We start from the raw sequence: 57,671 nt of genomic DNA on the forward strand, positions 1-57,671 counted from the left end.
GCGGCAATAGCGCGGTGGTCCCACCTGACCCCATGCCGAACTCAGAAGTGAAACGCCGTAGCGCCGATGGTAGTGTGGGGTCTCCCCATGCGAGAGTAGGACACTGCCAGGCATCAAATTAAGCCGAAAGCCCTGAACTGACGTTCAGGGCTTTTTGCTATGCGTAAAACGTCAAAAAGCGCAGCTACGCTGCGCGGTTTTCCCCTCCTTCTTCTCCGTCAGCGAGCCAGAGAAAAGGCCCCGAAGGGCCTTTGATTAGGGTGTGTTTGCTTTTTCACTTATTATTCGATCAATGCGAGCTGCCCTGAGAGATGCCCAGCCCGGTTTGCGAACGGACAAACTGGGCCCGGAAGCGTTCCCGCTCCTGCTGTCCGGCCAGCGAGCTGTCGGTGATCGAGAACAGCCAGGTGCCGACAAAGGCCACGATCATCGAGAACAGCGCCGGATATTCATACGGATAAATCGGTTTTTCATGGCCGAGGATCTGCACCCAGATTGTCGGGCCGAGGATCATCAGAATCACCGCCGTTAACAGACCCAGCCAGCCGCCAATCATCGCGCCGCGGGTCGTCAAACGCGACCAGTACATCGACAGGATGATGATAGGGAAGTTACAGCTGGCGGCGATGGAGAAGGCCAGTCCGACCATAAAGGCGATATTCTGCTTCTCGAACAAAATCCCCAGGGCAATGGCGACCAGCCCTAATACCACGACGGTGATCTTGGAGACCTTCAGTTCATCGCGCTCGGTCGCCTTGCCGTTTTTAATCACGCTGGCGTACAGGTCATGGGACACGGCCGAGGCGCCGGCCAGCGTCAGGCCTGCGACGACAGCCAGAATGGTGGCGAACGCCACCGCCGAGATAAAGCCGAGGAAGAAGTTGCCGCCAACGGCATTGGCCAGGTGCACCGCCGCCATGTTGGTGCCGCCCAGCAGCGCGCCGGTGGCGTCTTTGAACGCCGGATTGGCGCTGACCAGCAAGATGGCGCCGAAGCCGATGATAAAGGTCAGAATATAGAAGTAACCAATAAAGCCGGTGGCGTAGAACACGCTCTTGCGCGCTTCCTTGGCGTCACTCACGGTGAAGAAACGCATCAGGATGTGCGGCAGACCGGCGGTGCCGAACATCAGCGCCAGGCCAAGCGATAGCGCGGAAATCGGATCGGAGACCAGCCCGCCGGGGCTCATGATGGCGATGCCTTTCGGGTGCACCTTTACCGCTTCGGCGAACAGGGTATTGAAGTCGAAGTTCACCGACTTCATCACCATCAGCGCCATAAAGCTGGCGCCCGCCAGCAACAGCACCGCTTTGATGATCTGCACCCAGGTGGTGGCCAGCATGCCGCCGAACAGCACGTACAGCACCATCAGGATACCGACCAGGATCACCGCCACGTGGTAGTTGAGCCCGAACAGCAGCTGGATCAGTTTGCCGGCGCCGACCATCTGCGCGATCAGATATAGCGCCACCACCACCAACGAGCCGCAGGCCGAGAGGGTACGGATCGGTTTCTGCTGCAGACGATAAGAGGCGACATCGGCGAAGGTATAGCGGCCGAGATTGCGCAGGCGTTCTGCGATCAGGAACAGAATGATCGGCCAGCCGATGAGGAAGCCGATGGAGTAGATCAGCCCGTCATAGCCCGAGGTATAGACCAGTGCGGAGATGCCGAGGAACGAGGCGGCGGACATGAAGTCGCCGGCGATCGCCAGGCCATTTTGCAGGCCGGTGATGCGCCCGCCCGCGGTGTAGTAGTCCTGACGGGAACGGGTGCGTTTGGACGCCCAATAGGTGATGTAGAGTGTGGCGCCGACAAACAGGATAAACATCACGATCGCCTGGATGTTCAGCGGTTGACGATGCACCTCACCGCCAATGGCGTCGGCGCAGGCCAGGCCAGGCAGTAACAGCAGCGCGGCGGCGGACAATAAGCGCTTCATTGTTTCACCTCGCGCAGAATCTCTGCGGTGAGGCGATCGAACTCGCCGTTGGCGCGAAACACGTAGATCCCGGTCAAGACGAAAGAGATCACGATCAACCCGACGCCGACCGGGATCCCGCGGGTGATGGTCGATCCGGCGGCGATCGGCGTGCCGAGCCATTGGGGATCGAAGGCGATCAACAAAATAAAGCCGACGTACAGCGCCAGCGTAATCAGCGAAAGCAGCCAGGCGAACCGGCCGCGTTTTCTCACCAGCTCTTTAAAGCGCGGGTTTTCTTCAATCCCTTGATAAATGGTGTCATTCATCAGAGTGTCTCCAGTCGGTATTGAGAGAGTACGCCGCGCCAGGGCCGCTCAACGGCGCGTTATCCGAATGAGCGGCCTGAAGCGGCGTAAATTATGACGGCACTTTCATTGATTGTTTTTCTTCCAACAGCTTGTCGACTACGGCCGGATCCGCCAGCGTGGAGGTATCCCCCAGGTTGCTGGTGTCGCCGGCGGCAATTTTGCGCAGGATACGCCGCATGATCTTGCCGGAGCGCGTTTTGGGCAGCGAATCTGTCCAGTGCAACACATCCGGCGTAGCGATCGGCCCTATCTCTTTGCGCACCCAGTTGCGCACTTCGGTATAGAGCTCCGGCGTCGGTTCTTCGCCGTGATTTAGCGTGATGTAGGCGTAGATCGCCTGGCCTTTGATGTTGTGAGGAATGCCGACCACCGCCGCTTCGGCGATTTTCGGGTGCGATACCAGCGCGGACTCGATCTCGGCGGTGCCCAGACGATGGCCGGAGACGTTCAGCACGTCGTCGACGCGGCCGGTGATCCAGTAGTAACCGTCCTCGTCGCGGCGGGCGCCGTCACCGCTGAAGTACATGCCTTTGAAGGTCGAGAAGTAAGTTTGCTCGAAGCGATCATGATCGCCGAACAGGGTGCGCGCCTGGCCTGGCCAGGAATCGACGATCACCAGATTGCCTTCGCAGGCACCTTCCTGCGGCGTGCCGACGTTATCGACCAGCGCCGGCTGTACGCCAAAGAACGGCCGCGTGGCTGAACCGGCCTTCAGCTCAGTGGCGCCCGGCAGCGGGGTAATCATGAAGCCGCCGGTTTCGGTTTGCCACCAGGTGTCGACGATCGGGCATCTCGCGTTGCCGATCTTGTTGTAATACCACTCCCAAGCTTCCGGGTTGATCGGTTCGCCGACCGAGCCCATGATGCGCAGCGAATCGCGCCGGGTGCCTTCGATCGCCTTGTCGCCTTCGGCCATCAACGCGCGAATGGCGGTCGGCGCGGTATACAGAATGTTGACCTGGTGTTTGTCGATCACCTGCGACAGACGATTGACGCCCGGATAGTTAGGTACGCCTTCGAACATCAGCGTGGTGGCGCCGCAGGCCAGCGGGCCGTACAGCAGATAGCTGTGACCGGTGACCCAGCCCACGTCGGCGGTGCACCAGTAAATGTCGCCGTCGTGGTAGTCGAACACATACTTAAAGGTCATCGCAGCGTAGACCAGGTAGCCGCCGGTGGTGTGCAGCACGCCTTTCGGCTTGCCGGTCGAACCGGAGGTGTACAGGATGAACAGCGGATCTTCGGCGTTCACTTCTTCCGGCGGGCAGTCTGCGGAGACGCCCTGGGTCAGCTCATGCCACCACAGATCGCGCCCTTCCTGCCAGTAGCCCGGTTTACCGGTGCGTTTGAATACCACCACGTTGGCCACGCTGACCACGCCGGGATTTTTCAGCGCATCGTCGACGTTCTTTTTCAGCGGCACGGCGCGGCCGGCGCGCAGGCCTTCATCGGCGGTGATCACCAGTTTGGCGTTGGAGTCGATAATGCGCCCGGCGACGGCTTCCGGCGAGAAGCCGCCGAAGATCACCGAATGTACGGCGCCGATGCGCGCGCAGGCCAGCATCGCGACCGCCGCTTCCGGCACCATCGGCATATAGATGGCCACCACGTCGCCTTTTTTAACGCCGAGCTGTTTCAGCACGTTGGCGAATTGGCAGACATCGTGATGCAGCTGTGTGTAAGTCACCTTTTTGGATTGGGTCGGGTCATCGCCTTCCCAGATAATGGCGGTCTGGTCACCGCGCTCGGCCAGATGGCGGTCCAGGCAGTTGGCCGCCAGGTTCAACGTGCCGTCTTCAAACCAGCGAATGCTGACGTGGCCCGGATCGAACGAGGTGTTTTTAACTTTGGTATAGGGTTTGATCCAATCCAGGATTTTGCCATGCTCACCCCAGAAAGCCTCTGGGTCTTGAACCGACTGTTGATAATACTCTTGGTATTGTGCCGGATTAATCAGGGCGCGTTCTGCAATTGCAGAAGGAATAGCGTGTTTATGCAGTTGGCTCATAGCTTTTCTCCTTGAAGTTGTTAATGATATGTCAACTGAAGGTTAAGTATAGTTTGCTATGATTCTTTGTTTCTTTTTTGCGCGGCAGATCACGCAACAAAGATATTGATTTGTAATCATTCTGTCGCATTTGCAGGGCGTATCTATCTCTTTGGCGCTTAAATCCTCATAAACCCACGTTTTTAACCAAAAACACTTATATAAAGAACAAAAAAGAATAAACCAAAACGGGCTCAACTGCCGAGAAATTAATAGATACGATCAGGGCCGCCATTATTTCTCGCTATAAATCTTTTTGGATTATTTTTCGCTATTAATATTCTAAGTTGGCATTAGCACGATATAACGATGGACTGCACAGCGTGAAATAACGTTTTATTAACCTTTAATTCCTGATGAAAGGTCGGGTAATGCCCTATGGTATGTGCCCTGCGATATCGTTCTTTTTTTAATCGAAATATAAAGTGGCACTGCATTTATGGGCGAAAGTGTCACTCGGTCAATTCTCATTTGTTTGACTTTTGAGTAACAAAATATAAACATATCATGCGGATTAAATATGCAGAATGAGCGAAAAATAACGCATTTTAATCGCGTTCAAAAAATCGTCGTCGGTGCGGTTATGTACTTCATTGTATGAAAAATTATGTTTTTAATAACAACCAATTATGCCGTTTGAAATAGTTACGCGAATTTTTTGTGATTCGATTCAGCGCTCAACACTGACAAATCAAGGCTTGCAGAGCATGCCGCCCGGATGATACAGATTTATACTGCGTTTCACCCAGGGCAGGTGAACGCTTCCGCTGAATTAACATAAGCCTGTAATAAATGATTAAGTATTCTTTTCGTCGTGTTGCGACTTTGTACGGCGAAAAGAGTCTTTGAGGACTTTTTGGGTATGAAAAGTGTAAAAATTAGCCTGGCTTGGCAAATCCTGATCGCGTTGGTACTGGGTATTATTGTTGGCGCGGTATTGCACAACCAGACCGAATCTCGTGAGTGGCTGGTCAGTAATATTCTCAGCCCGGCGGGTGATATCTTTATTCGTCTGATCAAGATGATTGTGGTGCCGATCGTTATTTCCACGCTGATCGTCGGTATTGCCGGCGTGGGGGATGCGAAAAAGCTGGGCCGCATCGGATTGAAAACCATTATTTACTTCGAAGTGATCACCACGATCGCCATCGTGGTGGGGCTGACGTTGGCCAACGTATTCCAACCTGGCCACGGCATTGATATGTCGACGCTGACCACGGTGGACATTTCGCAGTATGAGAAAACCACCGAACAGGTGCAAAGCGGTTCGCACAGTCTGGTGGCGACCATTCTGTCGCTGATCCCATCGAACGTCTTCTCGTCGATGGCCAAGGGCGACATGCTGCCGATTATCTTCTTCTCGGTGCTGTTCGGCCTGGGGCTGTCGTCGTTGCCGAAAGAGACCAAAGAGCCGCTGCTGAAGGTGTTCAAGGCGGTGTCCGAGAGCATGTTCAAAGTCACCCACATGATCATGCGTTATGCGCCGATCGGGGTGTTTGGCCTGATTGCGGTCACGGTAGCCAACTTCGGTTTCGCTTCGCTGCTGCCGCTGGCCAAGCTGGTGGTGCTGGTGTACTTCGCCATCGCGTTCTTCGCCCTGGTGGTACTGGGGGCGGTCGCCCGGCTGTGCAACCTGCGCATCTGGACGCTGATCCGCATCCTGAAAGACGAACTGATCCTGGCTTATTCCACCGCCAGCTCGGAAACGGTGCTGCCGCGCATCATCGAAAAGATGGAGGCTTACGGCGCGCCCAAGTCGATCACCAGCTTCGTGGTGCCGACGGGTTACTCCTTTAACCTGGATGGCTCGACGCTGTACCAGAGCATTGCCGCCATCTTTATCGCCCAGCTGTACGGCATCGAGCTGTCGTTGGGGCAGGAGATCGTGCTAGTGCTGACGCTGATGGTGACCTCGAAAGGGATCGCCGGCGTGCCGGGCGTCTCGTTCGTGGTGTTGCTGGCCACCCTGGGCAGCGTCGGCATTCCGCTGGAAGGCCTGGCGTTCATCGCCGGCGTGGACCGTATCCTGGATATGGCGCGCACCGCGCTGAACGTGGTGGGCAACGCGCTGGCGGTACTGGTGATCGCCAAGTGGGAGCACCAGTTCGATCGCAAGAAGGCGCTGGCCTACGAAACAGAGTTCCTGGCGCAGAAGGTGAAGCCGGCCAACCAGGCCTAATCACCGAGTATCGCCGACGTTGAAAACGCCCCAGGCAGTTGTGCCGGGGCGTTTTGTTTTTTATGGCTCTTCAACCTGCCACTTTCTTTTCTCTGCCTTACTGCGCGACTTGCATCCCCGCTTAACAGAATCTAAAGTGTTACCAAATTAATAGAAATGATAATAGATGTTATTATCATTTTCATTTGATGATGTATGGAGACACGCAAAGCCGTTGAACGGTGGGGTTACGCCCGTTCGGCGTCTTTATTCGGGCTTATCAAAGGTAGGTAACATGTCGGACACCGCTTTGGCCTCTGGATGGTTGCCGCTGGCGCCAGCGCAGCTTGATTTCTGGGAAGAACACACTTTGCACCCTGGGCGGACTCTGTCCACCGTCGCACATTGCACCGAACTGTGTGGCGCGGTAGAGGAAGAGACGCTCTGCCGGGCGATCGTCACCACTCTCGCCGAGACGCAGGCGTTTGCCTTGCGCTTTGGTGAGCGGCATGGCGACTCTCCTGCGTCGTTACGTTACGATCCACAGCGCACACCGCCATTGCAACGCATCGATCTGCAAACGCACGGCGATCCCTGGCAGGCGGCGCAAAGCCTGATGCGCGAAGATATCGCGCAGCGCCGGGCGCTGCACAGCGAGCCGCTAGCCGCAGCCTGGCTGCTCAAACTGGGGCCGGAGCGCTACCTCTGGTACGTGCGTGCGCACCATATTCTGGTTGATGGCTTCGGCATGGCCCTGATCGAACACCGCTGCGCCGCGTTATACGCGCACTATCTGGGTGAGGGCAGCGCGGGTATGCCCCTGGGTGCCTTTGACGCCTTTCAACAGGCTGAACTGGCCTACGCTGATTCTGAGCGATGCGCGCGCGATCGGCGCTTTTGGCAGACCTATCTGCCGCCGTCGCAGGCGCTGCCGACGGTGCGCAAGGGCGGTGAGGCCTATGGCGTACGGCGTTTGAGCGCCCACTACCGGCTGCCGGCGGCGGTGTCGCACTGTCTGGCGCAGTTGGCGGAGCGCAGCGGCATCAATTGGCCCGACTTGCTGGTGGCGCTGTCGGCGGCCTGGCTGTTTCAGGTGATGCCGCGCTGTACCCGGCAAGGCGATACGCTGCCGATGTGGATGCCGGCGCTGAATCGTCGTGGACAGGCCGCCACCAACGTGCCTTCGCTGGCGGTCAACACTCTGCCGCTGCTGGTGTCACCGCCGCAAGCGGAGACGCTGGGGAGCTTTCTCACCACGCTGACGCAGCAGCTGCGCGAGCTGCGCAGCCACGGCGGCTACCGCCTGCGCCAGCTGGCCGCCGATCGGGGCGTGGATCCGGACTCGCGCTTCTTTATTTCCCCTTTCATCAACGTGCAGCCCTTCGATACGCCCCGTTTTACCGGCTGCAGCGGTACGCGCAGCGTATTGGCCGGCGGCTCGGGCGACGGTTTCAACCTGACTTATCGCGGCCGCACCGACGCCCGCGATCTGCAGGTGGATATCGATATCTATCTGGAGCAGTTTCCGACGGAGGATGCGCTGGACTATGGCGAGGCGCTGCAAGAATTTCTGTTGCGTGCGCTGCAGCGGGAAGCCTGGGAGCAACCGCTGGCGGCCCTGACGGCGTTGCCCGCCTGAGAAAGTGCGGGCGGGAGGATGCTCCCGCCCGAGTGGTATGGCTTCAGCTGGCCAGCAACGCCGCCACTTCGCGCGCGTTCTTGCACGGCAAGAGCGAACTGCTTACCAGACGGGTGCCGAAAGCGTCATTGAGGCGTGCCGCCACCTGTTTGATATGCGGCAGCTTCAGCCCCATGGCGATAAACGCCGTCTCTTCCCCCCATTCCGGGCGCGGCGTTACGCCAATTTCCTGCCAGTAAATGGCCAGGATCTCGGCGCTGCGCGCCAGCGGCGCGTTCGGCGGCGGGGCCGCGCAGGCGTTCAACGCCGGCGCGGTTTGTTGGTGGCTCAGGTCGGCGCGGATGCGATGGCGGTCGGTTTTACCGTTGGCGGACAGCGGCAGCGCCTCGGCATGGATAAAGCGCGTGGGAATATGGGTACAGGGCAGATAGCCGGTGGCGAAGGCGCGGATCTCGGACAGCGGCAGCGGTTTGCCGTCGCGGGTCAGATACAGGGCGCCGAGCGCCGCCTCGTTGTTCTCTCCGCTGGGATAATCCACCACCACCATATCCAGGATCGCCGGATGACGGCGCAGCACGTCTTCGATTTCCGGCAGCGAGACGCGCACGCCGCGGATCTTCACATAGCCGTTCACCCGGGTGGCGAACATGATGTTACCGTCCGCACGGTAATAGCCCTGATCGCCGGTGCGGAAAGCGCGCAGCGATTGCCCGTCCGGCCCTTCGAGGGTGACGAAATCGTGCTGCTTCAGTTCCCCCTGCTCCAGATAGCCTAACGCCAGGTTGACCCCGGCGGTGTGAATGCGGCCGACCACGCCGGCCGGGCAGTGGCTGCCGTCGTCATGGCAGATGAAGTAGCGGTTGGCCGGCAGCGGGCGGCCGTAAGGCACGGTGCCGCTCTCCTGTGGGGCGATCGGGTGCCAGATGCTCCAAATGGTGGTTTCGGTCGGCCCGCCGAGTGAGAACAGCGCGAGATCCGGGCGCAGGGTACGCAGGGTTTGCACCGTCGCTGGCTTGATGTAGTCGCCGCCTTGCGCCACCAGGCGCAGGGAGCGCAGGCTGTCGGCCGTTTTACAGGTGAGCAGCATCTCCAGAATGGCCGGCACCGAACACCACAGACTGACCCGATGTTTCTCCACCAATTGGTTCCAACTGATGGCGTCCTTTTCCTGATGCGACGCCGGCAGCACCAGCGTGGCGCCGGCGCACAGCGAACCGAACAGATCGAACATCGACATGTCATGGTGCGGCGGCGTGACGGAAATGAAGACGTCGTCAGCGGTGACCGCCCAGCGCAGCTGGGTCTGGTGGATAACGTTGGCGGTGGCGCGGTTGTTGAGCACCACGCATTTGGGCTTGCCGGTGGTGCCGGAGGTATACAGATAGTAGCTTGCGGCCAGGCTGGCGCTGCGTTCCACCAACGTCTGTTCATCCGGCAGCGCTGGCGTGCGATCCGTCGGCGCCAGCAGGGTTGCCGGCGTCACGCCGATCGGCGTCTCCAGATCGCCGCCGTGCACCACCAACGTCGGCCGGCAGTTCTCCAGCAGGTAGGCAGTGCGCTCCGGCGGCGAGTTGATGTCGACAGGCACCCAGATTACCCCCTGCAGGGCGCAGGCGAGGCTGAAGATGACCAGTTCCGGGCTGCGCGGCAGATACAGCGCCACTACGTTGCCCGGCTGCACGCCGCGGCTCTGCAGGTTGGCGATTGCCGTGGCGATCCGCTGGCCCAGTTCGCGGTAGGTCAGCCTCTGCTCGCCGCAGATCAGCGCATTGCCGCCGTTTTGCGCGCCAAACAGCCGCTCGGCCAGCTGCGCCAGATAAGGGTAAGGCGCGTAATTCGCTTCGCTGTCGTTGTGGCGGTAATGCGCCAGATCGATGAAGTCCCGCGGCGCGATCGCCAGGTCGGCCCGTTGGCAACTGTGCAGGATGCGTCGCTGCAACGCGGCCAGCATGGCTTCTACCTGCTCACCGTGCAACGCCTGTTCGGCGTAGTCCACGCACAGCTGCAGATTTTTTTCGCTGTCCAGCGTCAGGCGAATGTCGATGGCGACCTGCGGCGTTTGGGTCAGGCCGTCGTGGAAGCGCACCGGCGCCTCGGCCGGCAGCGTTTCCCAACCCAGGCAGTTGGTCAGGATCACCGGCAGCGCCGGGCCGCCCTGGCTTTGGCCGAGCAACTGCCGCGCCAGATCGACGCCGGAAAACGCCAGGTGGTCGAGCGCGCCGAGTACATCGTCCTGCAGGGCCTGCGCGCGCTGAATAAAATCTTCGCCGTGGCGGGAATAGCGCACCGCCACGAAGCTGGAGGCGTTGCCCAGGGCGCCGTCGGCGGCGGGGAACGCCACCGGCACCCCGACGCACAGCTCGCCATCGGTGGTCCAGTGGGCCAGCGTATCGAGGATCAGCGCCGACAGCAGGCTGTTGCGCAGCAGCGCATGCGGCGATCCCAGGCGGCCAAGCTGTTTTACCGTATCGCGCGGTAGCGTCAAGGTGGCGCGGCGATAGCGTGATGAGGTGAGATTGGCGAGCGGGGCGCGCCACGGCAGTGCCGACGGCGTGGTGACATCCTGCAGCTTTTCACGCCAGTAGGCGGCATCGGCCTGGCGCTGCGTCGCCGATGTGGCGGGGGGCGGCAGTGCGGCGGCGGTCGGCGCCAGAGGGCGATCGTCGAACAGGCGCGCGATCACGGTGGAGATCCCCTGGCCGTCGAGGATCAAGGCATCGAAGCTGGTGAAGATCAGCGTATCGTACGGCGATCCCGTCGGATCCTGCTGTTCGGCAAGTTGGATCACGGCGATGCGCCACAGTGGCTGGCTCGGATCGTGGCGCTGGTGGGAATAGCGATCGCGCAGCTGTTCAGTCTGGCGCTGCGCCGCTTCGTCATCAAGGGAGCGCAGATCGTGGCGATCCAGATGCAGCGTCACCTCTGGGCGTACGTGCTGCGTGGCGCGCTGCACATCGATGCAGGTGCGCAACGCCGGGTAGTGCTGTACCAGCTCGGCCAGGCGCGCTTCAAGGCGCGGTACATCCCGCTGCCGGGTGCGGTATTCGCGAAAGTCGTGCATCGCCACGCCGCCGAGCGGCCATCGATCGCTGCGGCCCAGAAGGTAGGCCTGCTGCAGTGCGGTTAATGGTGTCTCCATGGTACTTCCCTATAGTCGCTAACCGATTAAAACGAGCCGGGCGCCGTGCGCCCGGAAACCGATCTCAGTGCTGCGGCGCCAGCGCGGCGAGCAGCGTTTTCGCATGCTTTCCTGCCTCGGGCGACCGTTGGCAGATCAACGCCGCCAGCGCAGCCGAGGAGGGATGCGCCGTCAGATCCTGCGCCGTCAGCGCCGCCGCCAGATACTTGTTGAGCACTGTCAGCAGCGCGTTCACCCCGGCATCCGGCAAGGCCAACCGGCGGATATCGTCGTGGTCGCGCAAGTCGGCCTCGGGAGCCACCCGCGCCAGCAGCCGGTGCAGCACCTGGCGCACCGGCGCCTGCTGCGCCAGCGCGTCGGGCGTGCATTGCGCCAGCAGCTGCGACAGCGGGCGATCGAACGCCCCCGCTTGCCGCGCGGCCAGGTGCAGCAGCGCCCGGTAACAGGCCAGCAGGCGCGGCAGCACCTGCTCGGGGAACGCGTCCAGCCGCACGTCCCAGTTGATCAGAATACCGTCGTCGACATGGGCGACCTGCGCATCCAGCGCCACCTGCGGCCCCTGAGAGATCACCCAGCCGAGACGGCCGAAGGTGTCGGTGACCCGTTCGGAAAACAGCGTTTTGCCGCGGATGCCGAAACCGGCGGTAAACACCACCGGCGAAGGTTGCAGGCTGCCGTGCAGGCGCGACAGATCGCGCATCACGCTGACGCCGGGGTAATCCGCATGCTCGATCAGCTCCGCCAGCTGCGTCATCAGGCGCCGGCAGAAGGCGTTCAGGTTTTCCGTCGGGTTCAGTTCCACGCCGAGCAGCACCAGGTTAGAGAAATCGCCGATGAGGCGATGTGCGTCTTCCCGTTCGCTCTCGCGGTGGAACAGCGGCACGTTGAGCCGGAAGCGTGTCATGTTCCAACCCTGGCCGACGGCCAGCGCGAACAGCGCCAGAAACAGCGTCGAGAGGGAGGTGTGATGCCGTTTCGCGACGTTTTCCAGCGCGCGGCTTTCTTCTGCATTCAACTGTATGGCCAAACGATCGCTGCGGCAGCGGTCCGGCGTGCGCAGCAGGCGCGGCGCCGGCGGCATCTGCGCCAGGCGTTCACGCCACCAACGCTGGCCGCGTTCGCGCCGTTGGCGCAGCGCCGCGTCGGCGTCGCGTCGTTCGAGGTGGTCGAAGTAGGCCAGCGGCGCGTCATGGGCAGGGGCCGGCGGGCACTGGTGATAAAACGCCGTCAGATCTTCCATCAACAGGCGAAAGCTCATGGCATCGCCGGCGATCATGTCGAGATCGACATGCAGGCGGCTGCGTCCCGCCGGCAACAGGCTCAGGCTGATATCGCAGGGAACGCCCTGTTCCAGCGGCAGCAACTGGGTGCTTTTCGCCTGGCGCTTGGCGGCGAGCGCGGCCGCCAGCGTCGCTTCATCGGCATGTCGCCAGTCGTCGAGATGTAAAGTATGCCGGGGGCCGGGAGGTGCGATCGTCTGCCTGCCATCGTCGGTAATGCGCAGGCGTAACAGCGGATGGCGCAGATACAGCGCCTCGACGGCCTGGCGCAGCCGGGCGATGTTCAGCTCGCCGCTGTCGAATTCCGCATACAGGTGGGCGGCCATGCCGCCGAGAGGAGGAGCGGACTGTCGGCCTACCCAATAGGCGGCCTGCATCGTGGTCAAAGCTTTCATCGGGTATCCATTTTGATTCAGCCAACGAGACTGCAAGAATATATCCAAATGTTAATAGGAATGAAAATTATTATTATTTGATTCATTTGGCGCAGAGGTGCTATCTATAAGGGGTTTTAGCGATGCCGGGCAGGCAGGGCGTTGGGTGTGAATAATTTATCTATATTATTCTTAGCATTGAAATGATTGCTTGTTATTGCAGCGCTTGTTTTTCCTGCAAAAATATAAGGGTTTCTGGCGGCGAATACGCCCGGCCTCACACCATTGTTGATAATGATTTGCATTAAAAAATGCAAAATATTATCATTCTTAACACTATTTTACGTTTTTATACAAGCTGCCGGCCGCTTCGCCGGCGGCTTGGCTGTGGACGGGGCCGCGCCCGTTCGGCCGCGAAAGACATGGGTTCGCCGCAGGGATAAGCAACAGCAAGGCCGGGAAGGCCGCAGCGTCATGGTCTGTGTGAGTGTCGATGTAGGTTGTGTAAAAAAAAATCAAATTTTGTGCACCTCTGGGATGAAAGGAGAAGACATCTATGGGCAAGCATTTTGCGGCTCAACGGCATGAAAGCGTAGGAAACGGGGAAAAGGCGGGGATGAAAGCCCTTGGGGCATTTTCCTCCGTATTTTTAGGGGTTTGTTCACTGGCGATCGGTAACGTCAACGCGGCGGAAACGAAGAGCAACGAAACCTACCAGGACGCGGAAACGCTGCTGGTTACCGGTGAGAAGATCAAACGTTCCATTTTCGACACCGGCTCCAGCGTGCAGGTGTTCGACAGCAACCGCATCGCCTCGATGCCCGATGCGGTGCAGATCCCCGATCTGCTACGCATGACCCCCAACGTGGTGGATCTGGGCATCGGCAACGAACTGCCGACCGTGCGCGGTATCGACGGTTCCGGCCCGAACGTCGGCGCCAACGCTTTCCTCAGCGGCACCCGCCCGCGCCTCAATCTGTCATTGGACGGCCGTTCGCTGACGTATAACGAACAGGCGTTCGGTCCGCAGTCGCTGTGGGATCTGGATCGCGTCGAAGTGTTCCTCGGCCCGCAAAGCTACATCCAGGGGCGCAACGCCATCGCCGGCGCCATCGTCATGGCCAGTAAAGATCCGACCTTCGAATGGGAAAGCGCGTTCAAGGGCGGGGCCGGCAACCAGCACTCTTCACAGCTGGCCGCCATGGCGTCCGGCCCGCTGGTGGAAGATCAGCTGGCGTTCCGCGTCAGCGTCGATCGCCAGCGCCGCCGTAGCGAAGCCGATCTGCCGGCCTATGCGCCGGTGGGCGATCCGCGCGAAGTGGAGGCCACCACCGCCCGCGCCAAGCTGTTGTTTAACCCGGCCGGCCTGCGCGATCTGACCACCAAGCTGACCTTTAACCACTTTGGCAGCACCGCGCCGCAGAACGAAAGCCTCAACCCGCAGCCGCATCCGACCAACCCGCGCCACGATCCGCGCCGCGCCGTGTTCAAAAGCAACATGAACAGCACCATCTGGGATCTGGCCTGGGAGGCCTCCGATGCGCTGACGTTTGAAAACCGCGTTATCTATACCGATTTCAACATCAACCGTCCGACCGCTTACAACATCCAATACGCCGAGATCGACGGCCAGGAAGTTCACGTGGAGCCGGTGGTGCGCTTCGGCGGAGCGGACAGCCGCCTGCATGGGCTGGCGGGGCTGCGTTACTTCCACGGCACGCAGGATGAGTTCGTCAACATCTTCGGCGGATCGACCTTCAAAGATAAAACCGATACCCATTCGGCGTTCGCCGAGCTGACCTATGCGCTGACGCCGCAGGTGGACGTGACCGCCGCCAGCCGCCTGGAACGCGAACACCGTCGCCGCGACGGCGGCAGCCAGGCGGTGCGCATCGATTTCGATGAAACCTACACCGTGTTCCTGCCGAAGCTGGACGTGGCCTGGAAACCGACGGATACCCAAACCTACGGCGCCAAGATCGCCCGCGGCTATAACGCCGGCGGCGGCGGCATCACGATCGGCACGCCGGTGGTCAGCTACACCTACGGTTCTGAGTATGTCTGGAACTACGAGTTGTACACCCGCCATCACCTGAAAGACGCCAACGTGGTGCTGACAGGTAACATCTTCTACAACGATTACAAAGACATGCAGCTTCCGTACTCGCTGGGTGAGAACTCCAGCGTGATCCGCAACGCCGACAAGGTGGAAACCTACGGCGCGGAAATCGGCGCCACCTGGCAGCCGCGCTGGGACTTCGAACTGTTCGGCAACCTCGGCCTGTTGAAAACCGACATCAAGAAGTTCTCGGGCAGCGGCGTGGAAGGGCATGAGCTGGCGCGCGCACCGGCTTACACCGCCAACATGGGCGCCAAATATCAGTTCCTGAAAGGATGGGAGCTGAGCAGCAACGTGGCGTTTACCGACTCCTACTATTCGCAATACGACAACGACTCGCGCGGGCGCATCGGCTCTTATTGGACGGCCAACGCCCAGTTGGCTTACACCTTCGACTACGGTCGCGCCACGCTGTATGCGAAAAACCTGTTTGATTCCGACCGCCGCGAGATGGTCAGAAGCAACGACATCTACACGGCGACTCTCCAGCGAGGCCGCCTGGTCGGCGCAGCGGTTGAGCTGACTTTCTAACGCTATCGCGGTGACGGGGGACGAATGTCCCCCATTTTATGCGCTATCCCGGCATGGCCGGGCAAAGGAGATAACGCAGTGATCGGTGATTTTGACAGCATTCTGAGCGATGAAGAGGCCCAGCGGCTGGAGAGCGCGTTTCAGGCGCTGGGCGCGGGGGCGGCGAACGGCGAGCGGCCGGTAAGCGAAGCCGAAGAACGAGCATGGTTCGCCCATCTGCAGCAGGGCGGTGCGCACGGGCAGCGGGCGCTGGCCTGGCGCCTGACGGGGGACGTGGATATCGCCCGGCTGGCGGCGGCGCTGCAGGCGCTGGTGCGGGAAACGCCGGGCGTGAACGTGCGTTACGTTTTTGATGACGAAAACGGTCTGGTTAAACGCGCCGCCGATTCTGCGCCGTTGCCGGTGAGCCTGCGTCAGGTGGCGGATGAACAACACGCCATGGGTTGCCTGCTGCAAGCGCAGGCGGCGCCATTTGAACTGGAAAGCGAAGCGCCGCTGCGCTGCCTGCTGTTGCTCACGTCGGGTGATGACGTGATTTTGGGCGTGGTATTGCATGACATTCTGGCGGAAGCGTTGCCGTGGCGCCACCTGCCGACGATGCTGTCCGCCCGTTATAACGGGGGTGCGATGCCCCTGTCTTTCGTGGCGGAGCCGGTCGAGCCGGCGGAAATCCCGGAGCCGCAACTGCCCTGGAAGCGCCAGGCGGTTTCGCTGCAGGATTACCGCAGCCCGGCGCAGCGTGCTGAAGCCTTGCCGCCGGTGGGGGGGCGCGTGGTCACGCGCATTGCGCGTTCGCTGTTACCCGCCAACGACACACCGCGGGCCTTGCTGGCGGCGGTAGCGGCGCGGTTTGCCGAGTTCGTCGCCGCGCAGGCCGGTGGGCAAGCCGTGCAGCTGTGCGTGCCGACGGCGGAGACGGCGGAGTGCATCGGTTTGGAGCTGGGGCTGACGGCGGTACCGCTGATGCGCCTGACCGTGCTGCATGGCGAGGGCGACATCGGGCAGCGGCTGCTGGCACAGACCGTGGCCGAACAGCCGGATCCGCAGCGGGCGCAGCTGCTGGTGGCCTGGCGTGACGATCTGGCTGCGGACTGGCGCATGGAAGGCGTTCACGCCGAACGCCTGTTGCTGCCGCCGCTGCATACGCCGTTTGAACTGGCGCTGCTGTTGGGCTTGCCGGAGGCAGAAACGCTGACGCTGGAGCTGGTCACCGACCCGCGCCTGTCTCCGCACGCGGCGCCTTTCCTGCTGGAGCAGTTCAGCGCGTTCCTGGCCGGGCAGCGAATTACCGTCGCATTGCCGGCGGCTTCCCCGGCGATGGCCGCGCCGGCGGCGAACGGCGACGCGGACGAAAGCGTTGCGCCGCTGATTTTGCAGGAGTTTCGTGAGGCGCTGGTGGCCCCGGAAATGACCCTGGATGAAGACTTCTTCGATCGCGGCGGCCATTCGCTGGTCGCTACCCGGGTGATTGGCCGCTTGCTGAGCCTGCATCAGATCGAAATCAACATTAACGATTTGTTCAGCCATCCGACGGCGCGCGGGTTGGCGGGCTATGCCAAACGTCTGAACGTTGCGCAGCCGAATGCCGCGCTAGCCATCGCCGACGATCATGATCGGGCACAGGCGCCGCTGTCGCTGGCACAGGAATCGCTGTGGAAGGTGTATGAAGCCTTCGGCCATGACGAGATTTTCAACCTGCCGTTCTCTCTGCGCTTCTTCGATGCGGTGGATGAAACGGCGCTGCATCAGGCGTTTATCGACGTCATGACTCGTCATACCGTGCTGCGTTCACGCTTCGTCGAGCAGCAGGGGGAGGTGGTGCAGGTCGTGGTGCCGGCCGCAGAATTGCCTGATTATCAGTGGTTCCGCTTCTCCCACGAGACGCCGGCGGGTAATGCCGCCGCCCTGTTGGCCGACGCCGGCCAGCATCGGTTCGATCTGGCCGCCGAGCTGCCGCTGCGCGCCACGCTGCTGCGCGATGCGGACAACGGCCAACAGCTGCTGTCGCTGCTGTTCCACCATGTGGTGCTGGATGAATGGTCGCTCAACCTGATGATGGACGAGTTGGGCGTCGCCTATCGCCATCGCGTCGTCGGCCAGGCGCCGCAGTGGAGCGGGCAGCCGCCGCAGTTCCATACCTTCGCCCGGCAACAGCGGGCTTCGGGAGTGCAGCAGCAACATCTGGACTACTGGCTCGATGCGCTGCGCGGCGCGCCGGTCGGCCAGCCGATCTTCCGGCAAGAAGCGTCCACCCACCCGGCGGTGCCGGCGCCGGCGGACGTCAACGGCGGCTGGCTGGAGTTCGAGGTCGATCCTGCCGTGGCGGAAGGCTTGTATCAGCTTGCCCGCCGCAACAACGCGTCGCTGTTCAACGTGGTGTATGCCGGGATTACCTCGGCGCTGCGCCTGCTGGGCGGCCCGGCGGATCTGCTGGTGGGCACCTCGACTTCCGGCCGTAACGACGCCGAGTTCTTCGATACCGTCGGCTATTTCACCACCGTGGTGGTGCACCGCGTGCGCTTCGACGAGGGGCTAACGGTGGCCGGATTGGTCAGCCAGGTGAAAAACACCATCAATGGCTCGCTGCCGTACACTGACATTCCGATCGATCTGGTGGAGGAAGGGCTGTTCGGCGTGGACGCCGACCGCAAGAACCACATGTTCGAAGTGTTTATCCAGATCCACAGCCGCATCAAGCTGAACGGCGAGTTCCGGCTGCAGGACGGCAGCGCGATCGCCTACCGTCAGGTGGAGCCGGAGAAAGCCGAATCGTTGCTCGGCCTGCAGTTTGAGGTGATGGAAGACGATCTGGCGGGGGCGAAATCCCTGCGGGTGATGATGACCTACCGCCAGGATCACTACAGCCGGGAGCAGGCCAATCTGATCGCCGACGGCGTTCAGCATGTCTTTACCCAGTTTGCGCAGCACATCGCTGGCGATATCGCTCTGGCGGCGCTGCCGCCCGGGCCGCAGGCATGACGTTGTTTCACTCTAACCGAAAGCATGATTTTCAAGGAGATAAAAGGATGTCTGGAACCCTAGCAACCCCGCGCGCGTTACTGTCGCTGCTGGTGGCGGCCTCTCTGGTGGTCGCCGGCGCCGCGCAGGCCGACGATGCCGGCATCAAACCGCAAGACATCAAGCGCCAGGCGCTGTCGTCGACGGTGGTGGAGATGGCCTACAGCACCTCGCAACAGGCGCTGTTCGTCAGCGCGCCGGATTGGAAGGAAGAGGCGCGCTCCCGCGTGCTGCGGCTGGATCCCAACACCCTGGCGATCAAGGCGGAGATCCCGCTGCAGGTGAAAGGCTTCGGCGTGGCGCTGAACGACGCTGGCAATCGCCTGTACCTGACGCAGGCCTTCAACGGCGAAGTCGGGGTGGTGGACACCACCACCAACCACGCGCTGGGCAGCATCAAGCTGCTGGACAAGGCGGTGCTGGAGCAGGCTTACAAGCAGGCGGGCATCAGCGGCAAGCGTCTGGATTTCCTGTTGGCGGAGCTGAAGAAGTTTAAAATCACCGAGGACTACCTGTATCGTCTCCGCGAGATCAAGTATGACGCGCAAAGCGGCCGTCTGTTCCTGCCGGGCCTGGGTTTCGGCGTCGACAGCGTGCTGTACGTGGTCGATACCAAGGCCGGCAAGCTGGAGAAAGTGATCCCGGGCTTCGGTTACAACGCGGTGGGCATCACGCTGGATGAGAAGGGCCGTCGGGTATTCGTTTCCAACATGCAGGGGCAGGTGATCACCCTGAACGCCGACACGCTGGCGATCACCGCCACGCACGAAGTGCAGGCCGATCAGCTGCTGAACCTGGTGTATGACCCGGCGGGCAATCGCCTGCTGGGCGTCGATCAGGGCATCGATCGCGACGACTACCGCAACCATCATCTGGGGCACGACTACGTGAAGCGCAGCAGCGGCCACCGGGTATTTGCGCTGGATGCGGACAGCGGCAAGGTGCTGGCCAGCGAGCTGACGGATGAGGTGCCGATCGGCCTGTTGCTCGACGAGCGCAGCCAGCGGCTGTATGTCGCCAACCGCAAAGGGGTACGCGTGGATCACGGCGCCGGGACGCTAACGGTGTTTGACGCCAAAACGCTCAAGCGTCTGCAGACCGTGGATTTGCCGCCGCACCCTAACAGCCTGGCGCTGGATCCGAAAGGTGACGCGCTGTTCGTGACGGTGAAAAACGACGGCGCTTCCACCAAGGCCGGCAAGCCGGAAAGCGTGGTGCGTATTCAACTGAATTCCAACTAGCTGAATATAAAGATAAAAAAAGGGCGCCGCGGCGCCCTTTGTCGTTGGAACATGTCATCAGAAGTGGGTGTTGATGCTCATGTAATAGGTACGGCCCGGTTCGTTGTAGGTAGCCGCGCCCGCGCCGGCGATGTTGATCGCGCCGGTGTTCGGATCGCCCACGTTCTGCGCGTTGCCGGCGCGGAACTGGCGTTTGTCGAACAGGTTGTCGATGCCGGCGGTGAGGCTGACGTTTTTGGTCAGGTCATAGGTCGCGCTGGCGCCGACGACGGCGTAAGGGCTAACCTCACGGGTTTCGCCGCCGGTGGCCGGTTTACCCTGGTAGTTGTACTTCTTCGGCTTCTGACGGCCGTACCAGGTCAGAGTGGACTGCATCGACAGATCTTGCGTGGCCTGCCAGCTGAGGGTCGAGTTGACGGTAAACTTCGGGATCACCGACAGGTAATCGCCGGTGGTCTTGTTCTTGTTCTCGATCATGTAGGTGGCGTTGTTGCTCCAGGTGACGGTCTCGCTGACCGGCACGTTCAGCGAGCCTTCCAGCCCTTGCACCACCGCCTTCGGCACGTTTTCCCACTGATAGACCGCCGTACCGGTGCTGCTGGTGGCGATGCGGGAGTTACCCGCTTCAATCTTGTTGTGGTAATCGTTGCGGAAGTAGGTCACGCCGGCCAGCCAGCCGTCGTTATGGAACTCCAGCCCGATCTCTTTGTTGACGCTGGTTTCCGCCTTCAGATCGTCGTTGCCGAGCAGGTAGCAGCCGTTTCTGGTATCGCTACCGGCGCATCCCTGGCCTTTGCTGTACAGCAGGTAGTTGCCGTTGGTCTGGAACAGGGTCGGGGCTTTATAGGAACGCGCGATGCCCATCTTCAGCGTGAAGTAGTCGCCCAGTTCCTGCGACAGGTTCAGCGCCGGGCTCCAGTTGTTGCCGGATTCCGAATGCAGATCGTAGCGCAGACCCGGCGTCAGCATGGTGGTGTCGGTCAGTTCAATGTTGTCTTCGGCGAACAGCGAGAAGATATGCGCGGAAGCGTAAGGGCTACGCGTACCTGTGGTCATGCCGGGAATGGTGCCGCCCATCAGTGTTTGGCTGGTGGACGTGCCGTCTTTCATCCGCTGCTGGGTCCACTCGGTGCCCAGCGTGGCGGTTTGCGCGACGCCCAGCTCGAACGGCACGCTGACTTCGCTGTGCGCCAGGAAGTCGTCCAGCTTGGTGGTGCCGAAACCGGTGTTTTTGGTGTCGAAGATGCCTTCGGTGCCGCCGGCCAAGCCCTCGTTCAGGCGGGTGTTGCGGGTGCGTTCGAACTGCACGTAGTTGTTGGTGCTCACGCCGTTGTCCCAGGCGCCGCGGTGGGTCAGGCCGAAGGTTTCACGGTAGATGCGGTTAGTCTCTTTGCCGTAGTTGCTCTGCACCAGGGCGTTGGTGTTGGTGTTCTGGGTATCGCCGGCGTACAGGTTGCCCTGGCGGCCATAGGCGTACTCGAACTCCAATGACTGCAGATGGGCGAAATCCCAGTGCAGCAAGGCGTCGATGTTTTTATCGACCACCCCCTCGCGCCCGGCCGGGACGCTGTTGGCGTAGGCGCCGACGCGTTCGGATTTATGCGATTCGTTAATGTCCCAGGCGTCGGCCTGCGTTTTGCTGTAGCCGCCGAACAGGCGGAAGCTCAGGGTGTCGCTCAGCGGGCCGGACAGGCTGAAGTCGGTACGTTTGGTGGCGCCTTCCTGCTTGTGCTGCGGCACGTTGAAGTAACCGTTCAGCGAGCCGTGCAGCGCATCGCCGGCCTTCTTGGTGATGATGTTGACCACGCCGCCCGCGGCGCCGTTGCCGTAGCGCGCCGCGGCGGGGCCGCGCAGCACTTCGATGCGTTCGATCATTTCCGGCGGCACCCAGGCGGTATCGCCGCGCGAGTCGCGCTCGCCGCGCCAGCCCTGACGCACCGAGTTGCGGCTGGAGGCCGGTTTGCCGTCGATCAGAATCAGGGTGTTTTCCGGGCCCATGCCGCGGATATCGATCTGGCGATTGTTGCCGCGCTGGCCGCTGGTGGAGTTGCCGGTCAGGTTAACCCCGGGCATGGTGCGGATCAGTTCGCTGATGTCGCGCGCCGGCGGGCGTTTTTTGATCTCGTCGGCGGTGATGGTGGACACCCCCGGCGCCTGCAGGTTCTGCCGGGCGGCGGTCACGACGATGGTGTCTTCGCCGCGCGGCTTTTTCTCCGCTGTGCCGCTGTTCTCTTCCGTGGTGGGGGTGTCGGTCTGCTGCGCGGCGTTGGCGAACGCGGACGCGCCCAATCCCAAGCCGATAAGAGTGGCTAAAGAATAACGTGATAGCTTGCTTTTCATCTGAGTGTCCTACCTTGCTGCCATCCCTCGCCGAATGGGGGGAAGGGCGGTTGTAGTTTTTGTGTAGTCGGAAATAGAAAATCGGCTGCGGCAAGGGATGCCATTGATGTATCCCCGATCCCTGTCCGTTGCGCGCAATACCAGCACGATCTCCAAGCCTTACACACTATTGCAAATGCAAATTATTATCAATAGTATTTGGCGTACAGTGCGTTCGGGCGGTGGCCGGCGATAGGGAAAAGTCGACGTTCCCGGAGCCGCCAACTACAAAATGGGTAGGCGTTGTGAATACAGAACTACAGTCAGAAAGCAGCAGATTATTGGCCAGCAGCAATGCGGGCAGTCCAGGGTGGTGGTTGACGGTGGCACGACGCGGTACGCCATGGGTAGAACCGGCGGGTAACGGCCGGTGGCGCACCACCTTCTTCTGGCGCGATCCTCAGGGATGCGAATTGACCTCCGCCTACCGTCGCGTGTGGATCAACATTAACTGCCTGACCGACCATCATCAGCCGAATCCGCCGCAAAGCCTGCAGCGCTTGGCCGGTACCGACGTGTGGTACTGGCAGACCGAGCTGAGCGGCGCCTGGCGCGGTAGCTACTGCTTTATCCCCTGCTTTGACGAGCGGCCGCCGGCGTTCAGCGGCGACGATGCGCACGCCAACATGCACAACCTGCGTCACTGGTGGCACCAGGTGTTCGCCAGCGCTACCCCCGATCTGCTCAACCCTTATCGCTCCTGGCAAAGCGCCAGCGGCCACAGCGTCTCCGGTCTGCACATGCCGGATGCGCCGCCGCAGCCGGTATGGCGTTCGTTCGACGAGTATGAGATCGCCAGCGGGCGCTGCACGCCGCCACTGCCGGCGCGTTTGCAGCGCCATACCTGGCAGAGCGAACGCCTGGGCAACAGCCGCGACGTCTGGATCTACACCACCGGCGACAGCAAGCCGGCCGAGCGCCCGCTCGCGATCCTGCTCGACGGCCAGTTCTGGGCGAAGCAGATGCCGGTTTGGGAGCCGCTGATGCAGCTGACCCGCGAGGGGGCGTTGCCGGAAGCGGTGTATGTGCTGATCGACATCATCGATCTGCCGCACCGGGCGCGAGAATTAACCTGCAAGGACGATTTCTGGCTGGCGGTGCAGGAAGAACTGATGCCGCAGCTGGCCGACTGGGCGCCGCACAGCGACAAGCCGGCCGATACGGTGGTGGCGGGGCAAAGCTTTGGCGGCCTGGCCTCTCTGTACGCCGGGCTGCGCTGGCCGCAGCGCTTCGGCGCGGTGATCACCCAGTCCGGCTCCTACTGGTGGCCGCGGCGCGACATGCTGCAACTGCCGAGCATTCCCGACGACGCCTGCTGGCTGATGCAGCAGGTAGAACGGCACGGCCTGGGCAACCACGGCGCGCTGAAGGTCTTTATGGAAGCCGGTTCGCAGGAAAAGCTGGTGCATCGGGTCAGCGGCGAAATGGCGGCGCGCCTGAGCGACGCCGGCCATCGGGTGCACTACCGGGTGGTGGAAGGCGGGCACGACGCGTTGTGTTGGCGCAGCGGCCTGACCGATGGGCTGCAGGCGGTATGGGCTTCCGCTTTCGCCACCGCTTATCCGGCATCGGCGACGGCAACGGCACGAGGAACACATGGTGGAAAGCCTGAATCCGTTCGATGATCAACAGCAGCGCAGCCTGGTGCTGCGCAACGTACAACAACAATACAGTTTGTGGCCGGATTTCCGCGCCATTCCGTCCGAGTGGACGATCGTCTTTGGCCCGGCGGCGCGCCCCGCGTGCGACGAGTGGCTGGAACAGCATTGGCAAGATATTCTGCCGGTCGCAGCACGCGAGGCGTGACCGGCGCCAGGTAATTACGGGAGCAATAAGCAGTGTCACACACCCCTAACTCTCTCAGCGGCCCGGCGCTTGCGGGCGAATGGCCGTTGGTCGCGGCGCAACCCGGCATCTGGGTCGCCGATCAAATCTCCCCGCATCGCAATGCCTACGCGGTGGCCCACGCCATCGAACTCAACGGCCCCATTGCCGTGGAGCCTCTGCTGCAGGCCATCATCCAGGGCCTGGACGAGGTGGACATGCTGCGCCTGCGTTTTGCTGAACGCGACGGCGTGCCGGTGCAATGGCTGGACGACGCGCTGGCGGTGTATGAGCCGGAACTTGTCGATCTGACGACGTCGTCGGATCCTGAAGCCGCCGCACGCGCGCTGATGGACATCGATCTGGCGAGCGATCTGCGCGCCGGCAGCGGCGCGCCGCTGTATCGCCATGTGGTGATGCGTTTGGCGGATGACCGTTGGTTCTGGTATCAGCGCTATCACCATCTGCTGGTGGACGGTTTCAGCTTCACCGCCATCGCTCGCCGCGTGGCGGCGATTTATACCCACCTTTGCCGCGGCGATGCGCTGGAACCGACGCCTTTCACGGCGTTCAGCGACGTGGTGGCGGAATACCAGGCTTACCGGGAAGCGCCGGCCTGGCAACGCGACGCCGATTTCTGGCGCGAGAAAGCGCAGCAGCTGCCGCCGCCGGCCACGCTCTGCCCGCAGCCGCTGGCCGGGCAAACGCCCACGCCGCGCATCCATCGATTGGAACAGCGCTGCGATCCGCAGGCCTTCGCCGAACTGGTGCAGTGCGGCGCGCAGCAGAAGCTGAACGCCGCCGATATGGCGGTGGCGCTGGTGGCGCTGTGGGTGTCGCGTCTGAGCGGCCAACCGAGCTTCAGCGCCGGTTTTATCTTCATGCGCCGCACCGGATCGGCCGCCCTGTGCGCGGCCGGCCCGGTGATCAACGTGCTGCCGATGGAGATGCACCTCGAGCCGCAGGCCACGCTGTATGAGGCCGCCGCCCGCATCAGCCGCGAGCTGAAAACGGTGCGCCGCCATCAGCGCTACGACGCCGAACAGGTGCAACGCGATCTGGGGCGCATCGGCGACGGCGAACCGCTGTACGGCACGGTCTTCAACTTCAAAATGTTCGATTACCAGCTGGATTTCGCCGGTATCGAAGGCATTACCCACGATCTGGCCTCCGGGCCGGTGCGCGATCTGGAGATTGCGCTGTTTATCGACGAACACCATCAGCTGAAGGTGGAGCTGCTGGCCAACGCCGAGCGTTACAGCCGTCAGGAACTACTGGCGCATCTGCAGCGGTTGCCGCTGCTGCTGGCGCAGTTCGCCGCGCAGGCAACGTTGCCGATCGGCGAAGCCGACATGCTGACCGCCGACGATCATGCGCTGCTGGCGCGGGTCAACGACACGGCGCATCCGGTGCCGGCGGCCACGCTGAGCCAACTGCTGGCGCAGCAGGCGCAAATTACGCCGAACGCGCCGGCGCTGGCGGATGCGCATTTCAATTTCACCTACCGCGAAACGCGCGAGCAGGTCACGGCGCTGGCGCGCCAGCTGGTGGCGCAGGGCGTGCAGCCGGGCGACATCGTGGCGGTGGCGCTGCCGCGTTCGGTGTTCCTGTCGCTGGCGTTGATGGCGATCGTGGAAGCGGGCGCCGCCTACCTGCCGCTGGATACCGGTTATCCGGACGAGCGGCTGGCGATGATGCTGGAAGACGCCGCGCCCCGGCTGGTCATCACCAACCCGGCGCAGCAGGCGCGCTTCGCCGACAAGGGCGAAATCTTGCTGTATGACGCGCCGCTGGCGGCCGATCATGCCGCCGGGGTGGCGATCGCGGGCCCGACGCCGGATCATGCGGCCTATATCATCTTTACCTCCGGTTCCACCGGGCGCCCGAAAGGCGTGCTGGTCGGCCATCAGGCGATCGTCAACCGCTTGCTGTGGATGCAGCACCAGTATCCGCTGGGGGCGGACGACGCGGTGCTGCAGAAAACGCCATGCAGTTTCGACGTCTCGGTGTGGGAATTCTTCTGGCCGCTGATGGTCGGCGCCCGGCTGGTGATGGCGCCGCCGGAGGCGCACCGCGATCCGCAGCAACTGCAACAGCTGATCGCGCAACACCGCATTACCACGATGCACTTCGTGCCTTCGATGCTGGCGGCTTTCGTGGCCGCACTGGACGACGACGCGGCGGTGGCGAACTGCGCCGCGCTGCGCCAGGTGTTCTGCAGCGGCGAAGCGCTGCCGGCGGAGCTGTGCCGCCTGTGGCAAAGCCGCACGGCAGTGCCGTTGCATAACCTCTACGGCCCGACCGAGGCGGCGGTGGATGTGACCTGGCATCCGGCCTACGGCGACGCGCTGGCGAAGGTGACCGGCGCCAACGTGCCGATCGGCCTGCCGGTATGGAACACCGGACTGCGCATTCTGGACGCGCGCCTGCGGCCGGTGCCGCCGGGCGTGGCGGGCGATCTGTATCTGACCGGCGTGCAGCTGGCGCACGGCTACCTTGGCCGGCCTGATCTGACCGCCAGCCGCTTTGTCGCCGACCCGTTCGGCGAGGGCGGACGGATGTATCGCACCGGCGACGTGGCGCGCTGGCTGCCGGACGGCGCGGTGGAATATTTGGGCCGCAGCGATGATCAACTGAAGATCCGCGGGCAGCGTATCGAGCTGAGTGAAATCGACCACGCCTTGCTGTCGCTGCCGGGTGTGCGCCAGGCGGTGACGCATGCGCTGGTGTTGCAGGGCACGCCGGTGGACGCCGGCGGCGATGCGCGCCAGCTGGTGGGCTATCTGGTGATGCAGCCCGGCGCGAGCTGGGATGCGGAAGTTTTGCGCGCGGCGCTGGCCGACCGCCTGCCGCCGCACATGGTGCCGGTGGCGTTGGTGGAAATGAGTGATTTGCCGCTGAGCGCCAACGGCAAGCTGGATCGCAAGGCTTTGCCGCAGCCGCAGGGCGGTGAGCGCAAGGCGGGGCGGCCGCCGCAGGCCGGGTTGGAAAGCGAGATCGCTGCGGTATTCGCCCGTTTGCTGCAGCGCGAGCAGGTGTTCGCCGACGACGATTTCTTCGCGCTTGGCGGCCATTCGCTGCTGGCGATGCGCCTGGCGGCGGAGTTGCGCCGCGATCTGGGCAAGGCGGTGTCCGTCGGCCAGGTGATGGTGGCGTCGCGCGTTGAGCAACTGGCCGCCTTGCTGGCGGAAGATCGCACGCAGGAAGAGGCCGATCGCAGCGGCTTCGACAGCGTATTGCCGCTGCGCGTCACCGAGGGGCCGACGCTGTTCTGTCTGCACCCGGCGTCCGGTTTCTCCTGGCAGTTCAGCGTATTGCCGCGCTATCTCGATCAGCACTGGTCGCTGGTCGGCATCCAGTCGCCGCGGCCGGACGGCCCGCTGGCGCTGAGCGAAGATATGGATCAGGTGGTGGATGCCCACTTGCAGACGGTGTTGCAGGTGCAACCGCACGGGCCGTATCACTTCATCGGCTACTCGCTGGGCGGCACGCTGGCGCAGGGCATTGCCGCCCGGCTGCAGGCGCGCGGCGAGCAGGTGGCGTTCCTCGGCCTGCTGGATACCTATCCGCCGGAGACCCAAAACTGGGACGTGATGCTGGACGACAACGTGTTGAAGGAAGTGCAGCGTGAGCGCGAGCAGTTCCTGGCGGTGTCGCAGGACACGCTCGATCCGGCGCTGGGTGAGGCGCGCACGGCGATGTTCGACAACATTGAAGCCAACTACGCCGATTCGGTGCGGTTGCTGTCGCACACGCGGACCGCCCGTTTCCACGGCCAGGCGACGCTGTTCGTCGCCAAGCGCACGCTGCAGGACGGGATGGACGTGCAGCAAACCTGGTCGCAGTACGTCGATGCGCTGCAGGCGCACGAGCTGGACTGCGCGCACGTCGATATCGTTTCGCCGGCGTCGTTCAAAGTGCTGGGGCCGCTGCTGAACCGGATCTTGCGCACGCTGTAATTACGCCCTCATCCCGCCGCCAGACACGGGGATTGTCCCGCGTTTGGCGGCGTTTCTTGCGGTCGCTCACAATTGAATATCAATGAGTTTTATTATCATTATTGATTTCGTCATCTGTGCTAGCATAGCGCTCCGCAACTGCAGAATCCCCGTTTAAAGATGTGGTGAACAACCGATGAGTAGCAAACCCTCCATCCTGCTTGATTTCAGCCTGCTGAAAACCAACCGGGCTTTCCGCGCGGTGTTCTGCGCGCGCTTTATCTCCATTGTGGCGCTGGGGTTGATGGCGATCGCCATCCCGGTGCAGATCCAGGCGCTGACCGGTTCCACCCTGCAGGTCGGGCTGGCGGTGACGCTGGCCGGCGGCGGCATGTTCGCCGGGCTGCTGATGGGGGGCGTATTGGCCGATCGCTATGAGCGGCGCCGACTGATTCTGTTTGCGCGCTCCACCTGCGGCGTCGGCTTCGTCGGCCTGTGCCTCAACGCCCTGTTGCCGTCGCCTTCGCTGGCGGCCATTTATCTGCTGGCGGTATGGGACGGCTTCTTCGGCGCGGTGGGGGTGACGGCGCTGCTGGCGGCCACGCCGGCGCTGGTGGGCCGCGAAAACATCGTGCAGGCGGGCGCCATCAGCATGCTGACGGTGCGCTTCGGCTCGATTCTTTCCCCGGCGATTGGCGGCCTGGTGATCGCTCATATGGGCATCGCCTGGAACTACGGCCTGGCGGCGTTCGGCACCCTGCTGACGCTGTTGCCGCTGCTGAGCCTGCCGCAGCTGATGCCGCCGCCGCAGCCGCGGGAACATCCGCTGCGCGCGCTGGCGGGCGGTTTCGCCTTCCTGTTCCAGAACAAGGTGATAGGTATGGTGGCGCTGATCGGCGCGTTGCTGACCATGGCCAGCGCGGTGCGCGTGCTGTACCCGGCGATGGCGGAAAGCTGGCGCATCGACGCAGCCCACCTCGGTTATATGTACGCCGCCGTGCCGCTCGGCGCGGCCATCGGTGCGTTCACCAGCGGGCGCGTGGCGCACGTGGCGCGCCCCGGTTGGGTAATGCTGCTGACGGCGATCGCGGCTTTCGCCTCTATTGGCCTGTTCGGTCTGATGCCGTGGTACAGCCTGGCGTTGCTGTGCCTGGTGGCGTTCGGCTACCTGAGCGCGCTGAACTCGCTGCTGCAATACGGCCTGATCCAGAGCCTGACGCCGGATAACTTCCTTGGCCGCATCAACGGCCTGTGGACGGCGCAAAACGTGGTGGGCGATGCGCTGGGCGCGTTGCTGCTGGGGGCGATGGGCGCCTTCATGCTGCCGGCGATGAGCGCCAGCGGTTTCGGCTTCGGCGCGGCGCTGCTCGGCATCCTGTTGCTGTTCGCCATGACCGGTTTGCGCCAGGTCACGCTGCACAAACCGGAGCCGCATAACGAGGCGCAACCAGCCAGCGAAAAGTAACGTCATGCGCTAATGCGACGCTGTGGGATCAAATAGCAATGCTTATCATCGGCATGCGTAAAACCCACAGCGTTTATGTCATGATTTCGAAATGAAAGAAGTGCTTACGTTTATTGACATAGCAAATATCGGCGAGTAATTTAGCGCGGAATTAACTCAAATGATAATCATTATTATATTGGTTATCACTTCAAATTATTGAGGGCGAAGCGATGGATACTGCCGTGAACGACATCAATCGAAAGGAAATGCAGGAGCGCGAAGAACACCGGTTCGCCGCTGATTTTTCTCCGGCGTCGGGCTTCTTCTTTACCTCCCCTTTCCGCAGCTTGACCACCACCGGTTGTTTCAGCCGCATTCGCCTGCCGGCCGCGGACGGCGCCGATCTGAACGGCGAGTTCCAGCGCAGCGTACGGCAGGCGTTTGCCGAGGCCCGCCAGGCCGGCATCAAAAAACCGCTGCTGTGCGGCGCCATTCCGTTCGATACCCGGCAGCCTTCGGCGCTGTTTATTCCCCAGCAGAGCCGCTGGTTCGATCGCGCCGCCTTTATGGCCGGCGTTAGGCCGGCGGCGGATGGGCCGGAGCTGGCCGGCGTAACGGAACTGCCGCCGCAGCAGCCGTTCATGAACATGGTCAGCGACGCCGTCGACGCGATGAAGGCCGGTGAGTTGGACAAAGTGGTCTTGTCGCGCCTGCTGGAGATCGAAACGCGCCAGCCGGTGGATCGCCATGCGCTGATGGCGCGCGTGATCGCCCAGAACCCGCACGGTTTCCATTTCCATGTGCCGCTGGAGCAGGGCGCGCTGTTGGGCGCCAGCCCTGAGTTGCTGCTGCGCCAGGACGGCGGCCGTTTCTATTCCAACCCGCTGGCCGGTTCCGCCCGGCGCGAGGCCGACCCAGAGCGCGATCGCGAAGTGGGAGAGCGGTTGATGGCCTCGGCGAAAGATCGCCACGAGCATCGCATCGTTACCGAAAGCATGCGTGACGTGCTGGCCGGCCGCTGCCGCTACCTGAACGTGCCGCACACCCCTGAACTGTTGACCACTACGACGCTGTGGCATCTCTCCACGCCGATCGACGGCGAGGCGGCGTCTCCTGACGAAAATGCCCTGTCGCTGGCCTGTCTGCTGCACCCGACGCCGGCGCTGTGCGGCATGCCGACGGCCGAGGCGCACGCCTTGATCGGCAAGCTGGAGCCGTTCGATCGCGGCCTGTTCGGCGGCATCGTCGGGTGGTGCGACGACGAAGGCAACGGCGAGTGGGTAGTGACTATCCGCTGCGGCACCGTTGACGGCAACCGGGTGCGGCTGTTCGCCGGCGCCGGCATCGTGGAAGACTCTTCACCCGAATCTGAATGGCATGAAACAGGCACCAAACTCAGCACTATTCTGCGTGCCTTTGGTATAAATCAAGGATAACGACAAGATGAGCATTGCCTTTACCCCCTGGCCGGCGGAGTTCGCCAGCCGCTATCGCGAGCGCGGCTACTGGATAGACAAGCCGCTGACCGAGATCCTCGACCGCCAGGCCGACAACGACGCCCCGGCGATTATCGATGCCCAGGGCAGCCTGACCTACCGTGAGCTGCAGCAGCGCGCCGATCGTCTGGCGGCCGCTCTGCTGCGCCGCGGCGTAAAATCCGGTGATACCGCGCTGGTGCAGCTGGGCAACGTGGCGGAGTTCTATATCGTGTTCTTTGCGCTGCTGAAAATTGGCGTGGCGCCGGTCAACGCGCTGTTCAGCCATCAGCGCAGCGAACTGAACGCCTATGCCGAGCAGATCAAACCGGCGCTGCTGATCGCCGATCGCCAGCACGGGCTGTTTGCCGACGATCAATTCCTGAACGCCTTCCGCGCTGCGCATCCTTCGCTGCGCGTCGTGGCGCTGCGCAGTCAGCCTGAGGGCGAGCTGGCGCTGGCCGCCTGGCTGGACGAAGCGAGCGACGGTTTTGTCGCGCAGCCTTCCGCGGCCGACCAGGTGGCGTTCTTCCAGCTTTCCGGCGGCAGCACCGGTACGCCGAAGCTGATCCCGCGCACCCACAATGACTACTACTACAGCATTCGCCGCAGCGTGGAGATCTGCCGTTTCGACGCGCAGACCCGCTATCTGTGCGCGCTGCCGGTGGCGCACAACTACCCGATGAGTTCGCCGGGCGTGCTGGGCGTGTTTTATGGCGCCGGGCGGGTGGTGTTCGCCGCCGATCCGGACGCCGGACAGTGCTTTCGCCTGATCGAACAGCATCAAATCAACGTGACGGCGCTGGTGCCGCCGGCGGTCACGCTGTGGCTGCAGGCGATCGAAGAGTGGGGCGGCAATACCCAGCTCGCCAGCCTGAAACTGCTGCAGGTGGGCGGCGCCAAGCTGGGCGAAACGCTGGCGGCGCGCATTCAGAACGAAATTGGCTGCCAACTGCAGCAGGTGTTCGGCATGGCGGAAGGGCTGGTGAACTACACCCGTCTGGACGACGACGAACGCCACATCCTGACGACGCAAGGGCGGCCGATGTCACCGGACGACGAGGTGTGGGTGGCGGATGACGACGGCAATCCGTTGCCGGCGGGCGAGGTTGGGCGGTTGATGACGCGCGGGCCTTACACCTTCCGCGGTTACTACCAGAGCCCGGCGCACAACGCTGACGCCTTCGACGCCAACGGTTTCTATTGCTCCGGCGATCTGATCAGCATCAGCGAAGACGGTTACATCACCGTTCAGGGGCGGCAAAAAGACCAGATCAACCGCGGCGGAGAGAAGATCGCCGCCGAGGAGATCGAGAACCTGCTGCTGCGTCATCCGGACGTGATCAACGCCGCGCTGGTGTCGATGCCGGATGCGCTGATGGGGGAGAAGAGCTGTGCCTATATCATCGCCAACGCGCCGCTGAAGCCGGTGGTGCTGCGCCGCCACCTGCGTGAGCAGGGCGTGGCGGACTTCAAGCTGCCGGATCGCTTTATTCAGGTGGACAGCCTGCCGCTGACCCCGGTCGGCAAAGTGGACAAAAAACGGCTGCGCCAGCAGCTCGACGCGCAACTACAGACTCAGGCTCAGGGAGATTAATCGATGGCCATTCCAAAACTTAATGACTACGCGCTGCCGACGGCGGACGAACTGCCGCAAAATAAAGTCACCTGGCAGGTGGAGCCGCAGCGCGCCGCGCTGTTGATCCACGATATGCAGCAGTATTTCCTCAACTTCTGGGGCGAGGACAGCGCGCTGATTAAACAGGTGGTGGAGAACATCGCCAACCTGCGCCGCTACTGCAAGCAGCAGGGCATCCCGGTGTTTTATACCGCACAGCCGAACCAGCAGAGCGATGAAGATCGCGCGTTGTTGAACGACATGTGGGGGCCGGGCCTGAACAAACACCCTGAGCAACAGGCGGTGACTGCCGCGCTGGCGCCGGACGAAGACGACACGGTGCTGGTGAAATGGCGCTACAGCGCCTTCCATCGCTCGCCGCTGCAGGAGATCCTGCAGGAGTCCGGCCGCGATCAGCTGATCATCTGCGGCGTGTATGCGCACATCGGCTGCCTGACCACCGCCATCGACGCCTTCATGCGCAACATCCAGCCGTTCATGGTGGCCGACGGCCTGGCGGACTTCTCGCGCGACGAACACCTGATGGCACTGCGCTACACCGCCGGCCGTTGCGGCCGGGTGGTGACCACCGCGTCTCTGCTGCCGGCGGCCGGTATCGCCAGCATCGATGCGCTGCGTCAGCAGATCCTGCCGCTGCTGGACGAAGACAGCGAAGACATGGGCAACGATGAAAACCTGATCGATTACGGGCTGGATTCGGTGCGCATCATGGAACTGGCGACCCGTTGGCGCAAGATCCGCAGCGACATCGACTTTATCGCGCTGGCGCGCAACCCGACCATCGACAGCTGGTGGGCGCTGCTTTCCGAAGAGAAAGCCTGATTTTAATCACGAGCAGAGGGCGGCCGTTCGGCCGCCCTGTTGGTTCTATAAGGAGATTTTGATGAATACTTTGATCACCAAGGGAAAACGTGCGGCATTTCCGCTGATGCTGCTGTCTACGTTGCTGTTCTCCAACACCTTGCTGGCGCAGACCGCGCCGGAAGTGCTGCGCAAGCCGGTCGGCAAGGGCGCCTATGAAATGGCCTACAGCCCGAGCGAGAACGCGCTCTACCTGGCCACCTCGCAGAGCCGCAAGCTGGACAAGGGCGGCATCGTCTACCGTTTGGATCCGGCCACGCTGGACGTGACCCAGATTATCCATAACGACATCAAGCCATTTGGCGCAGCCGTCAACGCCAAGACCGGTACGCTGTTCTTCGGCAACACCGTCAATAACTCGGTGACTGCCATCGACGCCAAGACCGGCGACGTGAAAGGCCGCTTGGTGCTGGACGCGCGCCAGCGCTCCGAGACCGTCAAGCCGCTGGCGCCGCGCGAGCTGGTGGCGGATGCCGACAGCGATACCCTGTACATTACCGGGCTGGGTGAATCCAGCGTGGTGTGGGTGGTGGACGGCAAGGATCTGACCCTGCGCGCCACCGTGACCGATACCGGCAAGTACGGCACCGGCCTGGCGCTTGACGCCGCCGCCAAGCGCCTGTACGTCACCAACGCCGACGGCGAGCTGGTGACCATCGATACCCAATCCAACAAGGTGCTGTCGCGCAAGAAGCTGGATGAGACTAAAGAGCACTTCTTCCTGAACATCAGCCTGGATACCGCCACTCACCGCGCCTTCATCACCGATTCCAAGCAGCCGCAGGTGCTGGTGGTGGATACCCGCAACGGCAACATCCTGAGCAAGATCGACGTGCCGGAATCGCTGGCGGTGCTGTTCAACCCGGCGCGCAATGAAGTTTACGTGACCCACCGCCAGGCGGGCGAAGTGAGCGTGATCGACGCCAAGAACTACAAGGTGCTGAACACCATCAAGACGCCGACCCACCCGAATAGCCTGGCGCTGTCGCCGGACGGCCAGACGCTGTATGTCAGCGTCAAGCAGGCTTCCAGCCGCGAGAAAGAAGCGACCGCGCCGGACGACGTGATCCGCGTAGCGCTGAAATAATCCCTCGCTGGTTAAGCGCATACCGAACAGGCGAAGCGGCGACGCTCCGCCTGTTTTTTTTCGCCGTGCGATCTGCGGTATAAAGAGGGGATTGCATTATTGACCCGAAGGAACGTTGGCTATGCCCGTCTTACGCTCTCCGCTGTTGTTGTCCATTATCACCTTGCTGCTGCTGACCGCGCTGATCCACAGCGGCATCAGCCCTTACGATCGCACCACCTGGCTGATGGAGGTGGCGCCGGTATTGATCGTTTTGCCGCTGCTGTGGCTGACCCATCGCCGTTACCCGCTGACGCCGCTGCTCTACACGCTGATTTTCTTCCACGCGCTGATCCTGATTTTCGGCGGCATGTACAGCTACGCCCGCGTGCCGCTGGGGTTTGAGGTGCAGCAGTGGCTGGATCTTGGCCGCAACCCGTACGACAAACTGGGGCATTTCTTCCAGGGGCTGGTGCCGGCGCTGGCGGCGCGCGAGATCCTGCTACGCGGCGGTTATGTGCAGGGCCGCAAAATGCTGGGCTTCGTGGTGTGCTGTATCGCGCTGGCGATCAGCGCGGTGTATGAGCTTATCGAGTGGTGGGCGGCGCTGGCGCTGGGCCAGGGCGCCGATGAGTTTCTCGGCACCCAGGGCGACCCGTGGGACACGCAGTCCGACATGTTCTGCGCCTTGCTCGGCGCGATAGCCGGCCAATGGCTGTTTGGTGGCTGGCAGGATCGGCAACTGCGGCGTTTAAAGGCGTAAGCCCGGCGGCGGTTGAGCCTGGTGAAAATAGATATTTCTCGTGCCGCCCGGTATTTGCCGGGCGGCATTTTTAATGTCCACATGATAAAAATCGACAATCATCAGTTAAATATTTTTCACCCTGTGAGACAGCACAATGTTATTTCATAATTTATGTTTATTTAGCTTTTTATGCGTTTTTCTAGGAATTTTCTTAACTCATGCCGTGTGCTACTATTCTCATGTTTAACAAGGGCTAATTATTATTAATTAGTTTTTTGAGCGGGGAATAATGAGATACATAATTAATAATAAGATTAAATATCATGAAGATAGATCAGAGTTGGTGGATCTCAACGCTGAGCTGCCGCCTCAACCGCTCACCGCCACGTTGAACCGCCTGCTGTCCGCGTTGGTCAGAAACAATAACCTTGTGATCTCTCGCGATACCCTGCTGACGCAGGTATGGGAAGCGCACGGCCAGGTGGCCTCCGGCAATAACCTCAATAACACCATTTCCATCCTGCGCAAGATGTTCGCCGCCATGGGCGAGGACGACATTATCGTCACGTTGCCGCGCCAGGGATTCATGTTTACCGCCGCTTCGTTGAAGACGACGGACAGCCTGGCGGAGAGTTTGCCGGAGATGCCGATCCTGGCGGCTGCAGAAAACCCCTTGCCGACCAGGCCGCTGCGAGTGCAACGATTTAAGCGCTTCGGGTTGGCCGCGTTGCTGCTGCTGGCGGCGGGAAGCGGGATTTTGGCCTGGCAGGAGACGGGGTATCCCTCGGCCAGTTTGATGACGGTGGGGAAGATCGGGAGCTGCAATGTGCAATTTGTCACTTCCTATCACAATGTCGGCCCTGGCGAGATCGACCTGAACCACCTGAAGAACATGTTGCAAGAGAAGAAAACGGCAACCTGCGGCGAGCCGGCGACGTTGCTTTATTATGACAGCCAGGTCCTGGTGCCAAATGCCAGCGGGCGGGTCAGAGCGTCTTATTTCTATTATTGTCCGCAGGAGGCCATGACCTCGGGTAAGGTACAATGTGAGAACTACTATGAAATCAGGGGTCTATAGCTCAGTATGCCGCCACGGCTATGCGATTGCCGCGGCGGTGGCCGTGCTGGTTTGCGGCGTTTCTGCTTATTTTTTATTTTTTAAACCACAAATTCCGGAATGTACGGCGGTTGAACGTTTCGTCAACCAATATGAAGGAAAAATGCTGGAGAGAACGCTGCTGATAAGCGTGGTCCCTGATGGGGTGAGGCATGCCACCATACTGTTTAACGGCAGTGTGTTTTACGATGGCAAGCGTTACATCATTGAACGATCCATGGGGGTCGATTACCGAAAATGGGGGGGGAACTACGAATTTCAGGTGCGGGAAAATATCCGAAAACCGCAGGACACGCTACAAGATGAGGCGCTGAACCGCAGTTTACCCATCGAAGGGCAGACGATTCACCTGCGTATTGAACGCATGGATGCACGCCATTATCTGTTTGTGGATAACCATGCACCGTATTATGTCTGCGTGACGTCATCATAACAGCAACCTGCGCCCCCGGCACCGGCACGACCGAGGGGCAAGGATGGATTCATAACCCAGGTGCTATTTTAAAATGAATTTAGATATCGTTATTTTATGTAATTGTTAATGCACGGGCTATTGCTCGCCCGCGGGCAATAGGTTAACCACTGTTCGTCCTTTTCAGTGCCCTCATTGCGAATGTTGTCATAGTAATAGACATCCGCCCGGTATTGGCAGTTGAAGCCGGCTTGCCGTATCTCTCGCTTAATGTATGCCAGCTCGCCGCTGCCTAACCGCATGGTGTAAATTTGGCAATTTTGCTCATTGCCCAACGGATAAACGCTGATGCGCGTGCTGTTTTGGTAAAGCACAATCGCGGCAAACGGCACTAAACAAGCGGCCATGATCATAATTAAGCGCTGTACCGAGCGGCGAAAGTTCGGCGTTCTTGCCGGCGGCGGCGTTGACGCTATTTCGGTTTCGCTATAATCATTATTATTAATCTCATTGGTTTTTATATCCATCTGTTGAATGCTTGCGGCATTAAATTTAAACCCCTGGCGGGGGTAGGTCACAATAATATCTTCTACGCCGAACTGCGCCAATGACTTACGCAGGCCGGAAACGTAATTATTCAGGTTGTTATTGGAGGCTTTGAGCCCATGCTCAACCCAGACATCATTAAGCAACCTCTCTCGCAGCAGCAGCTTATCATTATTGCGAATAAACAACGAAAGCAATCTGCCGGTCGGTTTAAGTAAAACTATTTTATTGCTGGCATTATCAATATGCGACAGCGTGCCCTCATCCTCATTAAAGAGGATGTCTTCATTTATGATAAAAATCATTTCATTTACCCGTCAACTTTCCTGTCGAGGGATTATTCTGAGACCTGATGCGGCTTTTTTCAATCCTTCGCGCTGTGTGTAAATAGGATTTTTCTCTCTATCCGTATAATTGATATGAAATGTTTATCTGCTTACAAGTTTTTTTAAATAAATATTGATAATTAAATTCTATTTTTTAGTGTTAAAATCTATTTAATTATTATTTTATCGATAATAATCCTGTGTTTTTGTATTTTTGCGACATAACATTTCAAAATGAGATCGGAGGGTGTAAATTTGTTCCCACTGATACGGAGCGCAAAAACGCTATGTATTAGCCACGAATACAACGCTCAGGAATAAAGCTGCGGCATTGCATGCGTGACTTACGGATTTAATTTACTCCACTACTTACTAAGGAATGTAAGGGATTTATATGAAACTGAATAAAATTATGCTGGCCGCCGTTATGGCATTGGGTGTTTCTTCTCTGGCGCACGCTGCTGACCAAGGGCACGGTAAAGTGACCTTCAGCGGTTCTATCATTGACGCTCCTTGCTCAATCGCGCCTGAATCTCTGGATCAGACTGTTGAACTGGGAGCAATCTCTAACGTGGCGCTGAAAAACGGCGGTAAATCTACCCCGCGCAACTTCCAGATCAAACTGGAAAACTGTGAGCTGACCGCCAAGGATCCAGGCAAAAACAACAGCGTTGCGCTGACCTTCTCCGGTTCCGCTTCTGAAGCCGACAGCAAACTGCTGGGCATCACCGGTACCGCTAAAGGCGCTGGCATCGCCATCACCGACGGCGCAGGCACCAACATCGAGTTGGGCAAACCTTCCAAAGCGCGTGAGCTGCAAAACGGTGCCAACACCCTGAGCTTCGCCGCTTATCTGCAGGGCAGCTCGGCTTCCACCGCCGTGATCGTCCCGGGTGAGTTCCAGTCCGTAGCCGACTTTACCCTGGCTTACCAGTAAGTCGTTACCTGACGAAATACGTGTGATTATCGGGCATGCGGGGCACCCCGCATGCCATTTTCAAGGCAGCATGATTTCACCAGGGAATGGCAATGAGTGAACAAATAAAAGAAATAGGGGCTTTTTGCCTATTGCTGGCGCCATTTTTTATTTCCCAGCAGGCGTTCTCTGCCGTGCAAGGTGAAGGGCGCGTCAATATGCAAGGGGCTATTATTGACACTGCCTGTGCAATAGCAACGGAAAGCCGAGAGCAAATTATCGATATGGATATTATGCCTGTCTCAGATATTGCGCGCGACGGCAGAGGTCGGTCGGTACCATTTAGTATTGAATTGGTTAATTGCGTGCTCGAACGCGCCGATAAAAACTTACCGGACTGGAAACAATTCCAGATTACATTTGATGGCCATGTTGATGGCGAAATGTTTGGCGTTAGCGGTAATGCCTCCGGTATTGCACTGAAAATAACCGATGCCGACGGAAATATTGCCACACCTGGGAAATCTCTTCCGTCGATAAATATATTGCCGGGGAATTACCGTCTGAATTACGCCATGACGTTAATCAGTAACCAGCGGCCATTGAAGGCCGGGGACTATTTCTCATCAGTGCGCTTCAAAATGGATTATTACTGAGCCGGCTGATGAGTCAGGGAAATCAATAAATTAAAAGGTCTTGGAAATGATGTTTTTACCTGCCGGGAAACCGTTTCGTTTGCATATTCTCAGCGCCTGCGTGGCGCTGGTGCTGGGCAGCTTGGCGAGCAAAGCCGGCGCGGTGGAAGACATCCAGTTCAATACCGACGTGCTGGACGTGAACGACCGCAAAAACATCGATCTGAGCCAGTTCTCGCGTGGCGGTTACATCATGCCAGGTCAGTACGGCATGGCGGTACATATCAATAAAGCCACGTTGCCGGAACAGCCGGTGGCGTTTTATGCACCGGACGACGATGCCAATGGCAGCCGTGCCTGCTTATCGCCGGAGCTGGTGGCGCAGCTGGGTATCAGGGCTGAGGCGCTGAAAAAGTTAACCTGGTGGCGCGAAGGTGCCTGTCTGGACGAGGCCAGTCTGCCGGGTATGGAAGTGCGTGGGGATTTAGCCACCTCGGCGCTGTATCTGAGCATCCCCCAGGCTTATCTGGACTATGTCTCTGAGGATTGGGATCCGCCGGCCCGCTGGGACGAGGGCATACCGGGATTGCTGTTTGATTACAACGTCAATATGCAGACCCAGCATCAATTGCAGACAGGTTCACGGGGTTACAGCGCCAGCGGTAACGGCGTGGCGGGCGCCAACCTGGGTGCCTGGCGGCTGCGCGCCGACTGGCAAGGGAACCTGAACCACCAGACCGGCTCAGGGCAGTCAACCGATAAGCAACTGGACTGGAGTCGTTACTACGCCTACCGGGCGATCCCGGCGCTGAGATCCAAGCTGACGCTGGGCGAGGACTACCTGGATTCCGGGTTGTTCGACAGCTTTCGCTTCGGCGGCGTAAGCCTGCGCTCCGACGACAACATGTTGCCGCCGAACCTGCGCGGTTACGCGCCGGAAGTCAGCGGAGTGGCGAAGAGCAACGCCAAGGTGACTGTCAGCCAGCAGGGGCGGGTGCTGTATGAGACCACCGTCGCCGCCGGGCCGTTTCGTATCCAGGATCTAAACGATGCGGTTACAGGCGATCTGGACGTGCGGGTGGAAGAGCAGGACGGCAGTGTGCAGGAATTCAAAATGAGCACCGCCAGCATCCCGTATCTGACGCGCCCCGGCTCGCTGCGCTACAAGCTGGCGGCGGGCAAGCCGTCGGATATGGATCACCGCTACCGGGGGCCGATGTTCGGCACCGGCGAGTTCTCCTGGGGGGTGAGCAACGGCTGGTCGCTGTTCGGCGGTGGGCTGCTGGGCGGCGATTACAACGCGGCGGCACTGGGTATCGGCCGCGATTTGATGCTGCTGGGGGCGCTGTCGTTCGACGTCACCCAGTCGCGCGCCAAACTGCCGTACAACGGCGAGACGCTGAGCGGTGGCTCGTACCGCCTCAGCTACTCGAAAAGCTTCGACGAGCTGGACAGCCAGGTGACCTTTGCCGGCTACCGCTTCTCCGAGCAGAACTTTATGAGCATGAGCGAGTATCTGGACGCGCGCCAGTTCGGGCAACGGTTCGGCAACAGCAAGGAGATGTACACCATCACCTACAACCAGCAGCTGCGCGATATCGGGTTGAGCGCGTATCTCAACGTTAGCCACCAGACTTACTGGGATCGGCCGGCCAACGATCGCTACAGCCTGACGATGTCGCGCTATTTCGACCTGGGCCGGTTTAAAAACCTGAGTCTGTCGCTGTCGGCTTACCGCAACCGCTACAACGAGACCAACGACGACGGCATGTATCTGTCGCTGTCGGTGCCGTGGGGCAACGGCGCCACGCTGAGCTACAACGCAACGGTGAACCGTGACGACAGCACCCACCGGGTGGGGTATTACGACCGCATCGACGATCGCAGCAACTACCAGATCAGCGCCGGCGGCTCGCGCAGCGGTGCCAACCTGAGCGGCTACTACAACCGCGATGGCGATCTGGCGCGGATGAGCGCCAACGCCAGCTACCAACAGGACCGGTACAGCGCCATCGGCGGTTCGTTGCAGGGCGGGATGACGCTGACCGCCGAAGGCGGCGCGCTGCACCGTACCGGTATGGCTGGCGGGACCCGACTGTTGTTAGATACCGAAGGGGTGGCCGGGGTACCGGTACGCGGATACGGCAGCACGATGGCGACCAACCGCTGGGGTAAGGCGGTGGTGACGGACGTCAACAGCTACTACCGCAACAAGGCCAGCATCGATCTGGACAAGCTGGACGATAACGCCGAGGCCACTACCTCGGTGGTGCAGGCGACGCTGACCGAAGGCGCCATCGGTTACCGCAAGTTTGCGGTGATCGCCGGGGAGAAGGCGATGGCCGTGATTAAGCTGGCGGACGGCAGTGAACCGCCGTTCGGCGCGACAGTGTTGAATGCCCGTAAACAGGAGACCGGTATCGTCAACGACGGCGGCAGCGTCTACCTGAGCGGCATCAACGCCGGGGAGCGGATGACGGTGCGCTGGAACGGCACCGAACAGTGCGAAGTGCACATGCCGACACCGCTGCCGGCCGAGATGCTGACAGCCAATTTACTGCTGCCGTGCCGGGCGTTAAGCGCCGGTGCGGGCGGCGACGAACACTGAATTAAGGAGTTTTTTATGATGAGCAAACGTAACGCCATCGGCCTGCTGGCCACCACGTCGTTGCTGGCCGGCGCGCTGTCGCCAACCGCGCAGGCGGCTATTGCGCTGGATCGCACCCGGGTGATTTTCGACGGCGGCGTGCAGTCGGTGAGCCTGAGCGTCAGCAACCAGAACAAACAGCTGCCATATCTGGCGCAGGGCTGGCTGGAAGACGCGCAGGGCAACAAGATCCAGAGTCCGCTGACGGTATTGCCACCGGTGCAGCGCATCGAGCCGGGTAAGCCGAGCCAGGTGAAGATCCAGGCACTGCCGGCGGCGAAGATGCTGCCGCAGGACCGGGAGACGCTGTACTACTTCAACCTGCGCGAGATCCCGCCGAAGAGCAACAAACCGAACTCGCTGCAAATCGCGCTGCAAACGCGAATCAAGCTGTTCTACCGCCCGGCGGCGATCGCGCCGGAGCGCAACGCGGCGCCGTGGCAGGAGCAGCTCACCCTCAGTAAACAGGGCGACAAGTATGTGGTGAACAACCCGACGCCGTTTTACGTCACGCTGATTGACGCCGCCAGCCGCAAAGGCATTGAAGGCGCCAAGGGGTTCGAACCGTTAATGATCGAGCCGAAGGGCAGCGCGCCGCTGGCGGTGAGTGCCGGGAGTTTGGGTAACAGCCCGGTGTTGACCTATATCAACGACTACGGCGGCCGCCCGCAGTTGAGCTTCAATTGTGCGGGTACGGTCTGCAAAGTGGTGCCGGAGAAGAAAGCATCTTGATGTTACGGCGGGCGTTTGCGGCGCGGATGGGCAAAACGTCCTCATTATCGTATCGCCCGACGTGATGGGGAACATCATGGGCAGTACACAACAGGGAATGGGCAAAAAGGTGAACCGCTTATTTAACACAACATGCATGCTTTTTTTGACCGGTGCATTCTGCCTGTTTGCGGCTGGAGTGACGCAAGCCGCCACCATGGTATCGGTCAAAGTGACCGTGCTGGCGCCGCTGCCTTGCGTGATCAACGGTAATCAGCCGATCGAGGTGAATTTCGGTGATGAGGTGATGACGACGCGCGTCGATGGCGAAAATTATCGCACGCTCGTCGACTATTCGGTGACCTGCGACAAACCGGAAAAGAACGGCATGCGGCTGTTGATTGCCGGCACCGGAGCGGTATTCGATGGCAAGCTGCTCCAGACCAATGTCGGTAGCCTGGGCATTGCGTTTTTAAACAACGATGCACGTATCGAATTGAACAGTTGGCAGAATTTCACCTTTCCCGTCTTGCCGAAGCTGGAGGCGGTGCCCGTGAAACAGGCGAACGCGACGCTACCGACGGGCGAGTTTACGGCCTCCGCCACGTTGCGTGTCGATTATCAATGAACCGGGAGGCGAACATGAAACAGGGCGTTGCCGTGATGCTGTTGTGTGCAAGTAGTCTGTTCGGCCATTCCGTTCAGGCTGCCGAAGAGGTCGCCATGCACCTGAAAGGGACGCTGCGTGCGCCGCCGCCCTGCCGCATCAACGATGGCGGCGTGATCGAAGTGGCGTTTGGCCAGCGCGTCGGTATCAACAAAGTCGATGGTGTCAACTACCGGCAAGCGGTGAATTACCGCATCCAATGTGATTTGCCCGGTGCCCTGCCGTGGGAGCTGACATTGACCTTTAAGGGCAACGCTGCGTCCTTTGATAACGCCGCGTTGCAAACAGATAACGGTAACCTCGGTATCCGCTTGTACCGGGATGACAAACCGTTCGCCCCGAACAGCAGCATCAAAATCGATCCTGCGAATCCGCCGCGTTTGGAAGCGGTGCCGGTTGCCAAAGCGGGTGTGCCATTGAAAGAAGGCGCGTTCGCCGCCACGGCGACGCTGCAGGCGAATTACCTTTGAGCTACGGGCCGGAAGAAAGAAGAGGAAAAGCGCATGGAGAGGATAAGTAAAACGGCGATGTGGCGAGGCGTTATCGGCGTGGGGTTACTGATCGGCGCGAGTGGGTGTTGGGCCGCCGCTGACAATATGCATTTCAGCGGCGCATTGGTCGCCGAGCCTTGCACGCTGCGGCCGGGTGATGAGGATATCCGCCTGGATTTCGGTACGGTGATCGATAAGTACCTGTATACCTATGGCCGTACTCCCGGTAAGGCGTTCAGTCTGGTGCTGCAGGACTGTGACATCAGCCTGGGCAACACGGTGAAGGTGACCTTCACCGGTGCCGAAAGCGGTGCGCTGCCAGGGTTGCTAAAACCGGATGGCGCCAGTATGGCGACCGGGATCGCTTTGGGGCTGGAGACGGCGACGGGTGAGCCGTTGGCGATGAATAAACCGAGCGCGAGCTATTCGATCGCCAAGGGGAACAACAGCCTGCAGCTGCAAGTTTATGTGCAAGGGGAACCGCAGGCGCTAGCGCAGAAGAGCATTGGCCTGGGAACGTTTTCCGCCGTGGCGACTTTCGGCCTGGAATATGAGTAAGCATGTTTAGCGTGACGGCAAACGGCCCTAAGCCCCCATTTTATCAGGAGAGAACTATGACAGGGAAACAGACGATGTGTGACTGGGCATACCTGCGCGGTGAACTGGGCTATTACGCCTCGCTGGGCGGCCTGGCGCTGATGGCGCCGCTCAGCCTGGCGGCCATGATGTGGCTGCTGCCGGCGGCGCAGGCGGTAGATAACTGGGAAGTGGATGGTGCTAACGGTGTGCTTTATGTCAGGGGGGCATTGACCGAAAGCGCCTGCCGGCTGGAGATGGACAGCGTGCGGCAGGAAATTTGGCTGGGTGAGGTAGCGACCGGGTCATTGACACAAACCGGCGATCGCGGCGCGGCGGTGCGCTTTGCGCTGCGGTTGCGCGATTGCCTGCGCAGCCCGGCGGCGAGCCTGGATGAACGCACCGGTGCGCTGAGCTGGGCGGCGGATCAGCCGGCGGTGCGGGTGAGCTTCCGTGCACCGGCCGATGCGGATAACCCGCAGTTGGTGAAAGCGCAGGGCGTGAGCGGGATGGGGCTGCGCCTGCTGGATGCCCAGGGCGAAGACATTCGTTTAGGCAGCCGCGGCAAGCCGCTGTGGCTGACGCCGGGCAGCAATGTGTTGAACTACAACGTGATGGCTGAACGTACCGGCGCGCCTTTGCGGGCGGGGAGTTTTGGGGCAACAGTGGATTTTAGCCTCAATTACGATTAAAAGCGGATAATTGGTGGGCCAAATTTAATTTTCAAGTAGCTTATTATGCGTCGATTTTTCTGACATATTCGCTATGAAGAATGGGGCTTCGCGGATGATCTACATCGATCTCTTTATTCATTTTGTTTTGCTCTTGTTTTTTTGACCGGTAAGGGGGATGGGTGTCAATTATAAAGCATATTATTGGTATCGTTGCCGGATTAATTGTCTCATATGGCTACGCCAGCCCTTATCCTATTGTGAGTTCTATTTCCAGCACTATTGTGGATAATGGCGCCTCAAGATATATGAAGTATGAGTACACAGAGTCAGTCATCGAGATCGGTAGTGCGGGGGATGTTGTTGTACCTGATAAATGGTTCGTAGGTATTGCGCATAAACACTATGAGTCTAAGTCAAGCAATCCTATTGCAAGAATTGAAGGGTTTGGCAATGTGTCAGGTAATGGTGTGCGAACAATCAGTGATCTTGCTATGGAAGTTTATAGAGGGAAGCAAAATAATGCCATTCTTCACAGCGGTTATCTGGGGGGCGATATTCCTGAATGTTTGGGGTATGTGGCTGCCGCGAGTCGTGTTTTAACACCCTGGAGCGGTACTCTCTATCCTGCGGGCATGTGCCTGATAGTGCCTCCTCCCCAGCAATGGTGCAACATTATAACACCAAAAGTGGAAATTGATCATGGCACTCTTTCTATTAAAGAAGCTGAGAGCTCCATAGCGGAAGGAAAGGTTTCAATTCAATGCAGCACGGGAACAAAAGTAAGGGTGCGATTCATTAATGATGAGCCTTATATCAATCTCTCACCTGCAGGGCTTGCGTATATAAGCGTTAATGGTCATGCGATTGGTGGCGTGTTTAATCTGTTGGCTGGTGCTAACGTGCTTAATTTAACAAGTAAATTATTTGGCTTGAATAATGCCGGAAGTTATTTTGGCAGCGCCATTATGGTGATAGAACCCGCCTGAGAATCATTTGGGTAAGGTGCTCTACACGACTACAAACTGACATGTGCACAAGACGTAAATGGATGTCAGATTATTTACCTTTTGAAATGAACGAGTTTATTGCTCCGGTCCACCAATATCTTGACTTGGAAAGGGTGGCTGCGATGTAAAAATGTAATCGATTGTTATTACAGGTTAATCATCCAGTGGCGTGAAGGTAAAGGCTGTATGGATGTTGATTTCTATAAGCTGATTTTCTGATTTTTCATTCTTTTTGGGGTGAGAGTAGTGTGATTCCCCCCTTATGTTTTATCAAGCCAGGTAATGCCTCTGGTTAAACATCAATAAATAGCCAGGGGTTCTGGGCTGAGTTTTTATGGGTTTCTTATAAAGAAGAATCATATTTTTATGGAGTGAGATATGAAACCGTTTTTGCTTTTTTTTATGCTGATTTTTTCACTTCAGGCTAAAGGTAGCTGGGAGTTAGACGTAAAATACTCACCACCGGCTAAACAATATTTAGTTAAAGTTATAAGATGGGACGTGGACGACTCCAGCAGGAACCCTTTACTTTCCTGTTATAGCCCTATGACGGGCGATGATAGTAGGTGCCGTATTTTCATATACTATAACTCTCCCCTCAATGTGGGCTACTTTGATGAATCATTTTACTTAGGTCGCGAGGCATCATACTTAAGAACGATGGGGGAGTTAGCCGATCTTTTCGCCAGGAAAGGCTATTTAAATCGGGCGGTAAACTCCAGATATGTGTCTGCCTTAGAAAAGCACTGCTATGCATTGGCATATCAGCTACTCTCGGGGCCCATTGTACCAATGGACGGAGGGGCTCTGGATTGCACGATGGCGGAAATTATCCCCACATACTGCAGCATTGAAGAGCCCTATATTGAGTTGGATCACGGTTCTATAGCGAGTGACGGGGTGAATGGCCATACCGTCAGCAGTTCCTTTAGAGCGGCCTGTAATAAAGATTTCAAATTATTGATTGTCGCACAGGGTGGAAAAGGCGATCTTCAGCTGGGCGGTGGGATCACCAGTCATTTGAAAGTAAACGGTGACGATCTCGGTATTGGGCATACGGCAGTGGTCGGCCCGGTAGGAAAAACGTTTACATTAAGCTCAACGCTGAGCGGCTCTCCCAGCGGTGTCGGTGAATTTCAAGGTTCGAAAGTGATAATACTAAGTATCCCATGATGTGTCAGGAGCAATAAGGGAAATATGATCGGTCCGATGCTTATTCACTTATCTTGAGAAAGCTAAAGTCAAAAGTCATTCAGTTATGAATAGGGCAAATGAAATGAAACCACTCAATATCGTCATCGATGACGAAAACCGCTATTTTGCCGCCGGCTTGCGGTTAAGCATTGCGACATATGCGCAGCAGCATAATAAAATCGCGCATTTTCTGCCGTCGGGCAGCGATGAGCGGCCTGACATCGTGTTGACCTCTCCGGCCCGGCGTGCCCGGCGTTGGGCAGCCTATTCCGGGGCGCATGTCGTCACCATTAAGGAAAAGCAGACCGTTGCCTCCGGGCGCGCGAACCGGGTGCTGTACCGCACCGACGATCAGCAGTGCTTGTTTGCGCTGCTGTCTGATACGTTGGTTAATCCGAAGCCGGTATGTCGATTTCCCGCTAAGCTGTTGACTCCCCGTGAGCGGCAGGTTATCGGCTATTTACGGCGCGGGTTGGATCAATCGCAAACCGCCAGAGTGATGGGGGTGAGCGTTAAAACGGTGCACAGTCATAAACGTTCGGTGATGGGCAAGCTGATGCTAAACCGCAGCCATGATTTTATTTATTGGTTGTTATCACCAGAGGCAGAGTATTCCTAACCGTGATGGGGGATAATTTAAATTATTCTCATCTGATATCTTCATAACGCTAAAAAATCATGAGTTGTGATTAACATTCCCCAAGGGAATGTTAAGTATTTTTTTTATTCATTTTCTAAATAACACAAAGGGACAGTTATGAAAACGACAGCGGCTTTACTTATTGGCGCTGGCATCATGATGATGTCTTATGCGCACGCCGGTTTTAACGGCAATCAGAATGTGCAGGGGAATCATGGCAACGCCAGCGGCGCCGGCAATAGCGATTTTGGCCAATGCATCAATGGCCAGGGGAAAAATAGCGGGCAATGTGCAGGCAACACCAACTCAGGCGCCAAGCCTAAAGATAAAGGCGAAGTCATGAATGCGTTCTGCGAATCGCCGTTTATGAAGAAGTATTTGCCGCTATGTCAGTAATATTGATTTTAAAATGACAAGCAGGGTTATCCTCCCTGCTTTTTTTGTGACTATTGATTAAATAGCCTGTTGTTCCGACTCAAAGCATAAGTTCGGTGAATTATTATCGTTGGCAGTGATGGTAGCTGTGCGTAATTTACGTTGGGTATTATCTACACCAAGGGAAAGGTGAAGTGAGTTTGTTCTATTTCGCGATGTTTTTATTCTGCTTAAGCATTTATTCATTCTATAAGCATGCGCAGCATATGAAGAAAAGGCAGTTGTCTATTCAAGACTACGGCCATTCTTCCCGCCGATTGGCTTCATGGCGGCGTCATTGACGCTGCTGCACATTGTATGAGGTAGCGTTTTTTACCAGAGAGTGAGTATCAACATTGGATATTGCTCGCTTGGCACCGTTACTTTCACGCCTAATGCCGAGAATGCGGTAATCCGGTTGCCCCTGGAGCCAACGTTCTTGGGGGATGCAAGCAGAGAAGGGAGCATTCGTCCTGTGTCGCTGGCCCGCAGGGTGAGGCCTTTGGCCGAAAAATCGAACGCAGTTCGATGGAGAGTCCTGTCTCTGAAAAGCAAAAACCCAGCCATAGGCGGGTTCTTCTAAATAGGGCGACCGGACTCGGACAACCGGCGCTGGCGCCGTGTTGAATAGCGCTTCAGCGCAGGCCCGCAGGGTGAGGCCTTTGGCCGAATAGTCGAACGCAGTTCGATGGAGAGTCAGTCCCCCAGAAAGCGAAAAACCCGCCATAGGCGGGTTCTTCTAAATAGGGTGCCCGGACTCGGACAACCGGCGCTGGCGCCGCGTTGAACAGCGCTTTAGCGCTGGCCCGCAGGGTGAGGCCCTTGGCCGAATAATCGAACGCAGTTCGATGGAGACTCCTGTCTCTGAAAAGCAAAAACCCAGCCATAGGCGGGTTCTTCTAAATAGGGCGACCGGACTCGGACAACCGGCGCTGGCGCCGCGTTGAATAGCGCTTTAGCGCTGGCCCGCAGGGTGAGGCCCTTGGCCGAATAATCGAACGCAGTTCGATGGAGAGTCCTGTCCCTGAAAAGCAAAAACCCAGCCATAGGCGGGTTCTTCTAAATAGGGCGACCGGACTCGGACAACCGGCGCTGGCGCCGCGTTGAACAGCGCTTTAGCGCTGGCCCGCAGGGTGAGGCCCTTGGCCGAATAATCGAACGCAGTTCGATGGAGAGTCCTGTCTCTGAAAAGCAAAAACCCAGCCATAGGCTGGGTTCTCTAAATATGGTGCCCGGACTCGGAATCGAACCAAGGACACGGGGATTTTCAATCCCCTGCTCTACCGACTGAGCTATCCGGGCAACGGGCAGCATTAAACCGTATTGGCATAAAGCCGTCAACGGCTTTATGCGTGAAATACGCGAAAATGCCTCCGGTTGCTGGCTTTTCAGGCAAAGGGCGCAAAAAATGCGCCTGCCGGGGGGGGCACCTTGGGTTGTCTATGCCGTCAACCCTGTCGATTCAGCTCAACGCCCCGTTGCGACGGCACTGCGCCACCTGCAAGATGTCTTCCGCCAGCCGTTTGGCGACCGATACGTCCTGGAGCTGGCGTTTTACCAGCAGTTTGCTCAGGCAGCCTTCCTGAATCAGCTCCATTTGCTGCGCCACCATGTCGGCGTCATCGGCGTCCATTTCACGCAGCAATTCGCGGGTCAGCTCCAGCGAGGTCAGCTTTTGCTGCTCCGCCAACTGGTGGATCGGGTGGTCCGTTTCCGGGAAGAAGCTGCAGGCGGCGATAAACAGGCAGCCGGGATAGCGGTCTTGCTGCACGTATTCCGCCAGCACGTCATAGCGCGCCAGCAGCTTTTGCTGCGGGCTCAGATTTTCGTCCAGCAGCAGTTGGCGGCGCCAGGTGTCGATCTGCTGGCCGTGGTAGCGCAGGCAGTCGTACAGCAGCGCTTCGCGATCCGGCCAGAACCGTTTGAGATCGCCGGGCTGAACGTCGAGTTTTTCCGCCAGCATCTCTAATGTGGCGGTCGCCAGACCCTGTTGTTCCAACAGGCCCAGCGCGGTATCAAGGACGTGTTCACGTTGCACTTGTGCTTCCTCCCATTCGCTTCCGATCTTCAGTGTCAGTTATCGCATCACTTTCTGCAAATGCGCGTTAAAGGCTTCCGCCTTCATAAAACCGGTGACACGCTCGGCCGTCAGCTCGCGGCCTGCCGGATCGAAGAACAGGATCGTCGGCAGCCCCAGCACCTGCAGGTGCTTCAGCAGCGCCGCCTGTTCCGCACCGTTGGCGGTCACATCCGCCTGCAGCAGCACCGCCTTGGCCAGGCTTGCCTGCACCGCGGCGTCGCTGAAGGTGTATTTTTCGAACTCTTTACAGGCCACGCACCAGTCGGCGTACAGATCCAGCATCACCGGCCTGCCCCGCGCCTGTTGCAGCGCGAGATCGAGCTGTTCGACGTTGTTGATGCGGGTAAAGGCCAGGTGTGGCTGAGTCGCCTGCTGCGCCTGGTCGGCGCCGAAAGCCCAGTCCTGTAGCGGCCGTGCGGCGATCACCGCCGCCGCCAGCAACAGCAGTTGCAGGGCGCGCGCCCAGCCGCGTGCGCTTCTCAGGCTCAGGGCGAAGGCCCAGCCGAAGAACGCCAGGCCGAGCAGGCTCCACAGGCGCATGCCCCACAGATCGCCGATCACCCGCTCCAGCAGGAACACCGGCAGCGCCAGAATGACGAAGCCGAAGGCTTCTTTCACGTACTGCATCCACGGGCCGCTGCGCGGCAGCAGGCGGTTGCCGAACAGGGTGACGATCACCAGCGGAATGCCCATCCCCAGCGCGTACAGGTACAGCGTGCCGCCGCCGGCCCACAGATTGCCGCTCTGGGCGATATACAGCAGGATGGCGCTGAGCGGCGCGGTGGTGCAGGGCGAGCAAATCAATCCGGCCAGAGCGCCCATCAGGAACACGCCGGTCAGCGAGCCGCCGCGCTGGGTGTTGCTCCAGTTCGCCAGCCGGGTTTGCAACGCCGAGGGCAGCTGCAGGGAATAGAGGCCGAACATCGACAGCGCCAGCGCGATGAACAGCACCGACAGGCCAATCAGGACGTAAGGATGCTGCAGCGCCGCCTGGAACTGCAATCCGGCAGCGGCCACCACCAAGCCCAGCAGGGTGTAGGTGAGCGCCATACCCTGCACGTAAACCACCGCCAGCGCCAGAATGCGGCCGCTGCTTTGCGGCCGGTCGCGGCCGAGGATGATGCCGGAGATCAGCGGGTACATCGGCAGCACGCACGGGGTGAAGGCGATGCCGATGCCGATCAGCAATGCCCACAGCGGCGAGAACGGCAGGCTGGCCGGTGCGGCGGGGGCTTCAGCCGGTGCAGAGGCTGAGAGCGGCGCGGCTGCGGTGGCGCTGACCGCGTCCAGCGGGATGGTTCGGGTTTCCGGCGGGTAGCAAAAACCGGCTTCGGCGCAGCCCTGATAGGTGACGCTGAGGCTGGCGTTGGCCGCCGCCTGTTGCAGCGGCACCTGCAGATTCAACTGCTGTTTGAAAATCGCCACTTCGCCGAAGAACTCGTCCTTGTGGCTCAATCCTTCGGGCAGGGTAAAGACGCCGAGCGTTGCCTGCTGCGGCACCAGTTTGATCTGCTGGCGATACAGGTAGTAGCCGGGGCGGATCTGCCAGTTCAGCGTTACCAGGCCGCCTTGCTGTTTGAAATCGAAGGCGAAGGCCCGATCGACGGGCACGAACTGGCTGCCGCCCTTCGGCGCGAACAGCGAAGCCTGCGCCGCCTGCGGCAGGAAGCACAGGCTGCACAGCAGCAAAATCAGTTTAATGAAGCGTTGATCCATGACAGGTAGTCTTTATCTCCGGCCATCACCGGCAAGACCAGCAGCTCGGGCGTCTGGTAGGGGTGATGTTGTTTCAGGGTGTCGAGCAGGGCCTGCTGACGGCGGCGATCGCTTTTGAACAGCATCTGCACCTCGTATTCCTGTTCCAGTTTCCCTTCCCAGTAATACAGCGAGGTGGCGCCGGGCAGCAGCGTGGCGCAGGCCGCCAGCTTATCGCCCAGGACCCGCGCCGCCAGTTCCTGGGCGCTGGCTTCATCGGGTGCGGTACAGAGTATGACGACAGCTTCGCAATCAGACATCTTCAGCCCTCTCATCGGTTCGAATGGGCACTATACCCTGAAGGCGGATTGGCTAGAAGGCGAGTTTATCGCCAAAAGGAAAACCGGGGCCGCAGCCCCGGTCGAAGCGTTACAGCATGACGCTGCCGAGCAGGAAGCCGAATACCACCGCGAAGATCACGCCCATGGTGCCGGGAATGAAGAACGGATGGTTGAACACGAAGCGGCCGATGCGCGTGGTGCCGGTATCGTCCATCTGCACCGCGGCGACCAGCGTCGGGTAGGTCGGCAGGATGAACAGGCCGGAAACGGCGGCGAAGGAGGCGACGGCGGTCAGCGGCGACACGTTCAGCGCCAGCGCCATCGGCATCAGCGCCTTGGCGGTGGCAGCCTGCGAGTACAGCAGCGCCGAGCAGAAGAAGAAGATCACCGCCAGCAGCCACGGGTGCGCCTGAATGACGCTGCCGGCCGTCTCTTTGATCCAGTCGATGTTGGCCTGTACGAAGGTGTCGCCCAGCCAGGCGACGCCGAGGATACAGATACAGGCGCTCATGCCGGCCTTGAAGGTGCTGGAGTTCAGCACCATGTCGGTGTCGACGCGGCACAGCAGGGTGGTCAGCGTGGCGACGCTCAGCATGATGATCAGGATGGCGTTGGTGGTGTTCATCAGCGGCTTGGCCACCAGGCCCAGGCCCGGGCTGTTGATGATGGCGTAGGCGACCACGCACAGCACGCCCAGCAGGAACAGCAGCACCGAGGTTTTGGCGCGCGGCTTGATCGCCAGCGCGTTGTTGCCGCGCAGGGTGATCAGGCCCTCTTCCAGGCGTTTCAGGTACACCGGGTCGTTAGACAGTTTGGAGTCGAACAGCCAGGTCACCAGCAGCGACATCACCAGCACCGCGCAGAAGGTGGACGGGATCACCACCATCAGCAGGTGCAGGTAGCTGACGCCGTGGCCTTCCATCACCGAAGACATGTACACCACCGCGGCGGAGATCGGCGAGGCGGTGATGGCGATCTGGGCGGAGACGACGGCGGTCGACAGCGGTCGGCAAGGTTTAATGCCCTGTTCTTTCGCCACTTCGGCGATCACCGGCAGCGCCGAGAGCGAGATGTTGCCGGTGCCGGCGAAGATGGTCAGGAAGTAGGTGACGATAGGGGCGAGAATGGTGATGTGCTTGGGGTTCTTGCGCAGCAGTTTTTCGGTCTGCTGCACCAGGTAGTCCATCCCCCCGGCGACCTGCATGGCGGAGATCGCCGCGATCACCGCCATGATGATGGAAATCACGTCGAAAGGAATGCTGCCCGGCTTGACGCCGATCAGCGCCAGGACCAGAACGCCCAATCCCCCCGCGAACCCGATACCGATACCGCCCAACCTGGCCCCTAAAAAGATGGCCAGCAGAACGATAACCAATTCTACGGCTAGCATAGTGTTTACTCCTTAAAATGAGATTTCCCGTCATCCTTGAAACTGCATCGGTGTTGGCTGCGAGCGCTCACCCCAGTCACTTACTTGAGTAAGCTCCTGGGGACTTGCGCTCTTGCCGCCTTGATGCAGTCCCAATGATTTAGGGTGTAAATTGAAAATAAAACGTTAAAATTTTGTGGGCGCCTAAAAGTAAAAAGGCACGCTATCCAGAGGATTTAGCGTGCCTTTCAGGGCTACCGGGTAGGTCTGTTATTGTTCATTTTCATCCGTATAGCGTTTGGCTTTATAGGCCGGGTGCATCAGGTTCTCCACGGAGAAGATGTCATCCAGCTCGGCTTCGGTCAGCAGGCCGCGTTCCAGCACCACTTCGCGCACGCTCTTGCCGGTTTCGGCGCAGATCTTCCCGACGATGTCACCGTTGTGGTGGCCGATGAACGGGTTCAGATAGGTGACGATACCGATCGAGTTGAAGACGTAGTGTTCGCAGACTTCTTTATTCGCGGTGATGCCGTTAATGCATTTTTCCAGCAGGTTGTAACAGGCGTTGGTCAGGATGTGGATCGACTCGAACATCGCCTGGCCGATCACCGGCTCCATCACGTTCAACTGCAGCTGGCCCGCTTCGGCCGCCATGGTAACGCAAGTGTCGTTGCCAATCACCTTGAAACACACCTGATTGACCACTTCCGGCACCACCGGGTTCACTTTGGCCGGCATGATGGACGATCCCGCCTGCAGCTCCGGCAGGTTGATTTCGTTCAGGCCGGCGCGCGGGCCGGAGGAGAGCAGGCGCAGGTCGTTGCAGATTTTGGACAGTTTCACCGCCAGGCGTTTGAGCGCGCTGTGCACCATCACGTAGGCGCCGCAGTCGGAGGTGGCCTCGATCAGGTCTTCCGCCGGCACCACCGGCAGGCCGCTGACTTCCGCCAGTTTTTGCACCGCCAGCGGCTGATAGCCTTCCGGGGTGTTGAGCGCGGTGCCGATGGCGGTGGCGCCCAGGTTCACTTCCAGCAGCAGCTCCGCGGTGCGGTGCAGGTTGCGGGTCTCTTCGTTCAGCAGCACGCTGAAGGCGTGGAATTCCTGGCCGAGGGTCATCGGCACCGCGTCCTGCAGCTGGGTGCGGCCCATTTTCAGAATGGTTTCGAACTCTTTCGCCTTGCGATCGAAGCCTTCGCGCAGCTGGTTGATGGCGTCGATCAGTTTCTGGTTGGAGGCGTACACCGCGATGCGGAATCCGGTCGGGTAGGCGTCGTTGGTGGACTGGCATTTATTGAGGTGATCGTTCGGATTCAGGTACTGGTATTCGCCTTTTTGATGGCCCATCAGCTCCAGGCCGATGTTCGCCAGCACTTCGTTGGTGTTCATGTTCAGCGAGGTGCCCGCGCCGCCCTGGAATACGTCCACCGGGAACTGATCCATGCACTTGCCTTTATCCAGCACCTCGTCGCAGGCCTGGATGATCACGTCGGCGATTTTGCGCGGGATGGTTTTGAGTTCTTTGTTGGCCATCGCCGCGGCCTTTTTCACCATCACCATGCCGCGAACGAACTCGGGGACATCGCTGATTTTGCTGTTGCTGATGTAGAAGTTTTCAATCGCACGCAGAGTGTGAACTCCGTAGTAAGCGTCTGCGGGGACTTCACGTGTTCCTAACAGGTCTTCTTCGATACGAATGTTGTTTGACATGAGAACCTTCTCTATGTGTTGCTGCCGAATTAATAATTTGTCAGGTCAAGGCTAAAGGGCACAGCCTAAATTAATATTGCCGAAGGCTTGGGGCGTGAAACGATTAACCAAATCGCCCGTTGCTGCCCAGATCATATGCTGGTTGATAAGAAATGACTGAATCCAGATCACCTTATGGCGTTTAAGGATATGCCCTTTTCCGGTTCTGTGACTTCTTTCACGTTTGTGAACTTTAGCAATAAAAACCGGCTCTCGGTTGAAATGGTGGGGGGATGCCCTCATTGTAATGGTGTCGGCCGTTTACGGCCTCTTTTTTCGCGCCGTCGCCCCCGTGGCGGCCGCGCTTTACCTACCGATAGGAGAACCAGGTGCGCTGGTTACCGCTACTGCTGATATTTCTGCTGGCTTACATAGAAATATCCATCTTTATCAAAGTCGCCGCCGTGCTCGGCGTGGCTGTCACCTTGTTGCTGGTGGTGTTCAGCTCCTGCGTCGGCATTTCGCTGGTGCGCAATCAGGGCATGAAAACCTTCGTCCAGATGCAGCAAAAACTGGCGGCCGGCGAAAGCCCGGCGGCGGAAATGGTGAAAAGCGTTTCGCTGGTGCTGGCGGGCTTCCTGCTGCTGATTCCGGGCTTCTTCACCGACTTCCTCGGCCTGCTGCTGCTGCTGCCGCCGGTGCAAAAATCGCTGACGCTGAAGCTGATGCCGCATCTGTCGGTGTATCGCCCCGGCGGTTGGACGGGCGGCGACGCCGCCAACGGCAACACCTTTGACGGCGAATTCCAGCGCAAGGACGACGAGCGCCCGGTGCTGGAACATCGCCCGGACGAGGATCGCAAACCTCACGATCGTTAAGCAAACGCGGCCCAGGCCGCGTTTTTCATCTCTGCGGCACTCGCCGAACCAAAAATGCGAAATTTTTTTCGCTAGCCCCCTTGAAGGGGGCTGGAACGCCCCCATCTCAAATGCCACGAGGCCGGTAATAACAACCACCCGGTGTACAACCCTAAATCTGATAGAGACCTTCTTACAGGAGAGCGTTCAATGAGTATTCGTCCATTGCATGACCGCGTTATCGTCAAGCGCAAAGAAGTTGAATCAAAATCTGCTGGCGGCATCGTCCTGACTGGCTCTGCTGCGGGTAAATCCACTCGCGGTGAAGTGGTTGCAGTGGGTAAAGGGCGTGTGCTGGAAAACGGCAACATCCAACCGCTGGATGTGAAAGTTGGCGATATCGTGATTTTCAACGACGGCTACGGCGTGAAAGCAGAGAAGATCGACAATGAAGAAGTGTTGATCATGTCCGAAAGCGACATTCTGGCAATTGTTGAAGCGTAATTGCGCTTTATCTTCTGAACTGAACGAGTTGAAGGGAAATACCAATGGCAGCTAAAGACGTAAAATTCGGCAATGACGCTCGCGTGAAAATGCTCCGCGGCGTGAATGTTCTCGCTGATGCAGTAAAAGTGACCCTGGGCCCGAAAGGCCGCAACGTAGTGCTGGATAAATCTTTCGGCGCACCGACCATCACCAAAGACGGCGTTTCCGTTGCGCGTGAAATCGAACTGGAAGACAAGTTCGAGAACATGGGCGCACAGATGGTGAAAGAAGTGGCCTCCAAAGCGAACGACGCGGCGGGCGACGGCACCACCACTGCAACCGTACTGGCTCAATCCATCATCACCGAAGGCCTGAAAGCGGTTGCTGCAGGCATGAACCCGATGGATCTGAAGCGCGGCATCGACAAAGCGGTTGTCGCTGCGGTTGAAGAACTGAAAAAACTGTCCGTGCCTTGCTCCGACTCCAAAGCTATCGCTCAGGTCGGCACCATCTCCGCCAACTCCGACGAAACCGTGGGTAAACTGATCGCGGAAGCGATGGAGAAAGTGGGCAAAGAAGGCGTTATCACCGTTGAAGAAGGCACCGGCCTGCAAGACGAGCTGGACGTGGTTGAAGGTATGCAGTTCGATCGCGGTTACCTGTCCCCATACTTCATCAACAAGCCGGAAACCGGTTCTGTTGAGCTGGAAAGCCCGTTCATCCTGCTGGCTGACAAGAAGATCTCCAACATCCGCGAAATGCTGCCGGTGCTGGAAGCCGTTGCCAAAGCAGGCAAACCGTTGCTGATCATCGCTGAAGACGTTGAAGGTGAAGCGCTGGCGACCCTGGTGGTCAACACCATGCGCGGCATCGTGAAAGTGGCTGCCGTTAAGGCGCCTGGCTTCGGCGACCGTCGTAAAGCCATGCTGCAGGACATCGCTACTCTGACTGCCGGTACCGTTATCTCTGAAG

The 57,671-nt window shown here is 59.6% G+C and carries 43 protein-coding genes, 1 tRNA gene and 1 rRNA gene (1 of these 45 running past the window's edge); 32 read left to right on the forward strand and 13 right to left on the reverse strand.

Features of this window, described 5'->3' with window-relative positions; all coding sequences use genetic code 11:
- Positions 1-112, forward strand: a 5S ribosomal RNA gene (gene rrf, locus ACJ8KE_RS13645); the annotation flags it as partial.
- A 177-nt stretch (positions 113-289) separates the two neighbouring features.
- Here rrf and actP read toward each other — a convergent pair.
- The 3 genes from actP to acs form a co-directional block, all read right to left on the reverse strand.
- The gene (gene actP, locus ACJ8KE_RS13650) at positions 290-1,942 is read right to left on the reverse strand and encodes a cation/acetate symporter ActP (protein ID WP_004930048.1); all 1,653 of its coding nucleotides are present in this window, start codon (positions 1,940-1,942) and stop codon (positions 290-292) included.
- Positions 1,939-2,250 (reverse strand): DUF485 domain-containing protein, encoded by a 312-nt coding sequence (locus tag ACJ8KE_RS13655; RefSeq protein WP_004930047.1) that lies wholly within the window; start codon positions 2,248-2,250, stop codon positions 1,939-1,941. The genes actP and ACJ8KE_RS13655 overlap by 4 nt, the downstream gene beginning before the upstream one ends.
- A gap of 91 nt (positions 2,251-2,341) precedes the next feature.
- The gene (gene acs / locus ACJ8KE_RS13660; protein ID WP_117287237.1) at positions 2,342-4,300 is read right to left on the reverse strand and encodes an acetate--CoA ligase; all 1,959 of its coding nucleotides are present in this window, start codon (positions 4,298-4,300) and stop codon (positions 2,342-2,344) included.
- Positions 4,301-5,201: 901 nt separating this feature from the next.
- On the opposite strand from acs, the gene gltP reads away from it, so the two are divergent.
- Both gltP and ACJ8KE_RS13670 read left to right on the forward strand, forming a co-directional pair.
- Positions 5,202-6,518, forward strand: coding sequence for a glutamate/aspartate:proton symporter GltP (gene gltP, locus ACJ8KE_RS13665; RefSeq protein WP_016929412.1), 1,317 nt, complete (start codon positions 5,202-5,204; stop codon positions 6,516-6,518).
- Positions 6,519-6,792: 274 nt separating this feature from the next.
- Complete coding sequence (locus tag ACJ8KE_RS13670) at positions 6,793-8,136, forward strand: condensation domain-containing protein (protein ID WP_234213468.1); 1,344 nt, start codon at positions 6,793-6,795, stop codon at positions 8,134-8,136.
- Positions 8,137-8,179: 43 nt separating this feature from the next.
- On the opposite strand, the gene ACJ8KE_RS13675 is transcribed toward ACJ8KE_RS13670, so the two are convergent.
- Both ACJ8KE_RS13675 and ACJ8KE_RS13680 read right to left on the reverse strand, forming a co-directional pair.
- Positions 8,180-11,275, reverse strand: a complete 3,096-nt coding sequence (locus tag ACJ8KE_RS13675) for an amino acid adenylation domain-containing protein (RefSeq protein WP_442517282.1) — start codon at positions 11,273-11,275, stop codon at positions 8,180-8,182.
- A 64-nt stretch (positions 11,276-11,339) separates the two neighbouring features.
- Positions 11,340-12,950, reverse strand: a complete 1,611-nt coding sequence (locus ACJ8KE_RS13680; protein WP_442517283.1) for a condensation domain-containing protein — start codon at positions 12,948-12,950, stop codon at positions 11,340-11,342.
- 535 nt (positions 12,951-13,485) lie between these two features.
- Here ACJ8KE_RS13680 and ACJ8KE_RS13685 point away from each other — a divergent pair.
- The 3 genes from ACJ8KE_RS13685 (at position 13,486) to ACJ8KE_RS13695 (ending at position 19,838) form a co-directional block, all read left to right on the forward strand.
- Complete coding sequence (locus ACJ8KE_RS13685; protein ID WP_016929409.1) at positions 13,486-15,579, forward strand: TonB-dependent receptor; 2,094 nt, start codon at positions 13,486-13,488, stop codon at positions 15,577-15,579.
- Between the two features lie 78 nt (positions 15,580-15,657).
- Positions 15,658-18,558, forward strand: a complete 2,901-nt coding sequence (locus tag ACJ8KE_RS13690) for a condensation domain-containing protein (RefSeq protein WP_442517284.1) — start codon at positions 15,658-15,660, stop codon at positions 18,556-18,558.
- Positions 18,559-18,605: 47 nt separating this feature from the next.
- Positions 18,606-19,838 carry a YncE family protein gene (locus tag ACJ8KE_RS13695; protein WP_421086171.1) on the forward strand — a complete coding sequence of 411 codons (1,233 nt, stop codon included), beginning with the start codon at positions 18,606-18,608 and terminating at the stop codon, positions 19,836-19,838.
- A gap of 57 nt (positions 19,839-19,895) precedes the next feature.
- Here ACJ8KE_RS13695 and ACJ8KE_RS13700 read toward each other — a convergent pair whose 3' ends face one another.
- On the reverse strand, positions 19,896-22,178 hold the full coding sequence (locus ACJ8KE_RS13700; protein WP_421086170.1) for a TonB-dependent siderophore receptor: 2,283 nt from the start codon (positions 22,176-22,178) through the stop codon (positions 19,896-19,898).
- A 284-nt stretch (positions 22,179-22,462) separates the two neighbouring features.
- Here ACJ8KE_RS13700 and fes point away from each other — a divergent pair, with 284 nt between their 5' ends.
- The 11 genes from fes (at position 22,463) to ACJ8KE_RS13755 (ending at position 36,762) form a co-directional block, all read left to right on the forward strand.
- Entirely contained in the window at positions 22,463-23,842 is a 1,380-nt protein-coding gene (fes, locus tag ACJ8KE_RS13705; RefSeq protein WP_079449972.1) for an enterochelin esterase, read from the forward strand.
- Entirely contained in the window at positions 23,817-24,023 is a 207-nt protein-coding gene (locus ACJ8KE_RS13710) for an MbtH family protein (RefSeq protein ID WP_028127805.1), read from the forward strand. The genes fes and ACJ8KE_RS13710 overlap by 26 nt, the downstream gene beginning before the upstream one ends.
- Positions 24,024-24,055: 32 nt before the next feature.
- Entirely contained in the window at positions 24,056-28,000 is a 3,945-nt protein-coding gene (locus tag ACJ8KE_RS13715; RefSeq protein ID WP_442517285.1) for an enterobactin synthase subunit F, read from the forward strand.
- Positions 28,001-28,175: 175 nt separating this feature from the next.
- Positions 28,176-29,444 (forward strand): enterobactin transporter EntS, encoded by a 1,269-nt coding sequence (entS, locus tag ACJ8KE_RS13720; protein ID WP_016929402.1) that lies wholly within the window; start codon positions 28,176-28,178, stop codon positions 29,442-29,444.
- 212 nt (positions 29,445-29,656) lie between these two features.
- Positions 29,657-30,862, forward strand: coding sequence for an isochorismate synthase (locus ACJ8KE_RS13725; RefSeq protein WP_042706404.1), 1,206 nt, complete (start codon positions 29,657-29,659; stop codon positions 30,860-30,862).
- A 7-nt stretch (positions 30,863-30,869) separates the two neighbouring features.
- Positions 30,870-32,498 (forward strand): (2,3-dihydroxybenzoyl)adenylate synthase, encoded by a 1,629-nt coding sequence (locus ACJ8KE_RS13730; protein WP_016929400.1) that lies wholly within the window; start codon positions 30,870-30,872, stop codon positions 32,496-32,498.
- 3 nt (positions 32,499-32,501) lie between these two features.
- Positions 32,502-33,362, forward strand: a complete 861-nt coding sequence (locus ACJ8KE_RS13735) for an isochorismatase (protein ID WP_016929399.1) — start codon at positions 32,502-32,504, stop codon at positions 33,360-33,362.
- A 106-nt stretch (positions 33,363-33,468) separates the two neighbouring features.
- Complete coding sequence (yncE, locus tag ACJ8KE_RS13740; RefSeq protein ID WP_370446673.1) at positions 33,469-34,488, forward strand: 7-bladed beta-propeller protein YncE; 1,020 nt, start codon at positions 33,469-33,471, stop codon at positions 34,486-34,488.
- 121 nt (positions 34,489-34,609) lie between these two features.
- Positions 34,610-35,230 carry a DUF2238 domain-containing protein gene (locus ACJ8KE_RS13745; RefSeq protein ID WP_016929397.1) on the forward strand — a complete coding sequence of 207 codons (621 nt, stop codon included), beginning with the start codon at positions 34,610-34,612 and terminating at the stop codon, positions 35,228-35,230.
- Between the two features lie 325 nt (positions 35,231-35,555).
- A complete protein-coding gene (locus tag ACJ8KE_RS13750) occupies positions 35,556-36,290 on the forward strand; it encodes a winged helix-turn-helix domain-containing protein (protein WP_228988497.1) in 735 nt (244 codons plus the stop codon).
- Positions 36,271-36,762 carry a hypothetical protein gene (locus tag ACJ8KE_RS13755; protein WP_080033353.1) on the forward strand — a complete coding sequence of 164 codons (492 nt, stop codon included), beginning with the start codon at positions 36,271-36,273 and terminating at the stop codon, positions 36,760-36,762. The genes ACJ8KE_RS13750 and ACJ8KE_RS13755 overlap by 20 nt, the downstream gene beginning before the upstream one ends.
- A gap of 89 nt (positions 36,763-36,851) precedes the next feature.
- Here the strand turns inward: ACJ8KE_RS13755 and ACJ8KE_RS13760 are convergent, their stop codons facing one another.
- On the reverse strand, positions 36,852-37,592 hold the full coding sequence (locus ACJ8KE_RS13760; protein WP_318670006.1) for a winged helix-turn-helix domain-containing protein: 741 nt from the start codon (positions 37,590-37,592) through the stop codon (positions 36,852-36,854).
- A 415-nt stretch (positions 37,593-38,007) separates the two neighbouring features.
- Here ACJ8KE_RS13760 and ACJ8KE_RS13765 point away from each other — a divergent pair, with 415 nt between their 5' ends.
- The 12 genes from ACJ8KE_RS13765 to ACJ8KE_RS13820 all read left to right on the forward strand — a co-directional run bounded on the left by ACJ8KE_RS13765 (position 38,008) and on the right by ACJ8KE_RS13820 (position 48,167).
- Entirely contained in the window at positions 38,008-38,550 is a 543-nt protein-coding gene (locus ACJ8KE_RS13765; protein WP_016929393.1) for a fimbrial protein, read from the forward strand.
- Positions 38,551-38,642: 92 nt separating this feature from the next.
- Positions 38,643-39,185: a fimbrial protein gene (locus ACJ8KE_RS13770; protein ID WP_016929392.1), complete on the forward strand. Its 543-nt coding sequence runs from the start codon at positions 38,643-38,645 to the stop codon at positions 39,183-39,185.
- Between the two features lie 46 nt (positions 39,186-39,231).
- Positions 39,232-41,772 (forward strand): outer membrane usher protein, encoded by a 2,541-nt coding sequence (locus tag ACJ8KE_RS13775; RefSeq protein WP_097102942.1) that lies wholly within the window; start codon positions 39,232-39,234, stop codon positions 41,770-41,772.
- 18 nt (positions 41,773-41,790) lie between these two features.
- Positions 41,791-42,543: a fimbria/pilus periplasmic chaperone gene (locus tag ACJ8KE_RS13780; RefSeq protein ID WP_033634298.1), complete on the forward strand. Its 753-nt coding sequence runs from the start codon at positions 41,791-41,793 to the stop codon at positions 42,541-42,543.
- A gap of 76 nt (positions 42,544-42,619) precedes the next feature.
- Positions 42,620-43,150, forward strand: a complete 531-nt coding sequence (locus ACJ8KE_RS13785; protein WP_228988496.1) for a fimbrial protein — start codon at positions 42,620-42,622, stop codon at positions 43,148-43,150.
- A gap of 14 nt (positions 43,151-43,164) precedes the next feature.
- Positions 43,165-43,659: a fimbrial protein gene (locus ACJ8KE_RS13790; RefSeq protein ID WP_016929388.1), complete on the forward strand. Its 495-nt coding sequence runs from the start codon at positions 43,165-43,167 to the stop codon at positions 43,657-43,659.
- Between the two features lie 33 nt (positions 43,660-43,692).
- Positions 43,693-44,238 carry a fimbrial protein gene (locus ACJ8KE_RS13795; protein ID WP_370530984.1) on the forward strand — a complete coding sequence of 182 codons (546 nt, stop codon included), beginning with the start codon at positions 43,693-43,695 and terminating at the stop codon, positions 44,236-44,238.
- A 56-nt stretch (positions 44,239-44,294) separates the two neighbouring features.
- Positions 44,295-44,948, forward strand: a complete 654-nt coding sequence (locus ACJ8KE_RS13800) for a fimbrial protein (RefSeq protein WP_116404186.1) — start codon at positions 44,295-44,297, stop codon at positions 44,946-44,948.
- A gap of 161 nt (positions 44,949-45,109) precedes the next feature.
- Positions 45,110-45,916, forward strand: a complete 807-nt coding sequence (locus tag ACJ8KE_RS13805) for a hypothetical protein (protein WP_152514000.1) — start codon at positions 45,110-45,112, stop codon at positions 45,914-45,916.
- 399 nt (positions 45,917-46,315) lie between these two features.
- On the forward strand, positions 46,316-47,110 hold the full coding sequence (locus tag ACJ8KE_RS13810; RefSeq protein WP_110146525.1) for an MrpH family fimbial adhesin: 795 nt from the start codon (positions 46,316-46,318) through the stop codon (positions 47,108-47,110).
- A 103-nt stretch (positions 47,111-47,213) separates the two neighbouring features.
- A complete protein-coding gene (locus tag ACJ8KE_RS13815; RefSeq protein ID WP_016929383.1) occupies positions 47,214-47,750 on the forward strand; it encodes a helix-turn-helix domain-containing protein in 537 nt (178 codons plus the stop codon).
- 138 nt (positions 47,751-47,888) lie between these two features.
- The gene (locus ACJ8KE_RS13820; protein ID WP_442517286.1) at positions 47,889-48,167 is read left to right on the forward strand and encodes a hypothetical protein; all 279 of its coding nucleotides are present in this window, start codon (positions 47,889-47,891) and stop codon (positions 48,165-48,167) included.
- 1,244 nt (positions 48,168-49,411) lie between these two features.
- On the opposite strand, the gene ACJ8KE_RS13825 is transcribed toward ACJ8KE_RS13820, so the two are convergent.
- The 6 genes from ACJ8KE_RS13825 to aspA form a co-directional block, all read right to left on the reverse strand.
- Positions 49,412-49,487: transfer RNA gene (locus ACJ8KE_RS13825), tRNA-Phe, on the reverse strand.
- A 160-nt stretch (positions 49,488-49,647) separates the two neighbouring features.
- The gene (gene dicD / locus ACJ8KE_RS13830) at positions 49,648-50,223 is read right to left on the reverse strand and encodes a division control transcriptional repressor DicD (RefSeq protein ID WP_016929381.1); all 576 of its coding nucleotides are present in this window, start codon (positions 50,221-50,223) and stop codon (positions 49,648-49,650) included.
- A gap of 39 nt (positions 50,224-50,262) precedes the next feature.
- Positions 50,263-51,981, reverse strand: a complete 1,719-nt coding sequence (locus ACJ8KE_RS13835; RefSeq protein ID WP_442517287.1) for a protein-disulfide reductase DsbD — start codon at positions 51,979-51,981, stop codon at positions 50,263-50,265.
- Positions 51,957-52,280: a divalent cation tolerance protein CutA gene (gene cutA, locus ACJ8KE_RS13840; RefSeq protein WP_015376376.1), complete on the reverse strand. Its 324-nt coding sequence runs from the start codon at positions 52,278-52,280 to the stop codon at positions 51,957-51,959. The genes ACJ8KE_RS13835 and cutA overlap by 25 nt, the downstream gene beginning before the upstream one ends.
- A gap of 109 nt (positions 52,281-52,389) precedes the next feature.
- A complete protein-coding gene (locus ACJ8KE_RS13845; protein ID WP_016929379.1) occupies positions 52,390-53,691 on the reverse strand; it encodes an anaerobic C4-dicarboxylate transporter in 1,302 nt (433 codons plus the stop codon).
- 249 nt (positions 53,692-53,940) lie between these two features.
- Complete coding sequence (gene aspA, locus ACJ8KE_RS13850) at positions 53,941-55,377, reverse strand: aspartate ammonia-lyase (protein WP_004929659.1); 1,437 nt, start codon at positions 55,375-55,377, stop codon at positions 53,941-53,943.
- Positions 55,378-55,745: 368 nt separating this feature from the next.
- Between aspA and ACJ8KE_RS13855 the strand changes: the two genes are divergently transcribed.
- The 3 genes from ACJ8KE_RS13855 to groL form a co-directional block, all read left to right on the forward strand.
- Positions 55,746-56,234, forward strand: coding sequence for an FxsA family protein (locus tag ACJ8KE_RS13855; protein WP_004929660.1), 489 nt, complete (start codon positions 55,746-55,748; stop codon positions 56,232-56,234).
- A 189-nt stretch (positions 56,235-56,423) separates the two neighbouring features.
- Complete coding sequence (locus ACJ8KE_RS13860; protein WP_004929661.1) at positions 56,424-56,717, forward strand: co-chaperone GroES; 294 nt, start codon at positions 56,424-56,426, stop codon at positions 56,715-56,717.
- 44 nt (positions 56,718-56,761) lie between these two features.
- A protein-coding gene (gene groL, locus ACJ8KE_RS13865; RefSeq protein ID WP_004929662.1) for a chaperonin GroEL crosses the window boundary here: on the forward strand, positions 56,762-57,671 show its 5' portion. The gene runs 737 nt beyond the window's last position; 910 of the gene's 1,647 nt are visible here — the first part of the coding sequence; the start codon lies at positions 56,762-56,764; its stop codon lies beyond the right edge, outside the window.

Origin of the sequence: Serratia sp. CY56464 (assembly GCF_052168435.1) — a bacterium.
Classification (GTDB): domain Bacteria; phylum Pseudomonadota; class Gammaproteobacteria; order Enterobacterales; family Enterobacteriaceae; genus Serratia; species Serratia marcescens.

Excerpts from the sequence above, each read along its gene's own strand:
- entS (WP_016929402.1), top strand. The coding sequence starts at position 28,176 with ATGAGTAGCAAACCCTCCATCCTGCTTGATTTCAGCCTGCTGAAAACC.
- cutA (WP_015376376.1), bottom strand. The coding sequence starts at position 52,280 with ATGTCTGATTGCGAAGCTGTCGTCATACTCTGTACCGCACCCGATGAA.
- ACJ8KE_RS13730 (WP_016929400.1), top strand. The coding sequence starts at position 30,870 with ATGAGCATTGCCTTTACCCCCTGGCCGGCGGAGTTCGCCAGCCGCTAT.
- ACJ8KE_RS13685 (WP_016929409.1), top strand. The coding sequence starts at position 13,486 with ATGGGCAAGCATTTTGCGGCTCAACGGCATGAAAGCGTAGGAAACGGG.
- ACJ8KE_RS13780 (WP_033634298.1), top strand. The coding sequence starts at position 41,791 with ATGAGCAAACGTAACGCCATCGGCCTGCTGGCCACCACGTCGTTGCTG.
- ACJ8KE_RS13655 (WP_004930047.1), bottom strand. The coding sequence starts at position 2,250 with ATGAATGACACCATTTATCAAGGGATTGAAGAAAACCCGCGCTTTAAA.
- yncE (WP_370446673.1), top strand. The coding sequence starts at position 33,469 with ATGCTGCTGTCTACGTTGCTGTTCTCCAACACCTTGCTGGCGCAGACC.
- ACJ8KE_RS13860 (WP_004929661.1), top strand. The coding sequence starts at position 56,424 with ATGAGTATTCGTCCATTGCATGACCGCGTTATCGTCAAGCGCAAAGAA.
- ACJ8KE_RS13700 (WP_421086170.1), bottom strand. The coding sequence starts at position 22,178 with ATGAAAAGCAAGCTATCACGTTATTCTTTAGCCACTCTTATCGGCTTG.
- ACJ8KE_RS13765 (WP_016929393.1), top strand. The coding sequence starts at position 38,008 with ATGAAACTGAATAAAATTATGCTGGCCGCCGTTATGGCATTGGGTGTT.
- ACJ8KE_RS13695 (WP_421086171.1), top strand. The coding sequence starts at position 18,606 with ATGTCTGGAACCCTAGCAACCCCGCGCGCGTTACTGTCGCTGCTGGTG.
- actP (WP_004930048.1), bottom strand. The coding sequence starts at position 1,942 with ATGAAGCGCTTATTGTCCGCCGCCGCGCTGCTGTTACTGCCTGGCCTG.
- ACJ8KE_RS13775 (WP_097102942.1), top strand. The coding sequence starts at position 39,232 with ATGATGTTTTTACCTGCCGGGAAACCGTTTCGTTTGCATATTCTCAGC.
- ACJ8KE_RS13725 (WP_042706404.1), top strand. The coding sequence starts at position 29,657 with ATGGATACTGCCGTGAACGACATCAATCGAAAGGAAATGCAGGAGCGC.
- ACJ8KE_RS13675 (WP_442517282.1), bottom strand. The coding sequence starts at position 11,275 with ATGGAGACACCATTAACCGCACTGCAGCAGGCCTACCTTCTGGGCCGC.
- ACJ8KE_RS13845 (WP_016929379.1), bottom strand. The coding sequence starts at position 53,691 with ATGCTAGCCGTAGAATTGGTTATCGTTCTGCTGGCCATCTTTTTAGGG.
- acs (WP_117287237.1), bottom strand. The coding sequence starts at position 4,300 with ATGAGCCAACTGCATAAACACGCTATTCCTTCTGCAATTGCAGAACGC.
- aspA (WP_004929659.1), bottom strand. The coding sequence starts at position 55,377 with ATGTCAAACAACATTCGTATCGAAGAAGACCTGTTAGGAACACGTGAA.
- ACJ8KE_RS13810 (WP_110146525.1), top strand. The coding sequence starts at position 46,316 with ATGAAACCGTTTTTGCTTTTTTTTATGCTGATTTTTTCACTTCAGGCT.
- gltP (WP_016929412.1), top strand. The coding sequence starts at position 5,202 with ATGAAAAGTGTAAAAATTAGCCTGGCTTGGCAAATCCTGATCGCGTTG.
- ACJ8KE_RS13680 (WP_442517283.1), bottom strand. The coding sequence starts at position 12,950 with ATGAAAGCTTTGACCACGATGCAGGCCGCCTATTGGGTAGGCCGACAG.
- ACJ8KE_RS13815 (WP_016929383.1), top strand. The coding sequence starts at position 47,214 with ATGAAACCACTCAATATCGTCATCGATGACGAAAACCGCTATTTTGCC.
- ACJ8KE_RS13735 (WP_016929399.1), top strand. The coding sequence starts at position 32,502 with ATGGCCATTCCAAAACTTAATGACTACGCGCTGCCGACGGCGGACGAA.
- ACJ8KE_RS13785 (WP_228988496.1), top strand. The coding sequence starts at position 42,620 with ATGGGCAGTACACAACAGGGAATGGGCAAAAAGGTGAACCGCTTATTT.
- ACJ8KE_RS13670 (WP_234213468.1), top strand. The coding sequence starts at position 6,793 with ATGTCGGACACCGCTTTGGCCTCTGGATGGTTGCCGCTGGCGCCAGCG.
- ACJ8KE_RS13795 (WP_370530984.1), top strand. The coding sequence starts at position 43,693 with ATGGAGAGGATAAGTAAAACGGCGATGTGGCGAGGCGTTATCGGCGTG.
- ACJ8KE_RS13760 (WP_318670006.1), bottom strand. The coding sequence starts at position 37,592 with ATGATTTTTATCATAAATGAAGACATCCTCTTTAATGAGGATGAGGGC.
- ACJ8KE_RS13770 (WP_016929392.1), top strand. The coding sequence starts at position 38,643 with ATGAGTGAACAAATAAAAGAAATAGGGGCTTTTTGCCTATTGCTGGCG.
- ACJ8KE_RS13755 (WP_080033353.1), top strand. The coding sequence starts at position 36,271 with ATGAAATCAGGGGTCTATAGCTCAGTATGCCGCCACGGCTATGCGATT.
- ACJ8KE_RS13820 (WP_442517286.1), top strand. The coding sequence starts at position 47,889 with ATGAAAACGACAGCGGCTTTACTTATTGGCGCTGGCATCATGATGATG.
- ACJ8KE_RS13835 (WP_442517287.1), bottom strand. The coding sequence starts at position 51,981 with ATGGATCAACGCTTCATTAAACTGATTTTGCTGCTGTGCAGCCTGTGC.
- ACJ8KE_RS13800 (WP_116404186.1), top strand. The coding sequence starts at position 44,295 with ATGACAGGGAAACAGACGATGTGTGACTGGGCATACCTGCGCGGTGAA.
- ACJ8KE_RS13745 (WP_016929397.1), top strand. The coding sequence starts at position 34,610 with ATGCCCGTCTTACGCTCTCCGCTGTTGTTGTCCATTATCACCTTGCTG.
- ACJ8KE_RS13790 (WP_016929388.1), top strand. The coding sequence starts at position 43,165 with ATGAAACAGGGCGTTGCCGTGATGCTGTTGTGTGCAAGTAGTCTGTTC.